Annotated in this window: 51 protein-coding genes and 1 pseudogene (2 of these 52 only partly in view); 27 read left to right on the forward strand and 25 right to left on the reverse strand. The window is 69.9% G+C overall.

Going from position 1 to position 57,210, the window contains the following annotated elements; genetic code table 11:
* Positions 1–230 carry the 3' end of an ATP-dependent DNA ligase gene (locus Q9R19_RS13430; protein WP_311256900.1) on the forward strand. 2,221 nt of this gene lie to the left of the window's left edge, so only the last 230 of its 2,451 coding nucleotides appear in the window; the start codon falls outside the window, past its left edge; its stop codon occupies positions 228–230.
* A 17-nt stretch (positions 231–247) separates the two neighbouring features.
* On the opposite strand, the gene Q9R19_RS13435 is transcribed toward Q9R19_RS13430, so the two are convergent.
* The 6 genes from Q9R19_RS13435 to Q9R19_RS13460 all read right to left on the reverse strand — a co-directional run bounded on the left by Q9R19_RS13435 (position 248) and on the right by Q9R19_RS13460 (position 5,938).
* Positions 248–1,168: a cation diffusion facilitator family transporter gene (locus Q9R19_RS13435; protein ID WP_311256901.1), complete on the reverse strand. Its 921-nt coding sequence runs from the start codon at positions 1,166–1,168 to the stop codon at positions 248–250.
* Between the two features lie 87 nt (positions 1,169–1,255).
* Positions 1,256–1,849: an RdgB/HAM1 family non-canonical purine NTP pyrophosphatase gene (gene rdgB / locus Q9R19_RS13440; protein WP_311257064.1), complete on the reverse strand. Its 594-nt coding sequence runs from the start codon at positions 1,847–1,849 to the stop codon at positions 1,256–1,258.
* On the reverse strand, positions 1,849–2,613 hold the full coding sequence (gene rph, locus Q9R19_RS13445; RefSeq protein WP_311256902.1) for a ribonuclease PH: 765 nt from the start codon (positions 2,611–2,613) through the stop codon (positions 1,849–1,851). The genes rdgB and rph overlap by 1 nt, the downstream gene beginning before the upstream one ends.
* Positions 2,606–3,448: a glutamate racemase gene (murI, locus tag Q9R19_RS13450; RefSeq protein ID WP_311256903.1), complete on the reverse strand. Its 843-nt coding sequence runs from the start codon at positions 3,446–3,448 to the stop codon at positions 2,606–2,608. Before murI ends, rph begins: the two co-directional genes overlap by 8 nt.
* Positions 3,449–3,470: 22 nt before the next feature.
* On the reverse strand, positions 3,471–4,421 hold the full coding sequence (gene murQ / locus Q9R19_RS13455; protein ID WP_311256904.1) for an N-acetylmuramic acid 6-phosphate etherase: 951 nt from the start codon (positions 4,419–4,421) through the stop codon (positions 3,471–3,473).
* Positions 4,418–5,938 carry a glycoside hydrolase family 3 N-terminal domain-containing protein gene (locus tag Q9R19_RS13460; protein ID WP_311256905.1) on the reverse strand — a complete coding sequence of 507 codons (1,521 nt, stop codon included), beginning with the start codon at positions 5,936–5,938 and terminating at the stop codon, positions 4,418–4,420. Before Q9R19_RS13460 ends, murQ begins: the two co-directional genes overlap by 4 nt.
* Positions 5,939–5,966: 28 nt before the next feature.
* On the opposite strand from Q9R19_RS13460, the gene Q9R19_RS13465 reads away from it, so the two are divergent.
* Positions 5,967–7,349: a nicotinate phosphoribosyltransferase gene (locus Q9R19_RS13465; RefSeq protein WP_396653495.1), complete on the forward strand. Its 1,383-nt coding sequence runs from the start codon at positions 5,967–5,969 to the stop codon at positions 7,347–7,349.
* A gap of 3 nt (positions 7,350–7,352) precedes the next feature.
* Here Q9R19_RS13465 and Q9R19_RS13470 read toward each other — a convergent pair whose 3' ends face one another.
* The 3 genes from Q9R19_RS13470 to Q9R19_RS13480 form a co-directional block, all read right to left on the reverse strand.
* Positions 7,353–7,619 carry a DUF3039 domain-containing protein gene (locus Q9R19_RS13470; RefSeq protein WP_307372439.1) on the reverse strand — a complete coding sequence of 89 codons (267 nt, stop codon included), beginning with the start codon at positions 7,617–7,619 and terminating at the stop codon, positions 7,353–7,355.
* Between the two features lie 66 nt (positions 7,620–7,685).
* Positions 7,686–9,254, reverse strand: coding sequence for a hypothetical protein (locus tag Q9R19_RS13475; protein ID WP_311256907.1), 1,569 nt, complete (start codon positions 9,252–9,254; stop codon positions 7,686–7,688).
* Positions 9,230–10,498 (reverse strand): ATP-binding cassette domain-containing protein, encoded by a 1,269-nt coding sequence (locus Q9R19_RS13480; RefSeq protein WP_311256908.1) that lies wholly within the window; start codon positions 10,496–10,498, stop codon positions 9,230–9,232. The genes Q9R19_RS13475 and Q9R19_RS13480 overlap by 25 nt, the downstream gene beginning before the upstream one ends.
* 7 nt (positions 10,499–10,505) lie before the next feature.
* Between Q9R19_RS13480 and Q9R19_RS13485 the strand changes: the two genes are divergently transcribed.
* The 4 genes from Q9R19_RS13485 (at position 10,506) to Q9R19_RS13500 (ending at position 13,321) form a co-directional block, all read left to right on the forward strand.
* A complete protein-coding gene (locus Q9R19_RS13485) occupies positions 10,506–11,039 on the forward strand; it encodes a hypothetical protein (protein WP_311256909.1) in 534 nt (177 codons plus the stop codon).
* Positions 11,040–11,216: 177 nt separating this feature from the next.
* A complete protein-coding gene (locus Q9R19_RS13490; RefSeq protein WP_311256910.1) occupies positions 11,217–11,909 on the forward strand; it encodes an NTP transferase domain-containing protein in 693 nt (230 codons plus the stop codon).
* Between the two features lie 89 nt (positions 11,910–11,998).
* Positions 11,999–12,937, forward strand: a complete 939-nt coding sequence (locus Q9R19_RS13495) for a hypothetical protein (protein ID WP_311256911.1) — start codon at positions 11,999–12,001, stop codon at positions 12,935–12,937.
* Positions 12,938–13,015: 78 nt separating this feature from the next.
* Positions 13,016–13,321, forward strand: coding sequence for a hypothetical protein (locus Q9R19_RS13500; protein WP_311256912.1), 306 nt, complete (start codon positions 13,016–13,018; stop codon positions 13,319–13,321).
* Between the two features lie 12 nt (positions 13,322–13,333).
* On the opposite strand, the gene Q9R19_RS13505 is transcribed toward Q9R19_RS13500, so the two are convergent.
* Positions 13,334–13,645 carry a helix-turn-helix transcriptional regulator gene (locus Q9R19_RS13505; RefSeq protein ID WP_311256913.1) on the reverse strand — a complete coding sequence of 104 codons (312 nt, stop codon included), beginning with the start codon at positions 13,643–13,645 and terminating at the stop codon, positions 13,334–13,336.
* Between the two features lie 154 nt (positions 13,646–13,799).
* Between Q9R19_RS13505 and Q9R19_RS13510 the strand changes: the two genes are divergently transcribed.
* Together Q9R19_RS13510 and Q9R19_RS13515 are read left to right on the forward strand one after the other, a co-directional pair.
* Positions 13,800–15,539: a class I SAM-dependent DNA methyltransferase gene (locus tag Q9R19_RS13510; RefSeq protein ID WP_311256914.1), complete on the forward strand. Its 1,740-nt coding sequence runs from the start codon at positions 13,800–13,802 to the stop codon at positions 15,537–15,539.
* 35 nt (positions 15,540–15,574) lie between these two features.
* Positions 15,575–16,774, forward strand: coding sequence for a restriction endonuclease subunit S (locus Q9R19_RS13515; protein ID WP_311256915.1), 1,200 nt, complete (start codon positions 15,575–15,577; stop codon positions 16,772–16,774).
* Between the two features lie 471 nt (positions 16,775–17,245).
* On the opposite strand, the gene Q9R19_RS13520 is transcribed toward Q9R19_RS13515, so the two are convergent.
* Positions 17,246–18,658 (reverse strand): DUF222 domain-containing protein, encoded by a 1,413-nt coding sequence (locus Q9R19_RS13520; RefSeq protein WP_311256916.1) that lies wholly within the window; start codon positions 18,656–18,658, stop codon positions 17,246–17,248.
* Positions 18,659–18,965: 307 nt separating this feature from the next.
* Between Q9R19_RS13520 and Q9R19_RS13525 the strand changes: the two genes are divergently transcribed.
* The 5 genes from Q9R19_RS13525 to Q9R19_RS13545 all read left to right on the forward strand — a co-directional run bounded on the left by Q9R19_RS13525 (position 18,966) and on the right by Q9R19_RS13545 (position 25,496).
* On the forward strand, positions 18,966–22,103 hold the full coding sequence (locus Q9R19_RS13525) for a type I restriction endonuclease (protein WP_311256917.1): 3,138 nt from the start codon (positions 18,966–18,968) through the stop codon (positions 22,101–22,103).
* 56 nt (positions 22,104–22,159) lie between these two features.
* Positions 22,160–22,702, forward strand: coding sequence for a hypothetical protein (locus tag Q9R19_RS13530; RefSeq protein ID WP_311256918.1), 543 nt, complete (start codon positions 22,160–22,162; stop codon positions 22,700–22,702).
* 260 nt (positions 22,703–22,962) lie between these two features.
* Positions 22,963–23,610: a hypothetical protein gene (locus Q9R19_RS13535; RefSeq protein WP_311256919.1), complete on the forward strand. Its 648-nt coding sequence runs from the start codon at positions 22,963–22,965 to the stop codon at positions 23,608–23,610.
* A gap of 72 nt (positions 23,611–23,682) precedes the next feature.
* Complete coding sequence (locus Q9R19_RS13540) at positions 23,683–25,281, forward strand: acyl-CoA carboxylase subunit beta (protein WP_311256920.1); 1,599 nt, start codon at positions 23,683–23,685, stop codon at positions 25,279–25,281.
* Positions 25,278–25,496, forward strand: coding sequence for an acyl-CoA carboxylase subunit epsilon (locus Q9R19_RS13545; protein WP_311256921.1), 219 nt, complete (start codon positions 25,278–25,280; stop codon positions 25,494–25,496). Before Q9R19_RS13540 ends, Q9R19_RS13545 begins: the two co-directional genes overlap by 4 nt.
* 240 nt (positions 25,497–25,736) lie before the next feature.
* On the opposite strand, the gene Q9R19_RS13550 is transcribed toward Q9R19_RS13545, so the two are convergent.
* From Q9R19_RS13550 to Q9R19_RS13565, 4 genes are all read right to left on the reverse strand, one after another.
* The gene (locus Q9R19_RS13550) at positions 25,737–26,756 is read right to left on the reverse strand and encodes a hypothetical protein (protein ID WP_311256922.1); all 1,020 of its coding nucleotides are present in this window, start codon (positions 26,754–26,756) and stop codon (positions 25,737–25,739) included.
* Positions 26,753–27,988, reverse strand: coding sequence for an ATP-binding protein (locus Q9R19_RS13555; RefSeq protein ID WP_311256923.1), 1,236 nt, complete (start codon positions 27,986–27,988; stop codon positions 26,753–26,755). Before Q9R19_RS13555 ends, Q9R19_RS13550 begins: the two co-directional genes overlap by 4 nt.
* Positions 27,978–28,640, reverse strand: coding sequence for a response regulator transcription factor (locus tag Q9R19_RS13560; RefSeq protein WP_311256924.1), 663 nt, complete (start codon positions 28,638–28,640; stop codon positions 27,978–27,980). Before Q9R19_RS13560 ends, Q9R19_RS13555 begins: the two co-directional genes overlap by 11 nt.
* 83 nt (positions 28,641–28,723) lie before the next feature.
* Positions 28,724–29,977, reverse strand: a complete 1,254-nt coding sequence (locus tag Q9R19_RS13565) for a TRAM domain-containing protein (RefSeq protein WP_311256925.1) — start codon at positions 29,975–29,977, stop codon at positions 28,724–28,726.
* 41 nt (positions 29,978–30,018) lie between these two features.
* Here Q9R19_RS13565 and Q9R19_RS13570 point away from each other — a divergent pair, with 41 nt between their 5' ends.
* Positions 30,019–30,666 carry a nucleoside triphosphate pyrophosphatase gene (locus Q9R19_RS13570; RefSeq protein ID WP_311256926.1) on the forward strand — a complete coding sequence of 216 codons (648 nt, stop codon included), beginning with the start codon at positions 30,019–30,021 and terminating at the stop codon, positions 30,664–30,666.
* Between the two features lie 90 nt (positions 30,667–30,756).
* Positions 30,757–32,526 (forward strand): biotin carboxylase N-terminal domain-containing protein, encoded by a 1,770-nt coding sequence (locus Q9R19_RS13575; RefSeq protein ID WP_311256927.1) that lies wholly within the window; start codon positions 30,757–30,759, stop codon positions 32,524–32,526.
* A gap of 39 nt (positions 32,527–32,565) precedes the next feature.
* Here Q9R19_RS13575 and Q9R19_RS13580 read toward each other — a convergent pair whose 3' ends face one another.
* Entirely contained in the window at positions 32,566–34,014 is a 1,449-nt protein-coding gene (locus tag Q9R19_RS13580; protein ID WP_311256928.1) for an NAD(P)H-quinone dehydrogenase, read from the reverse strand.
* A gap of 45 nt (positions 34,015–34,059) precedes the next feature.
* On the opposite strand from Q9R19_RS13580, the gene Q9R19_RS13585 reads away from it, so the two are divergent.
* Genes Q9R19_RS13585 through Q9R19_RS13595 form a run of 3 tightly spaced genes read left to right on the forward strand, consistent with a single transcriptional unit; the run spans position 34,060 to position 36,826 of the window.
* On the forward strand, positions 34,060–34,893 hold the full coding sequence (locus tag Q9R19_RS13585; protein WP_311256929.1) for a purine-nucleoside phosphorylase: 834 nt from the start codon (positions 34,060–34,062) through the stop codon (positions 34,891–34,893).
* A complete protein-coding gene (locus tag Q9R19_RS13590) occupies positions 34,890–36,566 on the forward strand; it encodes a phospho-sugar mutase (protein WP_311256930.1) in 1,677 nt (558 codons plus the stop codon). The genes Q9R19_RS13585 and Q9R19_RS13590 overlap by 4 nt, the downstream gene beginning before the upstream one ends.
* Positions 36,563–36,826: an HPr family phosphocarrier protein gene (locus Q9R19_RS13595; protein ID WP_311256931.1), complete on the forward strand. Its 264-nt coding sequence runs from the start codon at positions 36,563–36,565 to the stop codon at positions 36,824–36,826. Before Q9R19_RS13590 ends, Q9R19_RS13595 begins: the two co-directional genes overlap by 4 nt.
* Here Q9R19_RS13595 and Q9R19_RS13600 read toward each other — a convergent pair.
* Positions 36,813–38,729 carry a PRD domain-containing protein gene (locus Q9R19_RS13600; RefSeq protein ID WP_311256932.1) on the reverse strand — a complete coding sequence of 639 codons (1,917 nt, stop codon included), beginning with the start codon at positions 38,727–38,729 and terminating at the stop codon, positions 36,813–36,815. The two genes, Q9R19_RS13595 and Q9R19_RS13600, sit on opposite strands and share 14 nt — an antisense overlap.
* Before the next feature lie 157 nt (positions 38,730–38,886).
* Here Q9R19_RS13600 and Q9R19_RS13605 point away from each other — a divergent pair, with 157 nt between their 5' ends.
* The 9 genes from Q9R19_RS13605 (at position 38,887) to Q9R19_RS13645 (ending at position 48,431) form a co-directional block, all read left to right on the forward strand.
* Entirely contained in the window at positions 38,887–39,210 is a 324-nt protein-coding gene (locus Q9R19_RS13605) for a hypothetical protein (RefSeq protein WP_311256933.1), read from the forward strand.
* A complete protein-coding gene (locus Q9R19_RS13610; RefSeq protein ID WP_311256934.1) occupies positions 39,207–39,485 on the forward strand; it encodes an HPr family phosphocarrier protein in 279 nt (92 codons plus the stop codon). Before Q9R19_RS13605 ends, Q9R19_RS13610 begins: the two co-directional genes overlap by 4 nt.
* Complete coding sequence (ptsP, locus tag Q9R19_RS13615) at positions 39,482–41,140, forward strand: phosphoenolpyruvate--protein phosphotransferase (RefSeq protein ID WP_311256935.1); 1,659 nt, start codon at positions 39,482–39,484, stop codon at positions 41,138–41,140. Before Q9R19_RS13610 ends, ptsP begins: the two co-directional genes overlap by 4 nt.
* 33 nt (positions 41,141–41,173) lie before the next feature.
* Positions 41,174–43,189 carry a PTS mannitol transporter subunit IICBA gene (locus Q9R19_RS13620; protein WP_311256936.1) on the forward strand — a complete coding sequence of 672 codons (2,016 nt, stop codon included), beginning with the start codon at positions 41,174–41,176 and terminating at the stop codon, positions 43,187–43,189.
* Positions 43,186–44,352, forward strand: coding sequence for a mannitol-1-phosphate 5-dehydrogenase (locus Q9R19_RS13625; protein ID WP_311256937.1), 1,167 nt, complete (start codon positions 43,186–43,188; stop codon positions 44,350–44,352). Before Q9R19_RS13620 ends, Q9R19_RS13625 begins: the two co-directional genes overlap by 4 nt.
* 88 nt (positions 44,353–44,440) lie before the next feature.
* Entirely contained in the window at positions 44,441–45,160 is a 720-nt protein-coding gene (locus Q9R19_RS13630; protein WP_311256938.1) for a TSUP family transporter, read from the forward strand.
* 90 nt (positions 45,161–45,250) lie between these two features.
* Entirely contained in the window at positions 45,251–46,522 is a 1,272-nt protein-coding gene (locus tag Q9R19_RS13635; protein ID WP_311256939.1) for an NAD(P)/FAD-dependent oxidoreductase, read from the forward strand.
* A complete protein-coding gene (locus tag Q9R19_RS13640) occupies positions 46,522–47,490 on the forward strand; it encodes a bile acid:sodium symporter family protein (RefSeq protein WP_311257065.1) in 969 nt (322 codons plus the stop codon). Before Q9R19_RS13635 ends, Q9R19_RS13640 begins: the two co-directional genes overlap by 1 nt.
* Entirely contained in the window at positions 47,487–48,431 is a 945-nt protein-coding gene (locus tag Q9R19_RS13645; RefSeq protein WP_311256940.1) for an SDR family oxidoreductase, read from the forward strand. Before Q9R19_RS13640 ends, Q9R19_RS13645 begins: the two co-directional genes overlap by 4 nt.
* Before the next feature lie 15 nt (positions 48,432–48,446).
* On the opposite strand, the gene Q9R19_RS13650 is transcribed toward Q9R19_RS13645, so the two are convergent.
* The 8 genes and pseudogenes from Q9R19_RS13650 to Q9R19_RS13685 all read right to left on the reverse strand — a co-directional run.
* Complete coding sequence (locus Q9R19_RS13650; protein ID WP_311256941.1) at positions 48,447–49,301, reverse strand: carbohydrate kinase family protein; 855 nt, start codon at positions 49,299–49,301, stop codon at positions 48,447–48,449.
* A 7-nt stretch (positions 49,302–49,308) separates the two neighbouring features.
* Entirely contained in the window at positions 49,309–50,424 is a 1,116-nt protein-coding gene (locus Q9R19_RS13655) for an adenosine deaminase (RefSeq protein ID WP_311256942.1), read from the reverse strand.
* 19 nt (positions 50,425–50,443) lie between these two features.
* Positions 50,444–51,742, reverse strand: a complete 1,299-nt coding sequence (locus Q9R19_RS13660) for a thymidine phosphorylase (RefSeq protein ID WP_311256943.1) — start codon at positions 51,740–51,742, stop codon at positions 50,444–50,446.
* Positions 51,739–52,362: a cytidine deaminase gene (locus Q9R19_RS14485; RefSeq protein ID WP_396653491.1), complete on the reverse strand. Its 624-nt coding sequence runs from the start codon at positions 52,360–52,362 to the stop codon at positions 51,739–51,741. The genes Q9R19_RS13660 and Q9R19_RS14485 overlap by 4 nt, the downstream gene beginning before the upstream one ends.
* A pseudogene (locus Q9R19_RS13670) lies at positions 52,284–53,432 on the reverse strand (ABC transporter permease); the annotation flags it as partial. The pseudogene Q9R19_RS13670 and the gene Q9R19_RS14485, both read right to left, overlap by 79 nt.
* Positions 53,429–54,691, reverse strand: a complete 1,263-nt coding sequence (locus tag Q9R19_RS13675) for an ABC transporter permease (protein ID WP_311256946.1) — start codon at positions 54,689–54,691, stop codon at positions 53,429–53,431. The pseudogene Q9R19_RS13670 and the gene Q9R19_RS13675, both read right to left, overlap by 4 nt.
* On the reverse strand, positions 54,688–56,220 hold the full coding sequence (locus tag Q9R19_RS13680; protein ID WP_311256947.1) for an ABC transporter ATP-binding protein: 1,533 nt from the start codon (positions 56,218–56,220) through the stop codon (positions 54,688–54,690). The genes Q9R19_RS13675 and Q9R19_RS13680 overlap by 4 nt, the downstream gene beginning before the upstream one ends.
* A 99-nt stretch (positions 56,221–56,319) precedes the next feature.
* A protein-coding gene (locus Q9R19_RS13685; RefSeq protein WP_311256948.1) for a BMP family ABC transporter substrate-binding protein crosses the window boundary here: on the reverse strand, positions 56,320–57,210 show its 3' portion. It continues 195 nt past the right edge of the window; only the last 891 of its 1,086 coding nucleotides appear in the window; the start codon falls outside the window, past its right edge; its stop codon occupies positions 56,320–56,322.

Genomic DNA, 57,210 nt, shown 5'->3' on the forward strand with positions numbered 1-57,210 from the left:
CCGACCGGATCCTGCGAGACCTGCTCGCGCGGCTGGAGCCGCTGCGCGTCGACGAGCCGCCCGTGGAGGGCGTGCCGCGACCGGATGCGCGCGACGCGGAGTGGGTGCGGCCCGAGCTGGTCGGCGAGGTGGAGTTCTCGGAGTGGACCCCCGCCGGCATCCTGCGCCACTCCCGCTGGCGCGGGCTGCGGCCGGACAAGTCTCCTGCGGAGGTGCGGCGGGAGTCGTGACGCGGCGGGCACCCGCGTCAGGCGTGCACGGCTTCGCAGTCGTCGTGGTCCGCGGGCTCCAGCTGGAAGGTGGAGTGGTCGACATCGAAGTGGTCGGCCAGGCACGCCTGCAGCTGGGCCAGCAGCTCGGCGGAGCGCCCGGAGGCGAACAGCGCCGTCTCGACGGTCACGTGGGCCGTGAACACGGGCGCGCCGCGGGTGAGCTGCCACACGTGCACGTCGTGCACATCGACGACGCCCGGGTACCGCTTCAGATGGTCGCGGATCTCGATCACCGACATGCCCATCGGCGCCGACTCGGCGAGCACCGAGAACACCTCGCGCAGCAGCGAGATCGCGCGCGGCAGGATCATCGCAGCGATGACCAGGGAGGCGATCGCATCAGCCGGCATCCAGCCGGTGGTGACGATCACGACGGCGGCGATGATGACCATGACCGAGCCGATCAGGTCGCCCATGACCTCCAGGTAGGCACCGCGCACGTTGATGCTCGTGCGCTGGGCGCGGCTCAGCAGCCACATCGAGATGGCGTTCGCGACCATGCCGACGGCGGCGACGACGAGCATCAGGGTCCCGCCGACCTCGACCACACCGGGATCCATCAGCCGCTGGATGCCCTGGATCGCGACGACCACCATCAGCACGCTGAGGATGACCGCGTTGATCAGCGCGCCGAACACCTCCGCGCGCTGGTACCCGAACGTGCGACGGTCATCGGCGGGGCGGGCGGCGACGGCAGTGGCGATCAGCGCGATGACCAGCGCCGACGCATCGGTGAACATGTGCGCGGCGTCGGCGAGCAGCGCCAGGGAACCGGAGAGGATCGCACCCACGACCTGCACGACCATCACGACGACCGTCAGCGACAGCGACACGGTCAGCAGACGCCGGTGGCCGGCATCGCGGATGCCGCCCGGCGCGGGTGCGTGATCGTGCATGTCTCCAGGCTAGGCCGGAAAGCCGCCGTGCAGCGCCGCTTCGAGCTAGTCGGGAACGGTAACGATTCTCACTGGCGGGTCCGGATGCTACAGCTCGGCCAGCAGCGGGATCAGCGCCTGGAAGGCGCGGGCGCGATGCGACTGGGACTGCTTCTCGGCATCCGTGAACTGGCCGACGGTGCGCTCGGGCGCCGCGTCCTGGCCGTCCGGGATGAAGATCGGGTCGTAGCCGAAGCCGCCCTCCCCCGAAGCCTGATGCGCGAGACGGCCCGGCCAGATGCCGGCCACCGTCTGCTCGGAGCCGTCCGGCGTCACCAGGGCGATCGTGGAGTGGAACTGCGCGGCGCGGTGCGGGTCGGCGACGTCGCGCAGCTGATCCAGGAGCAGCTCGAGGTTCGCCGTGGCATCCTTCTTCTGTCCGGCCCAGTACGCCGAGAACACCCCGGGCGAGCCTCCGAGAACGTCCACGCAGATGCCGGAGTCGTCGGCGAGCGCCGGCAGCCCCGTGTGCGCGGCGGCCGCGCGCGCCTTGATCAGCGCGTTCTGCGCGAACGTCACGCCGTCCTCGACCGGCTCGGGGCCGTCGTAGCCGACGATCTCGAGATCGGGGCGCGCGGCCGCGACGATCTGCTGGAACTCGGCGACCTTGTGCGGGTTGTGCGTGGCGAGGACGACGCGCATCACGCGTCCGCTCCGGAACCGGCCAACCCGCCGACTGCCAGAGCCGCCAGCTGAAGCTCCGTCAGCGACGCGCAGCCGTTCACGCCCAGCTCGAGCAGGGCATCCAGCTCGCGCTTGTCGAAGGGCGCGCCCTCGGCGGTTCCCTGCACCTCGACGAACAGCCCGCGGCCGGTCACGACCACGTTCATGTCGGTCTCGGCGCGCACGTCCTCGACGTATGCCAGATCGAGCATGGGCTCGCCGTCGATGATCCCCACCGAGACCGCGGCGACGGAATCCCGCAGCGGGGTGGAGTTCCTGCCGATGAACTTCTTCTCGCGACCCCACTCGATGGCATCCGCCAGCGCCACGTACGCGCCGGTGATCGCGGCGGTGCGGGTGCCCCCGTCGGCCTGCAGCACGTCGCAGTCGATCACGATGGTGTTCTCGCCGAGCGCCTTGGTATCGACCACGGCGCGCAGCGCGCGGCCGATCAGCCGGGAGATCTCGTGCGTGCGACCACCGATGCGGCCCTTCACGCTCTCCCGGTCGTTGCGCGAGTTGGTGGCCCGGGGCAGCATCGCGTACTCGGCGGTCACCCAGCCCCTGCCCTTGCCCGTCAGCCAGCGCGGCACGCCGTTGGTGAACGATGCCGTGCACAGCACCTTCGTGCCGCCGAAGCTGATCAGCGCCGAGCCCTCGGCGTTGGCGGACCAGCCGCGCTCGATGGTCACCTCGCGGAGCTGGTCGGTGCGGCGTCCGTCTGCGCGCGTGGTCTCAGGCATCGTTCTCCTCCAGGGAAAGGTCGGGCAGCGTGATCACGCCGGTCTGCACGAGCTGCACGTCGCGCACCTCGCGGCCCATCAGCCGGTTGGCGAGCACCGTGAAATCGTCTGTCGAGTCTCCGGTGGCCTCGTAGGTGTAGGTCGCCACGGCGTCGGCGGGGGCGAGCTGGTCGCGGCGCACGAGCTGCCGGTACACGTCGGCGGCGGTCTCGTCGTCGCTGGAGACCAGCGAGACGCCGTCGCCCATCACGTAGCTGATCGCGCCCCGCAGGAACGGGTAGTGCGTGCATCCCAGCACCAGGGTGTCCACGCCCGCGGCGCGCAGCGGCGAGAGGTAGTCCTCGGCGACCGCGAGCACCTCCGGAGTGCCGGTGATGCCCGCCTCGACGAACTCGACGAAGCGCGGACACGCCGCCGTGAACACCTCGAGGCGCTCGTTCACCTCGAGCAGGTCCTGATAGGCGCGGGAGCCGATCGTGCCCACGGTGCCGATCACGCCGATGCGGCTGTTGCGGGTCGTCGAGACCGCACGCCGCACGGCCGGGCCGATCACCTCGACCACGGGGACGCTGTAGCGCTCGCGCGCGTCGCGCAGCATGGCGGCGGATGCCGTGTTGCAGGCGATCACGAGCATCTTCACCCCCTGATCGACGAGCGTGTCGAGCACCTCGAGGCTGTACCGGCGCACGTCGGCGATGGGCTTGGGACCGTAGGGCGAGTGGGCGGTGTCGCCGATGTAGACGAGCGATTCCTGCGGCAGCTGAGCGCGGATGGCCCTGGCGACTGTCAGCCCGCCGACTCCGGAGTCGAAGATGCCGATGGGCGCGTCGTTCATGATGTCCAAGCCTAGTCGGCCGCTAGTCCGCCGGGTCGGCAGCCGAGCGCGAAGCCAGCGCAGCCAGCGCTACGCGCAGGTGCCCGTCGGCTGCCGCGAGCGCCTCTCGCACCGCCGCAGGATCCGCTCCGGACGACACGATCCCGACCGCGAGCTTGACCGACCCGTCCGCTGCGGCGAGCGCCCGCGTGGCCTCGTCCGGGCTGCATCCGGTGGCGGAGATGACGATGCGCTCGGCGCGGGCACGCAGCTTCTCGTTGGTGGAGCGCACGTCGACCATGAGATTGCCGTAGACCTTGCCCAGCTGCACCATCGCGAGTGTCGAGAGCATGTTCAGCACGAGCTTCTGCGCCGTGCCGGAGTTCAGCCGGGTGGAGCCGGCCACGATCTCGGGCGCCGCCTCGGCCTCTATCGCGATGTCTGCATCCGCCGACATCTGCGCCGACCGGTTGCCTGCGAGCGAGATCGCAAGCGCGCCGCGTTCGCGGGCGGTCTGGAGGGCGCCGATCACGTACGGCGTGCGACCGGATGCCGAGATGCCGACCACGCTGTCCAGCGGGCCCGTCTCCAGTTCGACGATCGCGGCAGCACCGGCCGCAGCGTCGTCCTCGGCACCCTCCACGGCGGATCGCAGTGCGGTGTCGCCGCCGGCGATCACGCCGACGACGAGCCCGGGATCGGCGCCGAAGGTCGGCGGGACCTCACTGGCGTCGAGCACACCGAGCCGGCCCGGCGAGCCGGCGCCGATGTAGATCAGGCGGCCACCCCGCCGCATCCGCTCGACGATCCCGTCCACGGCCCGGGCGATGCTCTTCTCCGCCTCGGCGACTGCGTCGACCGCACGGTGCCCGTGCTCGGCCATCAGGCGCACCTGCGCGCGCGTGTCGAGCGTGTCGAGTTCGGCGAAGCGCGGATCCACGCGCTCGGTCGCGAACGTCTCGAGGGTGGATCGCAGCTCTGCACGGTCGGTCATGACGGTTCCTCTTCTGTCGCTTCTGCTGCGGTTCCGGCCCGCTCCCGTGCGGAATCGGCGGGCGGGTTCAGCAGCGCTCTTCGTGCGGCGCGGGCCGCGAGCAGGCTCGCCGCGGAAGCCGTGACGGTGGGGCCGGGGTCGGGAACGGCCAGTCCGACATTGACGGCCACCGTGCCGGGCACGGCGGAGCGGATCCTGTCGAGCACCGCCCGCTGCGCGGCATCCGCGTCGATGCGGTCCACGAGCACCACGCTCTGGCACTCGCCCGCGGCCAGGATCGCGGCCTCGATCTCCGCACCCGCCGCGCGGTCCGCGTCGAGACGGACCACCCGGCCACCCGCCGCGAGCGCCAGCGCGACATGCGAGCCCGCACTGTCGACGGCGAGGCTGGATGCCCGGCGCAGGTCGATCACGGTGGTCGGCGCATCGTCGAACGGCGCGAACGCGCCGTCGATCCGCAGTGCACGGTCGGCGATGGCATCCGCGTCGAAGGGGACGCCGGCGACCTCGCCACGGGCGCGGACGGTCGCAGCCATCGCCGCGACCCGGCGTGCGGCTTCCTCGACCCGGGCGCGCGGCAGCTCTCCGGAGCGGATCGCCGCGACGACGGCATCCCGTGCCTCCCGGTAATCGCGCTCGTCCTGGTCGGGACGCATCGCCGCGCCGGGGTTGGTGGGGTTCCCGACGCAGAGCAGGTCGGCTCCCGCGGCGAGCGCGCGCACCGCTCCCCCGCCGATGCCGACGCTCTCGCGGATCGCGGCCATGTCGAGCGCGTCCGTGATGATGACGCCGTCGAAGCCGGCCCGCAGGCGCCCGAGCACGACCGGGTCGAGGGTGGCGGGAGCGTCACCCCAGTGCTGCGCGGCGATGTGCGCGGTCATGATCGCGTGCACGCCGGCGTCGATGGCGGCGGTGAACGGCGGCAGGTGCACGCGCTCGATCTCGTCCTGGCTGAGCGTGATTCGCGGCAGGTCGTGGTGCGAGTCGGTGTGCGTGTCTCCATGGCCGGGATAGTGCTTGGCGCAGGCGGCGACGCCGGCGGACTGGATGCCGCGGACGGCGGCGGCCACGTGCCTGGACACGAGTGCGGTGTCGGAGCCGAAGGCGCGCACGCCGATGACCGGATTGCGCGGGTCGGTGTTCACGTCGGCGACGGGCGCGAGCACGACGTCCGCGCCGATCGCGTCGACCCGGCGGCCGATCTCGAAGCCCGCGGCCCGGGTGGCCTCGACGTCGTCCAGCGCCCCGAGCTCCGCTGCTCCCGGAATGGTGGAGCCCGTCGCAGTCTCGAGCCGGGTGACGCTGCCGCCCTCCTCATCGATCCCGATGAGCGCCTGCGGCGCCAGCCGGTGGATGTCGGCGCTCAGCGCCGCGGTGCCACCGCCGAGGTTCTGTGCGAAGAGGACGACGCCGGCGAGTCCGTCCCGCAGGGCATCCGCGAGCCAGCCGGGAACCGTGCTGCCGAGGAATCCGGGCCAGAGCACGGCGTTGGCGAGTCGTTCCAGTTCGTCGGGCACGATCATCAGTATTCCTGATTCCGCGCACCTGCACAGCGCGAGGACCCGGCGTCGGCAGGATGGGATGCGACGCGCGGAATACACTGAGCGGATGAGCTCCGCGTTCCTCACCGACCGCTATGAACTGACCATGCTCGCCGCCTCGCTGCGCGACGGCACGGCCGGCCGGCCCTCTGTGTTCGAGCTGTTCTCGCGGCGGCTCGCTGGCGGCCGCCGGTTCGGCGTGGTGGCCGGCACCGGGCGGCTGCTGCAGCTGCTGAGGGAGTTCCGCTTCGACGACGACGAGCTGCGCTTCCTGCGCGACAACGATGTGGTGGATGCCGAGGCGATCCGCTACCTGGAGCGCTACCGGTTCACCGGGACGATCCTCGGCTACCGCGAGGGCGAGCTCTACTTCCCGGGCTCACCCGTGCTGACCGTGGAGGGCTCCTTCGCGGATGCCGTGGTGCTGGAGACCCTGGCGCTCAGCGTGCTCAATCACGACTCCGCCGTCGCCACCGCGGCCTCGCGGATGAGCATCGCCGCCGGGGAGCGTCCCCTGGCCGAGATGGGCTCGCGCCGGGCGGCCGAGCACTCCGCCGTGGCTGCGGCACGCGCGGCCTTCATCGCCGGGTTCGGCGCCACCAGCAACCTCGAGGCGGGCCGGCGATGGGGCATCCCCACGATGGGGACGGCCGCGCACTCCTGGACCCTGCTGCACGACAGCGAGGAGGACGCGTTCCGCGCACAGGTGCAGAGCCTGGGCGTCGGCACGACGCTGCTGGTGGACACCTACGACATCCGCACCGGCGTGGAGACGGCGATCCGCGTGGCCGGCCGCGAGCTCGGCGGCGTGCGGCTGGACTCCGGCGACCTGCCCATCGTCGCCGCCGAGGTGCGCGCGCAGCTGGACGATCTCGGCGCCACGGGCACGAGGATCACCGTCACCAGCGACCTCGACGAGTACGCCATCGCGGCGCTCGCCGCCTCACCGGTCGACGCGTACGGCGTCGGCACCTCGGTGGTCACCGGGTCGGGGTATCCGACCGCGGGGATGGTCTACAAGCTGGTCGCCCGCCAGGACGCGGCAGGCGGCTGGGTGGCGGTGGCCAAGGCATCCGCCGACAAGGCCTCCCGAGGCGGCCGCAAGGCGGCGTTCCGCTCGCTCGAGGACGGCGTCGCCGTGGCCGAGACGATCTCGGTCGCCGACGGGTTCGAGCCGGTCGACGTCGCCGGGTCCCACCCCGGCGCGCGGGCCGTGCAGGTGGTGCTCGTCGACAACGGCGAGATCGACACCGCGCACGAGGGCCCCGACGGCACCGCCGCCGCGCGCGAGCACCATCTGCGCGTGCGAGAGGAACTGCCGCTGCGGGCGCTCGCGCTCAGCAAGTCCGACCCGGCGATCCCGACGGTCTTCACCGAGCAGGAGTGAGGGTCAGCCGACCATCTTCTCGTAGATCTCCTTGCACGTCGGGCAGATCGGGAACTTCTCCGGGTCGCGTCCCGGTGTCCACTTCTTGCCGCAGAGTGCCCGCACCGGCTTGCCGGTGATGGCGGACTCGAGGATCTTGTCCTTCTTCACGTAGTGCGAGAAGCGCTCATGGTCGCCGGGCTCGAGATTCTCCTCGCGGAGGAGCTCTTCGAGTTCACGATCAAGCGTTGCCACGCCACCCTGATCGGGGCTGTCCAGCGGAGTACTCATGTGGCGATTCTAGCGGCCGGCACCACCCGCAGGACCGGTTCCCCGGTCGGCCGACGCGGGCGGGGATCAGGTCGTCTCGACGAACTCCATCAGTCGCGTGCCCCCGCGCTCGAAGATGGCCCCGCCGATGGCCGCTCCCCCGAACAGCACCAGCACCCCCGTGATGATTCCCGTCCAGAACGTGGCGGGTGCGTGGCGGTCGCCATCGACGACGGTGAGCACGAACAGCCACAGCGTCGGCAGGCTGACCACGAGAGCGGCGAGGAACGTGCCTGCCGCGCCGAAGGATCCGTGCGACGAGGAGCGCTGCGGCTGCTGGAACGGGCTGTCACCCGGGCGCGAGACCGCGTACGGTGCCACGACCGAGGCGATGCTGGACATGCCGAGGCCGCCGAGCAGCAGAGCGGATGCCACCCCGACGAGCGGCAGCAGCAGTTGCCACTCGCCGGTGAACGCAAGCGTGACCGAGACGGCGATCGCGAGCACCGGGATCGAGACGAGCATGACGGGGACCAGCCGTCCCAGGCGGTCGGGCAGGCCCCGCACGCCACTGGCGATGTGGATCCACAGTGCCGTGGAGTCGTAGGCGACATCGTTGTGCGGCAGCCAGCCGAAGAAGAGCGCCATCAGCGGCACCGGCACGAGCGCCGCAGCCCAGGGCGGGACGCCGGCGATCATCAGCGGGAACACCGTGAGCACGCCGGCGACCGGCACGATCAGCACGTTCACGATGTACCGCCGGTCGCGCATCCAGTACACCAGGCTGCGCGCGGCCACCGCCCCGAAAGCCGTGGTCGGCAGCGTCGAGAACCATCCGAGCCCGGATCGCTCCCGCGTGGCGTAGGGACGCTCGGTGGTGGACAGCATCCGCCGGACCAGGTGCCCCCACAGCGCGAGCAGGGCGGCCAGCGTCAGCAGCGCGACCAGCCCGCTGGTCCACGCCGCGCCGGTCTCGCCCGCCGCCAGGCGGAACAGGAAGGCCTGCGGCGCGGCCAGCGGCGTGTAGCCGACGAACGCGGTCACCGCGGCGGCAGCAGGCGGCACGTGCCCGTCCCACCGCATCGAGGCGAAGTAGGCGGCGACCGGGAACGCGATGGCGATGATCGGGATCGTGAACAGCACGGTCAGCTCGCGAGAGCGGCGCTCGGGCAGGACGATCGCGCTGATCGCCATCCCGATGCGCGCGACGAGCGCCGTGGAGAGCACGCTCACCAGCGCAGCCGCGACCGCGGCCGGCCAGGGGACCGATGCGACCGTCGTCACGGCGACCGCGAACACGACGTGCACGGCGACGAGGGCCATGCTCGGCACGCTGACCAGCGACGCGAGCGCGAGGATCCACGGCATCCGCTTCAGGTCGACGCCGAACGGCGCGAATCTGCGCGGGTCCAGCTGATCCTGCGCCCCGACGAGGATCGGCCCCAGGAAGAACGCGACGAACACCGACGCCCCTCCCAGCACGATCACAGTGCGCGCGGTGGGCAGCGGCGCGCTTCCCAGCCCCAGCACCGCGACGCAGACGGCGACCGTGACCGCAGCGGTGGCCAGCAGCGCGAGCACCCCGCGCACCGCCCGTTGCGGGCGCAGCGCGCCGGCGAGCAGCCGCAGCCTCAGCCCGAGAACGTGTGCAACCACTCCAGGCCCTCCACTTCGCCACCCGTGCCGGAGAGCTCGACGAACCTCGCCGCCAGGGTCTGGCCGGCGCGCACCTCGTCCACGGTGCCCTCGGCCAGCACGTCGCCGCCCACGATCACGGCGACCCGCGAGCACACCTGCTCGACCAGGTCCATGCCGTGGCTGGAGAGGATGACGGTGCCGCCGTGCGCCACATAGGACCGCAGGATGTCGAGGATCACGCCCGAGGAGACCGGATCGACCGCCTCGAACGGCTCGTCGAGCACGAGCACCCGGGGCGAGTGGATCAGCGCACCCGCGAGCATGATCTTCTTGGTCATCCCCGCGGAGTAGTCCGACACGACGCGGCCGAGCGCCTCGGTGAGATCGAACGCGCGGGCCAGGTCGGCGACGCGCTTCTCGATCACGGCGCGCTTCAGTCCGCGCAGCTGGCCGTAGTAATGCAGCAGCTGACGCCCGGTGAGCCTGTCGAACGTGCGCAGCCGGTCGGGAAGCACCCCCATCACCCGCTTCGCGTCGAGCGGGCGCGCCTTCTGATCGATGCCGCAGATGTGCACGGAGCCCGCGTCGGCGCGCAGCAGCCCGGCGATGATCGACAGCGTGGTGGTCTTGCCCGCGCCGTTCGGCCCGACCAGCCCGTAGAACGAGCCGGCGGGCACGGTCAGGTCGATGCCGTCGACGGCGTTCGAGTCACCGAAGCGCTTGACCAGACCGCGTATGCGGATCGCGTCGGCGGCGGGTTCGGAATCCGCGGGCGGACCGGCGACCACGACGGCATCGGGTTCGGCGGGATCGGGGTCAGCGGGATCGGGGTCGGGCTCGGCGGGATCGCGTGCGGCATCCGCCTCCTCCGCCGATGCGGGCTCGGTCTCCGGCGTCGTTTCGGGGGCGGTCTCCGGCGTCGGCTCGGCCGTGAGCACCGGTTCGGGAGCAGCCTCGGGAGTCGGCTCGGCCTCGGGGGCCGGCTCGGTCGCGGCCACCGGCTCGGGAACGGCCTCGGGCGCCGGCGGGTCGGTGCGGGGGCTTTCCTCGGCGGCGGGCCGCAGCACCGGCTCCACGACGTCGGGAGGCGTCGACGTCTTCGGCAGCGCGGGGATGTAGGCGATGAGTTCGTCGGATGCCGAACGCTGCGCGGCGTTCGCAGCTGCGGATGCGGCGGGCTTCCTCGGTGCCGCGGGCTTCTTCGCGGTTGACGGCGTCTTCGGCGCTGCAGGCTTCCTCGCCGACGCCGTCTTCTCGGTCACTGCCTTCGTGGTAGCTGTCTTCGTCGTCGTCGTCTTCGCGGTTGCGGGCTTCTTCGCCCCAGCCGGCTTCGCCGTCGCCGTCTTCGCGGCGGCCGTCTTCGCGGCGGCCGTCTTCGCGGTCGCCGGCTTTTTGGCTGCCGGGGATCCGGCAGCGCTCGCCGACGTGGGCGCGGTCGTCCTCTTCGCGGCGGGTTCACGCGAGTTCTTGGCCGCGCCGGCATCCGCCGCGGCCTTCTTCACGGCGGCGGTCTTCGACGCGTTCGCCGCCGCGGCCTGCTTCGCTCCGGTGCTCTTGGACGCACTCGCCGCAGCCGCAGCCTTCTTCGCCGCCGTGGTCTTGGCCGCCGCAGACCTGGCGGCCGCCGATTTCGCACCCGTCGACTTCGTGCCGGTCTTCGTGCTCGCGGCGGGCGCAGCCGTCTCCTCCGCCTTCCCCGACCGGGCGGTGTCGTCGCGGTCATCGCCTGAGTCGAGAGCAGCTGTCACGGGTACTACGGTATCAAGCCAACGGTCCCCCGACCGAGGCTCTGACACGGGCTGAAACCCGCTTTGCAGACCCGCAGATGAACCTGAGTGGCAGGTGTGCGATCGATCACGAAACGGCAACGGCATCCGGGCTGCCGGAGCTCTCCCAGGTGCGATCAGTACCATGGCTCTGGCACGAAGAGGTGTCCCGTCGATGAATCGACAGTGAACACAAGCTCTTTTAGGAGAAATCGTGACTCTTCAGACCGTCATCCTCGCAGCGGGCATGGGCTCGCGCCTCGGCCGTGCTCTGCCGAAGCCGCTCACCGAGCTCAGCGACGGACGCACCATCATGCAGCAGCAGCACGACAACATCCGCGCCGTGTTCGGGCGTGACGCCCGGATCACCGCCGTGGTCGGCTACCGCGCGGAGACCATCATCGAGGCGTTCCCGTCGGCGAAGTACGTGCACAACGAGCGCTACGACGTCACCAACACCTCCAAGAGCCTGCTGCGTGCGCTGAACGCCACGGGCAGGGGCGGGGTGCTGTGGATGAACGGCGACGTCGTCTTCGACCCGCGCATCCTGGGCCGGGCGATCGAGTTCATCGAGCGCGACCAGTCCTTCGTCACCGTCAACACCTCCAAGGTGAGCGACGAGGAGGTCAAGTACACCGTGACCGCCGAGGGCTTCATCAAGGAGCTGTCGAAGACGGTCAAGGGCGGACTCGGCGAGGCCGTCGGCATCAACTACATCTCCTCGACCGACAAGGCCGCGTTCATTCGCCAGCTGCAGCGCGTCGACGACCAGGACTACTTCGAGCGCGGTCTCGAGCTCGCGATCGCCGAGAACGGCCTGCTGCTCGAGCCGATGGATGTCTCTGACCTGTACGCGGTCGAGATCGACTTCGCCGAGGACCTGGAGCGCGCGAACCTCTTCGTGTGATCCCGTCGCACGAGACGCACACGAATGCCGTCGCCCCCCGGGGCGGCGGCATTCGGCTTTCTCGCGGATGCTGTGCATAGGATCACCCCATGCCTGAGAAGGTCCACAAGCTCCACATCGTGCCGGACGCGCCGCCGCCTGCACCGGCGCCGGAGTCGCGCTCGTTCTCGACGCGCGGGCTGGATCGCGTCCTGTCCGTGCAGCGCCCACTCGTCGTGGCTCACCTGCGCAGCATCCGACTCCGCCACCCGACTGCCACTCCGCAGGACATCATCAAGATCCTCGAGACGCGCTACCTCGCCGCCGTGACGACGGGCGGAGCCGCCGTCGGAGCCGCCGCCGTCGTCCCCGGCGTCGGAACCGGCATCACCCTGGCGCTCTCGGGCGCGGAGACCGTCGGCTTCATGGAGTCGACGGCGCTGTTCGCCCAGTCGGTCGCCGAGGTGCACGGCATCGCGGTGCAGGACCCGGAGCGCGCGCGAGCACTGGTGATGGCGCTGATGCTCGGCAAGGAGGGCATCGATCTCGTCTCGCAGCTGACGCGGCAGGCCGCCGGCAAGGGTGGCACGCGGGCGTCGTACTGGGGCGAACTCGTCACGAAGTCGCTGCCGCGCGCCGCGGTCGGACCGCTGGTTGACCGGCTGAAGTCGGAGTTCATCCGGCAGTTCGCCTCGCGGGGCAGCGCGTCGTTCCTGGGAAAGGCGCTGCCGTTCGGCGTCGGCGCTGCCGTCGGCGGTGCGGGGAACCACCTTCTGGGCAGACGCGTGCTGAGCAGTTCGCGCCGCGCCTTCGGGTTCCCTCCGCCTTGGCTTCCGCCCGAGCTGGAGCCGGTCGCCGGCAGCGAGAGGCTGGAGAGGCGGATGCTGCACGGCGCCCGCCTGATCGGCGCGAACGTCGCGTCCCGGACCGCGGATGCCACGGCCAGGACCGCTCGCGCGGTCAGGGGTGCGACGCAGAGGGTCGGCCGGCGTCGATCCGGGGACAGCGAGGGCACCGAGCTCGATGCTCCCTCCACATCCGCCGACTGACGACGAGTTCTCCACAGCCCGAGGGCCGCGGCCTCACCTGGCCGCTTCGGCGTCGGAAGCCGTCCTTAGCTTGGCCGGATGCTGCACTCGATCGACACCACCCAGTCGCCTCCGCCGACCGCCTACTGCGTGCCGTGGGTGATCACCCGACGCGATCGCACGCATCCGGTGGTGATGAACGCGGGCCGCGAGCCGGTGGACTTCGTCAAGGTGATGCGCAGCGACGCCCAGGACGGCCGGCTGGTCGACCTGTGGGGTCAGGTGCTGCCCACCGAGACCATCGAGCTGTGCCTGTGCGATTCCGACGTCGATGACCTGGTCGTCACGATCGCCTGGTTCCGCCAGCACGACGGCCTGGAGTACGTGTGGCGCTTCGTCGTGTGACGGGTTCGGCGATCACGCCTCTCCCTCGCGCCGCCTCAGTTCCCGGCGGAAGTCAGCCTCGGAGTAGGGCGTCTTGACGTCCTTCGGCAGGTCGGCAGCGGTCAGCCCGCTGACGAAGACCTCCGGCTTCTGCTCCAACGCCGTCGCCAGCTGGATCAAGGCGAACAGCGTGGGGTTGCCCTCGCCTGCCTCGATCCGCGCCAGGTGCGACGAGTTCAGTCCCGATCGCTCCGAGAGCGTCTGCCGGCTCATCGAGTTCTTCTCGCGGAGCCTGCGCACCAGCATCCCGAGCTTCTCGGATGCCTGTGAGCGCGATGCATTCATCCGTCAAGCATCCAAGCCCTGATGTTTCCGTAGGCGCTCGCGAAGGCGACAGCTTGCATGAGCTGCTCTTTTAGGAGATGGTTAAGCCGTTCTGCCCGCTCGAGCGCCTCCCCTGACGGCTCGCGAGGCGACATCGGCTGGAAGGGCGCTATCGGTGAGCAGTCTCGGAACCTTCGTGTGGCAGATCGCGGATCAGCTCCGGGGCCCGTTCAAACCGCATCAGTACGGCGACGTCATCCTCCCGATGACGATCCTGCGGCGTCTCGACGGTGTGATGTCTGCCCACCGCGACGTCATCGATGAGGTTCTGGAGAGCACCGACAGCGAGGACCTGCGCGACGTCCGCATCCGTCAGAAGACGGGGCTCGGCTTCTACAACTCCTCCCCGTGGACCTTCACCCGGCTGCTCGGCGACCCCGAAGGCCTGCAGGCGAACCTGATCGACTACATCTCCGGCTTCTCGAAGAGCATCGACGTGTTCGACCGGTTCAAGTTCGACGACCAGATCGAGGCCCTCGCCGAGAGCAACCGGCTGCTGATCGTCGTGCAGCGCTTCGCCGAGGTCGACCTCTCCCCCGAGGCGCTGCCGAACGCCGCCATGGGCGACCTCTTCGAGGAGCTGATCCGCAAGTTCGCCGAGGCGTCCAATGAGACGGCCGGTGAGCACTTCACTCCGCGCGATGCCATTCGGCTGATCGTCGATCTGCTGTTCGCCGGCGACGACTCCGGTCTCACGGCGAAGGGCGCTGTGCGCTCCATCTATGACCCGACGGCGGGCACGGGCGGGATGCTGTCGGTCGCGGAGGAGCGGCTGCTGGAGATGAATCCGGATGCCAAGCTGCGTCTGTACGGGCAGGAGATCAATCCGCAGTCGTACGCGATCTGCAAGAGCGACATGATCGCGAAGGGCCAGGACGCCACCAACATCCGCCTCGGCAACACGCTGTCGGACGACCTGTTCGCGGGGCAGACCTTCGACTACTGCCTGTCGAACCCGCCTTACGGAGTGGACTGGAAGGCCTCTCAGGCTGCGGTGAAGGCGCACATCCAGGAGACCGGCGAGCGCAGTCGCTTCCCGGGCGGACTGCCGCCGATCAGTGACGGGCAGATGCTGTTCCTGCAGCACATCGCCACGAAGATGCGTCCTGTCCACGAGGGTGGTGGGCGTGCGGGAATCGTGCTGAACGGCTCGCCACTGTTCACGGGTGGTGCGGAGTCCGGGCCGAGCGAGATCCGCCGGTGGCTGCTGGAGCACGACCTGGTCGATGCGATCGTCGCCCTGCCGACGAACATGTTCTACAACACCGGCATCGCCACCTACGTGTGGCTGCTCGACAACCAGAAGCCGGCCGATCGCATCGGCACCGTGCAGCTGATCGACGGAACCGGGTTCTGGAGCAAGCTGCGAAAGAACCTCGGTCAGAAGAACCGCGAGGTGGCGACGACGGACCGCGCCGAGATCGCCCGGCTGTACGCCGAGCACACCGAGCAGAAGCACTCCAAGATCTTCCCGACGGATGCCTTCGGCTACTGGACCATCACTGTCGAGCGCCCGCTGCGCGATGAGGCGGGCGCGATCGTCACGGATCGCAAGGGCAACCCGAAACCGGACTCCAAGCTCCGGGACACCGAGAACGTCCCGTTCACGTGGGGTGGGAACGAGGAGGGAGCGGATGCCCGGGATGCCGTGATCCAGGCGTACTTCGAGGCCGAGGTGCTCCCCCATGTTCCGGATGCCTGGGTCGATGCCGCCAAGACGAAGGTCGGCTACGAGATCCCCTTCACCCGCCACTTCTACGAGTACGTCCCTCCGCGCCCGCTCGAGGAGATCGACGCCGAGCTCAACCAGCTCGTCGGCGAGATCATGGAGTTGCTGCGCGAGGTGGAGCGTTGAGTTGGCCGTTCGAGCACCTCCCACACACCTGGCGGATGCTCCCAATCTCGAGTTGCTTCGAGGAGCGTAATGAGACAGTCAGTGACGCCGACTTCGAGCCGCTCTCCGTCACGAAGAACGGTGTCGTGCCGCGTCTCGAAAATGTCGCGCTCACAAACTCGACCGACAATCGAAAGCTCGTCAGACGCGGCGACTTCGTCATCAATTCACGCTCGGATCGCAAGGGTTCGAGCGGCATTTCACCACTTGACGGGAGTGTCTCCGTTGTCTACACGGTGTTGACGCCCCGCTACGTCATCTCGGCACGTTACGCACATCATCTGCTTCGAAGTACAGCGTTCCAGGAAGAGTTCTACCGCTGGGGCAGCGGTATCGTCGCTGACCTATGGTCCACTCGATATTCGACGATGAAGTCGATCTCGATCCCAGTCCCACCTCAATCTGAGCAAAAGGTGATCGCCGACTACCTCGACCGCGAAACCGCTCAGATCGACAAGCTCATCGCGAAGCAGGAACAGCTCATCGCCACCCTCCGCGAGCGCCGCGTTGCCGCGATCTCCGCCGCTGTCACACCGAACTTCGGAGAATCAGGTGCCGATGATTGGTTCGGGTCTGCGCCAGACGGCTGGCGCATCGCGAGTCTGAAACAGCACTTCGAGATTGCACTGGGGAAGATGATCAACGGAAACACATTGTCCGGAGATGAGGAGCAAGCTCCATACCTCGCTGCTGGATCCATCCAGCCAGACCACCTGGTCGCCGACGCAACGAAGACAATGCCTTTCACACCTTCCGAGTTGGCCAAGTACTCGCTGCTATGCGATGACATCGTCGTTGTCGAGGGCGGTGCGGGATATGGTCGTAGCCACCGACTGACAAGAGATCTCCCCGGGTGGGGGTTCCAGAATCACGTCGCACGCCTGCGCAGTAGCTCAGCACTGGTCAGCTCCCGCTTCGCCACTTATGTACTCAAAGCGTGTGTAGCGAGCGGGTACGTCGAAGCCAACAACCGAACAGCCACCTTGCCTTCGCTCTCACGCGACGTCCTCGGAGCCATCCGCTTCATTTACCCAGCGACAGATGAGCAGCAGAGGATCTGCGACGCCCTGGACCAGCGACTCGCTGCCAGCGACGCCCTCATCGCCAAGGCCGAGCGCTTCATCGAACTCTCGAAGGAGCGCCGCGCGGCGCTGATCACAGCGGCGGTCACCGGTCAGCTGGAGATCCCTGCCTGACGCATTTCGTCACTTCGACTCGCTCCGCTCGCTCAGTGACCGGGGGTGGTGTTCCCCCGAAGACGCGTGAGGGCGGAGGGATCGTCGCGTGAGCGAGCATCGGGGAGGAGCGAAGCGGAAGGGCCCCCGCTCTGCGAGCGAAGCGACGATCCCGCAGCCCGCCACCAGAGCACGTTTCGTCACTTCGACTCGCTGCGCTCGCTCAGCGCATTTCGTCACTTCGACTCGCTGCGCTCGCTCAGTACACCGCTCGCTGCGCTCGCTCAATGACCGGGGTGGTGTTCCCCCGAAGATACGTGAGGGCGGAGGGATCGTCGCGTGAGCGAGCATCGGGGTGGCGCGCCAGCGCCGGGGCCCCCGCTCTGCGAGCGAAGGGACGATCCCGCAGCCCGCCAACGCAGGGTGCATTTCGTCTCGCTTCGCTCGCTCAATGACCGGGTGGTGGGGGCGCGCTCGATGACCGGATGGCAACTACGTGAATGCGAAGTCCGGCAGCGACAGACGCGGGACGCGCCAGCGCTGGAGTGGGTCCCACCAGGAGGGGCCGCGGATCTCGGGCAGCCCGTCATTCATTCGGATCTCCCACCCGGCGTGATCCAGTGACCGGTGGTGCCACCAGCACAGCGGCACGCCGTTGTCTGTGCTGGTCGGCCCGCCGCGCGCATACTCGACGACGTGGTGGATCTCGCACCAGGACGCGGGGACGTGGCAGCCCGGGATGAGGCATTCCTTGTCGCGGAGGGTGATCGCGCGACGCTGGTACACGTCGAAGATGCGGTCGGTGATGGTCATCCCGACGATCCGCCCCTTCTCGGTGAACACGCGTTGCAGAGCACCGGTGCAGCCGGTGTGACGGGCGACGGCACCGCTGACGGGCCCGTCGACGCCCGGGATGCGGGCCCACGAGTCGTCATCGAAGTCGATGTGCACGACCAGCGTCGGTGCGGCACCGCCCAGCGAGGGCATATCAGCGTGGCGCGCGGCGATCCCGAGGGCCGCGGCCAGCGCGTCGTGCTGCTTCTGCCCGTGCGTGCGCGTGTCGAGCACGCTGCGCAGGTCGCTGTTGAACTCGTCTTCGACGGCATCCACGTCATCGTCGGACGGCCGGAACGCAACGCCCTCCGGAATCGGCGGCCCGTCGGTCTTGGGATTGAGCTGCGCGTCGAGCAGCAGCTGCAACTGGGCGTAGGTCTCGGGCAGCAGGTTGCCGCGCATCGGGTACACGCCATCGCGCATCCGCCCGATCGTCAGGTACCGCTTGCGCATCGCACGCGCCTCGACAGGCTCGGCACCATCCGGGTCGAGCCGCACGGCGATCTCGTGCGCGAGCGCCTTCAACTCCTCCGGAGTCGGGGCCGGAGTCACATCGGACTCCGCCTCGACGTCGCCACCCACCGTGTATCCGTGCGCCACGTCGGCGAGGAGTGCATCAGCCTTCCAGCGGTCTACGGAGCCGATCCGATCTCCGGCCGACTCGATCGGGCCCGTTGCAGCCAGCAGGCCCGTGACCCCGATCGCGCCGTCGAGCAGTGCCTGCCGCAGGGCAGGCCACTTCGCCGGCACGAATTCTCCTGACGTGAGATCCGTGTCGCGACGCGTGAGCCTGCCCGCCTTCGCCACCTGCGCGGCTGTGCGCGAATCGACCCGAAGAGTGCGCTGCAGCAGCTCGTTCATACTGCGGCATCCGGCGCTGTTGGGAACATCCACCGGGTCGGACGTCGCCACCGCCTCGACGACGACAGCCTCCACCCTCCTCAGCACTTCACCGGCAGCGTTCAGCACCGAGAGCCGCTCGGAATCCGACAGCGTCGAAAGCGCATCCGCACCCAGCACCAGATCGAGGTCGGAGGCGACCCGATCGAGGACGGCGACGGTGCTGTTCATGCTTCTATTCAACAGGGGACCACCGACACTTCGACTCGCTGGCGCTCGCTCAGTGCATCGCATTGGGAGCTCGTGATCGAGGCTGGTCAGAGATTCTTTTCAGAGAAGCCAATCCTCCATCTGGCATGTCTGCGAGCGCGGAGGGATCGTCGCGTGAGCGAGCATCGGGGTGGCGCGCCAGCGCCGGGGTTGAGGCCGTGGTTCCTGAGCGAGCGAAGCGAGTCGAAGGGCTGCGAGCGAAGCGACGATCCCGCAGCCGGCCACCGCACGAAACGAGATCTCTCATCTATGCGCCATGCTTACATGCATGGGCATTCAGCACGAGGAAGCATTCGAACGTGAGATCTGCGAGCATCTCGCGGCGAACGGCTGGATCTACGAGCCCGAGAACACGCACGGCTACGACAAGGCGCGCGCGCTCTTCCCCGAGGACGTCTTCGCCTGGCTGCAGCAGACGCAGCCCGAGGAATGGGCGAAGGTCGTGGGGCCCACGGCATCCGCTCCGGAACAGGAGAAGGCGAAGCAGCAGCTGCTCGACCGGCTCGTGAAGACCCTGGACCTCCCCCTCGACTCCGGCGGCGGCACGCTCAACGTGCTGCGCCGCGGGTTCAAGAAGACGCCGGCGACCTTCCGCATGTGCGCCTTCAGGCCGGCCACCACACTGAACGCGCAGGCTCAGCAGGACTACCACGCCGTCCGGCTGCGTGTCGTCCGGCAGGTCTACTACTCCACCAAGCACACCGGCTCCATCGACCTCGTGCTGTTCGCCAACGGCATCCCGGTCGCGACGCTCGAGCTCAAGACCGACAACATGCAGAAGCTCGACGATGCGATCGCTCAGTACCGCCACGCGCGCGACCCGAGGGGCGAGCCGCTGCTCGGCTTCGCCAACCGCGCTCTCGTGCACTTCGCCGTCTCCACCGACGAGGTCGCGATGACCACCCGCCTCGCCGGCGCCGCAACGCGATTCCTGCCGTTCAACCTCGGAAACGATCAGGGCGCCGGCAACCCCGTGAACCCGGGCGGGGCAGCATCGTCCTATCTGTGGGAGCGCGTGCTGCAGCGGGATGCCTGGCTGAACATCCTGGGCCGGCTGCTGCACATCGAGAAATCGCAGTCCACCGACCCGATCACGGGCGAGGTGACGAAGCGCACCGCCCTGCTGTTCCCGCGCTTCCACCAGTGGGAGCTCGTCACCGAGCTGCTCGAGACCGCGCGTCAGGAGGGTCCCGGCCACCGCTACCTGGTGCAGCACTCCGCAGGCTCCGGAAAGACGAACTCGATCGCCTGGCTCGCGCACGGCCTCTCCAACCTGCACGACGACGTGAACCACAAGGTGTTCGACTCCGTCATCGTCATCACCGACCGCACGGTGCTGGACGACCAGCTGCAGAAGGCCATCAAGCAGATCGAAGGCGTCGACGGCACGGTCGCGACCATCAACGCCGACGAGGTGCGCAAGGCCGGGGAAGGCTCCAAGTCGGGCCTGCTCGCCAAGACCCTTCTCTCCGGCAAGCACATCATCATCGTCACCCTGCAGACCTTCCCCTATGCGCTGAAGGCGATCCAGGAGAACGCCGGCCTCGCCGGCCGCAGCTTCGCGATCATCGCCGACGAGGCGCACTCGTCGCAGACCGGAGAAGCGTCCAAGAAGCTCCGTGAGGTGCTCACGACCGACGAGCAGGCGGCTCTCGACGACGGCGGAGAGGTGGATGCCGAGTCGCTCCTCGCCGCGCAGATGACCGCCCGCGCCGACTCGCCGAACCTCTCCTTCTTCGCCTTCACGGCGACGCCGAAGCCGAAGACGCTGGAGCTGTTCGGCAGGCCGGATGCCGACGGCATCCCCCGCGCATTCCACGTCTACTCCATGCGCCAGGCGATCGAGGAGGGCTACATCCTCGACGTGCTGCGCAACTACACCACGTACTCCACGGCGTTCCAGCTCGCGGAGAGGACCCGCCGTCATCTGCAGCTCGTCGACGAGGTGGACGAGGGCGAGGCGGTCAAGGGACTCATGCGGTGGGTGTCCCTGCATCCGACCAACATCGCGCAGAAGGTGCAGATCATCGTCGAGCACTACCGCGCCAACGTGCGGCACCTGCTCGACGGGCATGCCAAGGCGATGGTGGTCACCGCCTCCCGCGAGCACGCGATCCGCTACAAGGAGGCGATCGACGCATACATCGCCTCGAAGAAGTACCCGCTCGCGACGCTGATCGCGTTCTCCGGCACGATGACCGCCGAGCAGGTGCCGGGCGTGGCCTTCAAGGGCGTCGAGCCGCCCTACTCCGAGGCGAACCTCAACGCGGGGCTGCGCGGGCGCAGCATCCCCACCGCATTCGCCTCGGACGACTTCCAGATCCTCATCGTCGCCAACAAGTACCAGACCGGCTTCGATCAGCCGCTGCTTTGCGCCATGTACGTGGACAAGCGGCTCGACGGGGTCACGGCCGTGCAGACGCTGTCGAGACTGAATCGCACCTACGCCGCGGGCGGGAAGGACACGACGTACATCCTCGACTTCGTGAACGACCCGGATGAGATCCTCGAGACGTTCCGCCAGTATCACCGCACCGCCGAGCTCAGTGAGACCAGCGACCCGGATCAGGTGCACGATCTGCAGTCGAAGCTGGATGCCGAGGGCATCTACACGGATGCTGAGATCGAGGCGTTCGCTCACGCGTTCCTCGCCACCTCGACACCGCCCGAGCACGGCGCGCACACGGCCCCGCTGAAGGCCGCGGCCGACCGCTTCAACGCGCGGTACGCCGCAGCCGTGGCATCCGGATCGAAGGCGGAGCAGGACGAGCTGGACATGTTCCGCAAGGACGTCGGCACGTTCATCCGGTTCTACGACTTCCTCTCGCAGATCTTCGACTACGCCGACACCGGGTTGGAGAAGCGCTCGCTGTACCTGCGGCTGCTGCTCCCCCGCCTGACCGGAAGGGTCGCGATCGAGCCGATCGACTTCTCGTCCGTGGAGCTGACGCACATCAAGCAGACCCGGCGCGGTGATCATGACCTGGATCTGGATGTCGGCGAGTCGAGCCCCATGGATCCTGCAGGAGCCGGCGGCACCGGAACCGCGCGCGACCCACGCCTCGCACGCCTGGCGGACATCCTCGCGCGCATCAACGAGCTGTTCGCCGACGAGGACTTCAGCCAGTCGGGCGTGCAGAGCTGGGCTGAGGGCGTCGTGACAGTGCTGGTCGAGAACCCGCAGCTGCGCACCCAGGCGGCTGCGAACACGCGCAAGCAGTTCGTGGAGTCGCCCGACCTCAACGACGCGGTGACGGATGCCGTGCTCAGCAACCAGGACACCAACAACCGCCTGGTGCAGTACTACCTCGCCCACCCCGAGATGCGCGGGAAGCTCGTGCAACTGCTCGGCGCACTGGTGCACGAGAACGTGCAGGGCGGGGAGGACGAGCAGAAGCGGGCCTGACGGGGTCCTGTGGATAACTTCTGCGGGCGTCAGGTTGTTCGGGTTACCGTGTCCGGGTGACTGTCACGACCACCACTCTCCGTGCGCTCGGTGCGCTGTCTGCCGGGATGCTCGCGCTGGGGATGCTCGCGTCGTGCACGCCGGCGCCGGAACCCACACCCACCAAGACCGCACTGTTCGCCAGCGACGAGGAGGCCTTCGCCGCCGCGGAGGAAACCTACCAGGCCTACTCGGATGCGGCCAACGCAGCCGACTACGCCGACCCTGCAACATTTGAGCCAGTGTACGACTGGCTTACAGGTACCGCGTTGGGAGCGGAGAAGAAGGCTTTGAGTCTGTACCACGCAGAGCGGCTCACGAAAACCGGCGATGCCACTTTCGATACGTTCTCACCGCTTTCAGCATCCAGTGATGAGGTCGTCGTCCAATTGTGTATCGACGTGTCGCAGGTGGATCTCCTACGCGAAGGCGGTGACTCCGCGGTTCCGAAGGGACGATTGCCACGGGTGGGTCGGATGGTGACGTTCTCGCCAGGATCGACGCGGACAGGCTTGCGCATCGAATCGAACCATGAGACGAAGGACGACTTCTCGTGCTGAGAAATCTCCTCCTGGGAGCGGTGGTAGCAGTCACCGTCCTTGCAATTCCGCAGGTCGCTTGCGCCGATGAGTCAGGAGAGGAACTTGGCGCACAGACCATCGCCGCGGCATTGGATCCGAACACCAAGACAACGAACGTCAAGGGAACCAGGACGGTACCTGGTGAGTCTGGAAACCATCCCCGTTCCGACCAAAGCACGCACAAGGCCAGCACGGACGCCGACCACGATGAGTCGCTGGCTGTGCCAGATGCTCCGCTGATGGATTCAGCGTGGTCGCCCGGTGAGGGGGCGCCGCGGGTGCCGTTGGAGCGGCTGTGCCTGGAGTGGACGAGTCTGCCCGATCACTGCATCCGCCCCGACACCGACGACCCCGACCGCGACCCCGAGCAGGAGGATCCGGCCGATCCGGGATTCCCGACGGTCACGATCACCGACCTGGCCTCCTTCGCCCCGGCGCCCGCCACACTGACCGGGGAACCCCACAACCTCGGCGTGGCGGGCCTGCCCACCAACTTCATCGTCGACGCCGACGTGCACACCCGAGACGGGGAACTGTTCGGCTACCCGATCACCGCCCGCTTCACCCCGGCATCCTTCACCTTCGACTACGGCGACACCACGACAGCGACGACCACCACCCCCGGCACCACCTGGAAGAACCTGCACGTGCCGCAGTTCACCCCCACCGACACCAGCCACGTCTACGCCGAACGCGGCACCTACACCACCACCGCCCACACCACCTACACCGCCGAGATCGACCTCGGCACCGGCTGGAACCCCGTCCCCGGCACCCTCACCATCCCCGGACCCGAACAGAACATCCGCATCTACGAAGCCCACACCGCCCTCGTCGCCCACACCTGCAACGAAGACCCCACCGCACCCGGCTGCCCCACCCGATGACACATCTCCGCCAAAGGAACGCCCGACCCGTTGTAGCCGACATCCAACGTCGCGGCGAGGCCCACCGATAGGGTGGAATCCGTGACGGACACGCCTGACCTCTCGACCACGGCCGCGAAGATCGCGGACCTCCGCGCTCGCTTCGACGAAGCAGTCGTCGAGCCGGAGAAGATCGCCAAGCAGAAGCAGCACGCCAAGGGCAAGATGACGGCCCGAGAGCGCATCGAGCTGCTCGTCGACAACGGGAGCTTCGTCGAGTTCGACGAGTACGTGCGACACCGCACCACCGCCTTCGGCATGGACCGCAACCGCCCGTACGGCGACTCCGTCGTGACCGGCATCGGCACCATCAACGGGCGCACGGTCGCGGTCTACTCGCAGGACTTCACCACCTTCGGCGGCTCCCTCGGCGAGGTCTCGGGCGACAAGATCATCAAGATCATGGAGTTCGCGCTCACCAGCGGCATGCCGGTGGTCGGCATCCTCGACTCCGGCGGCGCCCGCATCCAGGAGGGCGTGCTGGCACTGAGCAAGTACGGCGAGATCTTCAAGATGAACACCCGCTCCTCGGGCGTCATCCCGCAGATCTCCATCATCATGGGCCCCGCCGCCGGCGGCGCCGTGTACGGCCCCGCCCTGACCGATTTCGTCATCATGGTCGACAAGACCAGCCAGATGTTCGTCACCGGCCCCGACGTGATCAAGACCGTCACCGGCGAGGACGTCGGCATGGAAGAGCTCGGCGGCGCCCACACGCACAACACGCGCTCGGGCGTGGCTCACTATCTCGCATCCGATGAGGACGACGCCATCGACTACGCCCGCACCCTGCTCAGCTTCCTCCCCGACAACAACATGGCCGAGCTGCCCGGCTACGCCACGGAATTCGAGTGGGAGACGACGGATGCCGATCAGCGACTGAACGCGATCATCCCCGACTCCCCCAACCAGCCCTACGACATGCACACCGTGATCGAGCACGTCGTCGACGCCGGCGACTTCCTCGAGGTGCAGCCGCTGTTCGCGCCGAACATCCTGATCGGCTTCGGCCGGGTCGAGGGCCGGTCGGTGGGCATCATCGCCAACCAGCCCTCGCAGATGGCGGGCACGCTGAACATCGAGGCCGGCGAGAAGGCCAGCCGCTTCGTGCGTTTCTGCGACGCGTTCTCCATCCCGATCGTCACCCTCGTCGACGTTCCCGGATACCTCCCCGGTACCGATCAGGAGTGGACCGGCGTCATCCGCCGCGGCGCGAAGCTCATCTACGCGTACGCCGAGGCCACCGTCCCGCTGGTGACCGTCATCCTTCGCAAGGCCTACGGCGGCGCCTACATCGTCATGGGCTCCAAGCAGCTGGGCGCCGACGTCAACCTCGCCTGGCCGACGGCCGAGATCGCCGTGATGGGCGGTCAGGGCGCCGTGAACATCCTCTATCGCAACGAGATCAAGAAGGCCGAGGAGAGCGGCGAGGACGTCGCCGCCGTGCGTGCCCGCCTGGCCAACGAGTACACCTACAGCGTGACGTCGCCGTTCCTCGCCGCCGAGCGCGGCGAGATCGACGGCATCATCGAGCCGGCGAGCACCCGGGTGTCGATCGCGAAGTCGCTGCGCGCGCTCAGGGGCAAGCGGGCCGAGCTGCCGCCCAAGAAGCACGGGAACATCCCGCTGTGATCGACCCCGAAGAGACCCCGCGCGTGCGGGTCATCCGCGGCACGCCGAGCGAGGAGGAGCTCGCCGCCCTCATCGCGGTCGTGAGCGACGCATACGTACGGGAGACCGCTGAGGCCGTCGCCGATGTGCCCGAGGTCTCGGTGTGGGAGCGCACGCAGCGCGGGCTGCGCAGACCGCTGCGTCGGGACATCCCCTGGGGTCGCTTCTCTGGCTGAACGGCCAGTCCGGCTGTCGACCTTCGTCTCAGAACCGTCGATTTTGTCCCCCGAAATACCTACAGACAGACGGGTTGACACCGGACAGACTGGTATCGACGCTTCGCGTTAGGCGGCTGCTCTGCCACAGGGTAGGCAGACGCAGTACCGCCCCCTGCGGACAGTTTTCGGGTAGCTGTTCCGCACTGGCGAGGGGCGGGCGGCTTCGCCGCCCCTCGCCCACTCTCCTCCTCGGAGACGTCAGCCCGGCTCGGATCCGGGATCCGCGTCGCGGCGGATCTCGTGCCACAGCTCCACGGCGTCATCGTCGTGCGCGCCCCCGGCCGCGCGCCCCACGACCGTCACCGCGATCCGATCGTCTCTCCCGGCCCGGATGATGACCCGGTTCGCTCGGGCACTGGCGAGCACGCCCGCCAGCTCGTCGCGGATCTCCCCCAGCCGTCGCGGGTCCAGGTCGTCCAGACCGCCCTCGTCGAACACTGTCACCAGCGTGCCGCGGCGGCGGGCGTCCGCGATGGCCTGACGCACCGCGTCGTTGAGCAGCACCGCGCCGCGGAGCTCGTCGCGCAGCGTCCCCTCGGCCAGCCGCGCGTCCAGCTTCTCCTGCTCGCTCAGCACTCCCCGCGCCGCGACGGTGCGCGAGAGCACCGGACCCGCGATGGCGAGGGCGCGCTGCGCGCGCACACGACGCTCGCGCTGGCGCACCAGCTGCGTCGCCTGCCACGCCGAGACGGATCGCTGCACGTCGGTCAGGCGCTCGGTGTCGCGCACCGCCCGCTCCCAGAACAGCACCAGCAGCTGCGCCACCACCACCCAGGTGATCGAGCCGACCAGACCGAGACGGAAGGCGCCGCCGACGCCGAGATACGCCGAAGCCGAGACGATCAGCACCGCGAGAGAGGTCCATCCCACGATCGGGCGCTGCCGCACGATGCACACCACCGCCAGCAGGCCGGTCGCCCCGATGTACCAGGTCGCGAAGGGCGCGGTGCGCATGTCCGGCTCCAGCCCCAGGCTGGCCAGTGCGGGCACGGCGGCACTGGCCATCAGCGCCAGGGCCGCCGCGCCCCACGGCATCCGCACCGTCCCCGCCGCCGCGGCGAGCACCGCGGTGAGCGTCGCCGCCAGGTACAGCACGATCCCGCCGACCATCAGCAGCGGCGCCGTGGGCTGCTCGATCCACCAGATCGCTCGCGCGCAGAAGTACAGCGCGAAACCCAGCACGAGCGCCGTCATCATGCTGCGGACCGTGCGCCTCATGACGGCTCCCAGCTCAGCTCGACGACGGTGCCGCCGGCGTTCGAGGTGACGCGGGAGGACCCCGCCACCGCGGCCATGCGCGCGACAATGGATGCCCGGATGCCCAGCCGGTCCTCGCCGATCTCGTTCGGATCGAAGCCGGGACCGGCGTCCACGACCGTCAGCGTCAACCGGTCCGGCTGGGGCGATTCCACGACCACGTGCAGTCCGCGCCCTCCGGCATGGATGAGCGCGTTCCCGATCGCCTGCCTGGCGGCCAGCACCAGCGCACGCGCCGCCTTCCCCGGGATCTCCGCGGGCACGCCGCGCTGCTCGACCACGGCATCCGCCCCCTGCTCCGACAGCGTGCGCCGCAGCTCGGCGACCACCTGCGCGCGCCGCACCGGCTCGTCGCTGCCCTCACGGGCGATCGACGCCTCGGTGTTGGCCAGGCGGGTCAGCGCCTCGCGCGCCATCCCGACGGCGAGCGTGCGCTCGCGCTCGCTCGACGCCCGCTCCGCCGCGATCAGGGCCGCCAGCACGCTGTCGTGCATGAGCGCCGCCATCGCGACGCGCTCCTCCTCCGAAGCGGATGCCGCGGCCGCGGCCGCGTAGGTGTCGACGGCCTGCGCCCGCGCATCGTCCACCCCGGTTGCGACCTGCCGGAAGATCCACGCCAGCGTCACGATGACCGTGCCGAGGATGATCGTGAACGACACGTCGAACGCCGTCGTGATCCAGAACCCCCGTGTGAAGTCTCCCTGCGCGAGCCGCACGTAGCCGTAGACGAGCGGTACGCCCAGCGCCCAGGTGAACTGCAGCCGCGGAGGGAACGCGAGCATCGCCGCGACCACGCCGATGTTCACCAGGAAGAAGATCCACGGCTGCTCCGCCGGCTCCTGCACCGAGCGGTCGACCACCGCGGGCCAGAGCATCAGCGCCAGCACGTACACCACCGCGAACGTCCCGCCGGCCTGCGTGACCCATCTTCCGCTCACGCAGGCGACGATCATCCAGAGCAGCGGCAGGAACACCAGGATCATGATCGCCAGGTGCGGCGCATCCGGGGTGATCAGGCGGGTGATTGCACTGAGCAGCGCCTGGATCCCCAGCGCCGTCGATCCGATGGCCGCGACGATCGCCAGGATGCGGTCCATGCGCCGGCCCGTGAAGCGCTCCATGCCGAGCCCGACCTCGCCGGGTGTGGGCAGACTGCTCCATGCCTCGCGGATGCTGCGCGCATCACCGGGCACTCGTCAGCCCGTCCGGCGCGACGATGCCGTCCTCCACCGCCCGGCGCAGCAGGTCGACCTTGGTGGGCGCGGGCCGACCCACTTCCACGTACTTCACCCGGATGCGGGTGATGTTCTCCTTCGCGGTCGAATAGGCCACCCCGAGCCGGTCGGCCACCGCCTTCAGCGGCAGCCCGGTCGCGTACAGCCTGAGCACATCGCGTTCCCGGGTGGACAGCTGCGCGTCGGCGAACTCACGATCGCCGTCGACGGCGCTCGCCCACTCCACGTTGTTGAGCGCCTCGCCGCGAGCGACGGTGCGGATCGCATCCAGCACGTCATCGAGCGCGGAGGACTTGCTGACGACGCCCGCCGCCCCGGCGACCAGCGCCTCCCGCACGGATGCCGGACGATCGGCGACGCTGTGGATGACCACGCTCGCTCCGTCGGCCACGAGCGTCGCGACGTTCTCGGTGACGGTGGTGCCATCGCCGAGCGTCAGATCGAGCACGACGACGTCCACCGGCGGCGAGGCCGAGACCGCACGCCACTCGAGGTACTCCTTGACGGTGCCGCCGGAGAAGACGACATCCTGCTCCCCGTCGCGCAGGCAGGCTGCCTCCAGGCCCAGACGAACCGACTCGTGGTCGTCGATGAGTGCGACGGTGCTCATGTCGTCAGCCTACCGAGTGCGCACCGCCGCGACCGTCCATCACCGCAGCGACCGTCCGCACCCGCGACCGTCAGCACCCGTGCTCAGCGCCGCGCGGCCGGGCGCAGCAGGGCGACGGACTCGAAGTGGTGCGAGTGCGGGAACAGGTCGAAGGCCCGCAGGCCCGCCACCTCCCAGCCGTGGTCGCGGAACGTGCCGAGGTCGCGCGCCAGGGCGATCGGATCGCAGGCGACGTACACGACGGACTCCGGGCGCAGCGCGGTCACCGCCTCGACGACCTGGCGCCCGGCACCGGACCGCGGCGGGTCGAGCACGACCGCGCCCGCACGCGAGCCCGCGGGCGCGGAGGCCAGGAAGCGGTCCACCCGCGCGGTGACGGCGGTGACATCCGCGTCGGCGAGATTCGCCCGCGCATGCGCCGTGGCACGGGCATCCGATTCCACGGTGACGATGTCGGTGGCGCCGAGACCTGCGAGCGTGGCGGAGAACAGACCGACCCCGCCGTAGAGGTCGTAGTGCGTGGCATCCGGGTCGACCTGCCCGTCCAGGAGCGCGCGCACCGTCGAATCGAGCACCGTGGCGGCGAGCGGATGCACCTGCCAGAATCCGTCGGCGTCGAGCTGGAACTCGCGCCCGCCGGCGCGCTCCACGATCGTCTCCGGTCGCGTCCGCCGCGGCGGGCGCCCGCCCCGGCGAGAGCGGTCCGTCCGCTCGGGCCGTCGAAGCATCCGCGCCGTGCCGTCGGACGGCTCGACGAACGCGACGCGGCCGGGCCCGGCCCCGCGCAGCTCCGCGGCAGCCGCGGCCAGTGCGGGACGGGCGAGCGGCAGGGCGGCCACCTCGATCACGCGACGGCTGCGCGCGGCGTAGGGGCCGATGCGGCCGGCGTCGTCGACATGCAGTGTCATCCGCGTGCGCCAGCCGGTGCCGTCGGAGTCGTCGACGCCCTCGACCTCGGGGGCGACGATACCCGGCCCGGCGAACTTGTCCAGCCCCTCCTGCAGCACCCGTCGCTTGAGCGCTCGCTGCTGATCGAGCGCGATGTGCCCGAGATCGGCGCCGCCGACCCGGTTCTCGGGCGCGCGGGACAGGTCGGCCTCGGCCCAGACGTGCGGCCTGCGATGCGGCGAGGCCTCGAGCACCTCGAGCGTCTCGGCGCGCCAGAACCTGCGCGCGTCAGCGGTCTCGCCCGGCTGGTCGGTGATCCGCACCCGCACCCGCTCCCCGGGGACCGCGTCGGGAACGAAGACGACGCGGCCCTCGTGACGCGCGATGAAGGTTCCGCCGTGCGCGATCCCCGTGATGTCGAGATCGAGGAGGGGCTGCGAGGAGGTCATCGTCCCAGGATCCCACACCGGCCGCACCGTATCGTGGGAGCATGCGCGTCTGCCTGGCATCCACCTCCCCCGCCCGACTCATGCTGCTGCGGCAGGCGGGCATCGAGCCGCTCACCCTGGCGCCCGACGTCGACGAGGACGCCGTCGCCGCCGAGGCCGAGGCGCAGCGCGGTGGGGCTCTCGCCCCCGCCGAGCTCGTCCTGCTGCTGGCCAGGGCGAAGGCCGCCGACGTCGCCCGCCGGATCGCCGCGCAGCATCCGGACTTCGACGGCATCGTGATCGGCGGGGACTCCATGTTCGCGCTCGGCGGGGAGGTCTACGGCAAACCGCACCGGCCCGAGGTCGCGCGCGAGCGCTGGCGGCTGATGCGGGGCGAGACCGGCGTGCTGCACTCGGGTCACTCCGTGTTCCGCATCGCCCCCGGAGTCGAGCCGGTCGAGGCCGCGGCGGTCGCCGAGGCGAGCGTCACGTTCGCCGCCGACGTGACGGATGCCGAGATCGACGCCTACATCGGCACCGGCGAACCCCTGCTGGTCGCCGGCGCGTTCACCGTCGACAGCCTCGGCGGTCCCTTCATCACGCGCGTGGTCGGGGACCCCTCCACGGTGGTGGGGATGTCGCTGTCGACGCTGCGTCGCCTGGCGATCGAACTCGGTGTGGAATGGACGGATCTCTGGGCGCCGCGCTGACGCCGATTGCGCGGAATCGACTGCGCAATCGCGAATATCTTGTGGAGGGTCGTCAAAGGAACCGGTCCCGCAGTCGCTAGGCTGAAACCCATGCCTGACATCGCCAAGGTCCTCATCGCAAACCGCGGCGAGATCGCCGTACGCATCATCCGTGCCGCCCGGGACTCCGGGATCTCCTCCGTCGCCGTGTACGCCGACCAGGACCGCGACGCGATGCACGCGCGACTCGCCGACGAAGCGTACGCGCTCGACGGCGCCACCAGCGCGGAGACCTACCTGCAGATCGGCAAGATCCTCTCCGTCGCCCGCCGTTCCGGCGCGGATGCCGTGCACCCCGGCTACGGCTTCCTGGCCGAGAACGCCGAGTTCGCGCGCGCCGTGATCGACGCCGGTCTGATCTGGATCGGCCCCTCCCCCGAGGCGATCGAGGCGCTGGGCGACAAGGTGACCGCGCGGCACGTCGCCGAGAAGGTCGGCGCCCCGCTCGCGCCCGGCACGCCCGGTCCGGTTGAGACCGCCGACGAGGTCGTGGCGTTTGCCGAGCAGGTCGGCCTGCCGATCGCGATCAAGGCCGCCTACGGCGGCGGCGGACGCGGGCTGAAGGTCGCCCGTGAGCTCGACGAGGTCGCCGAGCTGTTCGAGTCGGCCACCCGCGAGGCGGTCGCGGCATTCGGGCGCGGCGAGTGCTTCGTCGAGAAGTACCTCGACAAGCCGCGGCACGTCGAGACGCAGTGCCTGGCCGATGCGGCCGGCAACGTGGTGGTCATCTCCACGCGCGACTGCTCGCTGCAGCGCCGGCACCAGAAGCTGGTCGAGGAGGCGCCGGCACCGTTCCTGACCGACGAGCAGAATGCGCAGCTGTACACGGCGTCGAAGGCGATCCTCAAGGAGGTCGGCTACGTGGGCGCGGGAACCTGCGAGTTCCTGATCGGCGCCGACGGCACGGTCTCCTTCCTCGAGGTGAACACCCGGCTCCAGGTCGAGCACCCGGTGTCCGAGGAGGTCACGGGGATCGATCTGGTGCGCGAGCAGTTCCGCATCGCCGCCGGCGGCACGCTCGACTACGACGACCCGAAGCCGGTCGGGCACTCGTTCGAGTTCCGCATCAACGGCGAGGACCCGGGGCGGGGATTCCTGCCCCAGCCGGGCCCGATCAAGGTGTTCAAGACCTTCGGCGGCCCCGGCGTGCGACTCGACTCCGGAGTGACCGCCGGTGATACCGTCTCGGGCGCGTTCGACTCGCTGCTGGCCAAGCTCATCGTCACCGGACGCGATCGCGCTGAGGCGCTCGAGCGCGCCCGCCGCACCCTGGACGAGTTCGAGGTGGCAGGCATGCCCACCGCACTGCCGTTCCATCGCAAGGTCGTGCGCGATCCCGCCTTCACCGCCGACGACGGCGTCTTCGGCGTGTACACGCGCTGGATCGAGACCGAGTTCGTCAACGACATCCCCGCCTGGGACGGCGAGCTGGAGGATCCGGCATCCGCGCCGGGACGCCACACCGTCGTCGTCGAGGTGGGCGGCCGCCGCCTGGAGGTGAGCCTGCCCGACCACGTGACCGCACCGGTCGCGGGCACCGCCGGCCGCCCCGCCGCAGTGCCGCCGTCACGCCGCACGCATGCCAGCACCGCCAACGCGGGCGCCTCCGGCGACGCCGTGAAGTCGCCGATGCAGGCCACCGTCGTCAAGGTCGCCGTCGAGGAGGGGCAGCAGGTCGTCAAGGGCGACCTCGTGGTCGTGCTCGAGGCCATGAAGATGGAGCAGCCGCTGCAGGCGCACAAGGACGGCGTCATCGGCAACATCAGCGCCTCCGCCGGCACCACGGTCTCCGCCGGGCATCAGCTGCTGACCATCAGCTGAGCCCGCCGGGGTCTCACAGCAGGCCGGTCAGTCGCGCAGCTAGCCGATGTTGACCAGGTGCATCGCGCGCGTGGCGTCGGTGATGCTCGAGGACAGCGACGGATACGCGGCGAACACGCGCGAGACCTGATCGACGGTGAGTCTGCGCTCGGCGGCCACCGCCAGCGGGAAGATGAGCTCGGATGCCTTGGGCGCGACGACCACGGCCCCGATGACGGTTCCCGACCCCTTGCGGGCGATCACCTTCACGAAGCCGTCCTTGATGCCCATCATCTTGGCACGGGGGTTCGCCGCCAGCGGCAGCTTGTAGGCGATGCCGTCGGCGGCCCCGCTCTCGATGTCATGCTCCGAGAAGCCCACGGTCGCGATCTCGGGCGCGGTGAAGATGTTGGCGGTGATCTTGCGCTGCTCCAGCGGGATGACGATGTCGCCCAGTGCGTGGAACACCGCCGTGCGCCCCTGCATGGACGCCACGGATGCCAGCGGGAAGAAGTTCGTGCAGTCGCCCGCCGCGTAGATGTTGGAGACGGCGGTGCGCGCCACCCGGTTCACGCGGATGTGCCCGGAGTCGGTGAGCTCGACGCCGGCCTCCTCCAGGCCGATGCCGCGGGTGTTCGGGATGGAGCCGACGGCCATCAGGCAGTGGCTGCCCTCGACCGTCCGTCCGTCCGACAGGGTGACCAGCACCCCGTCGTCGGTGCGCTCGACCTTCTCGGCACGCGACTTGGACAGCACGCGCATTCCGCCGCGCTTGAACACCTTCTCCAGCACCTGGGCCGCGTCCACGTCCTCTCCGGGGAGCACCTGGTCGCGACTGGAGATCAGCGTGACCTTCGCACCGAGGTTCATGTACGCCGAGGCGAACTCGGCACCCGTGACGCCCGAGCCGACCACGATGAGGTGCTCCGGCAGCGCCTGCATGTCGTACAGCTGCGTCCAGGTGAGGATGCGCTGGCCGTCGGGCTTGGCGGAGTCGAGCTCACGCGGGGATGCGCCCACCGACACGACCACGGTGTCGGCCTCCACGCGGTCGAAGTCGGTGCCGCCGGGGCCGGTGGCCACCACGATCGCGTTGGGGCCCTCGAGGCGGCCGTGACCGGAGAGGATCCGCACCCCGGCCTGCAGCAGGGTGGCGCGCATGTCCTCGGACTGCTGTCCGGCCAGCGCCAGCAGCCGCTTGTTGACGGCCGCGAGGTTGATGGCGATCTCCGGTTTGAGCGGCTTGCCGTCGGCGCCCTTGGCGTAGAACTGCACACCCAGGTCGCTGGCCTCCGAGATGGCGACGGCGGCATCGGCCGTGGCGATCAGGCTCTTGGACGGCACCACATCGGTGAGCACGGCCGACCCTCCCACGCCGACGCGTTCGACCAGGGTCACCTCCGCTCCCAGCTGGGCGGCGGCGAGCGCTGCTTCGTAGCCGCCGGGGCCGCCGCCGAGGACGGCCACGCTCTGCCGGTTCGCGAAGGAAGTCTGAGACATGTACTCCATTCTCTCGCACTGGCACAGTCCCCCGCACATTCCTAGAGTGGACTCATGCAAGACACTCTCACGCACCCCCTCGAAGCGGCTGCGGCGGACCCGTTCGAGGTCGCCCGAGCCGCAGCCGCCGACATCGCTCGGCTGACCGGGGTCGACCACCACGACATCGCGCTCACCCTCGGCTCCGGCTGGGGCAAGGCCGCCGAGCTGATCGGCGAGACCGTCGCCACGATCCCGGCCACCGAGGTGACCGGCTTCTCCAAGCCGGCACTGGAGGGCCATGTCGGCACACTGCGCAGCATCCGCACGCCCGCCGGGCGGAACGTGCTCGTGATCGGCGCGCGCACGCACTACTACGAGGGGCACGGTGTGCGCCGGGTCGTGCACTCGGTCCGGACGGCCGCCGCCACCGGGGCGAAGATCATGGTGCTCACCAACGGAGCAGGAGGCATCCGCGAGACGTGGAGGCCAGGGCAGCCGGTGCTCATCAGCGACCACATCAACCTCACCGCGGACTCGCCGCTGGAGGGCGCCACCTTCATCGACCTGACCGATCTGTACTCGGCACGTCTTCGCGACCTGGCCCGCAGCATCGACCCGACGCTGGACGAGGGCGTGTACACGCAGTTCCGCGGCCCGCACTACGAGACCCCGGCCGAGGTGCAGATGGCCAAGACCATCGGCGGTCACATCGTCGGCATGTCCACCGCGCTCGAGGCCATCGCCGCCCGCGAGGCCGGGATGGAGGTGCTGGGCCTCTCGCTCATCACGAACCTCGCCGCCGGCATCCAGCAGACGCCGCTCAGCCATGCCGAGGTCATCGAGGCCGGCATGCAGGCCGAGCCCGTCATCTCCGCGCTGCTGGCGCGCGTGATCGAGGCGCTGTGAGCGCCGCGCAGGACGAGCGGCTCGCGCAGGCGCGCGCCTGGCTGCGTCAGGATCCGGATGCCGAGACACGCGACGAGCTCGGCGGCATCATCACCCGTGCGGCGGCCGGCGATGCCGCCGCCCTCGCCGATCTCGACGACCGGTTCTCGACCCGACTCGCGTTCGGCACCGCGGGGCTCCGCGGGGCGCTCGGCGCCGGCAGCAACCGGATGAACCGGGTTCTGGTCGCCCAGGCAGCGGCCGGTTTCGCCGGCTACCTGCTGCAGCGCACGAGCGGTGTGCCCACGGTGGTGATCGGCTACGACGGGCGCCGCAACTCGCGCCGCTTCGCACTGGACTCCGCTGAGCTGTTCGCCGGTGCCGGGCTGCGTGCCATTCTGCTCCCCCGGCTGCTGCCGACGCCCGTGCTCGCCTTCGCGGTGCGCCACCTCGGTGCGGATGCCGGCGTCATGGTCACCGCCAGCCACAACCCGCCCGATGACAACGGCTACAAGGTGTACCTGGGCGGCGCAGATGCCGGATCGCAGATCGTGTCCCCCGCCGACGTCGAGATCGCCGCGCACATCCAGCGCGTCGCCGATGCCGGGGATGTGAGCCTGCTGCCCCGCTCGGAGGCGTACGAGACCGCGGGCGAGGACCTCGTCGACGCGTACGTCGCCGCGACCGCGGAGGTGGCCCGCGCCCCGTTCGGCGTGCAGGAGATGCGCTGGGTGTACACCGCCATGCACGGGGTGGGCTGGGAGACCTTCTCCCGGGTGATCAGGGCCGCGGGCTACCCCGCCCCGCGGGTGGTGGACGAGCAGCGCGACCCCGATCCGTCCTTCCGCACGGTCTCCTTCCCCAACCCCGAGGAGCCCGGCGCGATGGACTTGGCGTTCGCGCGAGCGCGTGCGGTGGATGCCGAGCTCGTCATCGCGAACGACCCGGATGCCGACCGCCTCGCGGTGGCGATCCCCGACCCCGGCGCGGAGGGCGGCTGGCGCCGTCTGACGGGCAACGAGGTCGGGCTGCTGCTGGGCTGGCTGGCCGCACGCGAGGCGCGGCGTGAGCCGGGCGCGTCGCTGGCGTGCTCGCTGGTCTCCTCCCCCGGCCTGGGCGCGATCGCCGCGAAGCACGGACTGGACTTCCACGAGACGCTCACCGGCTTCAAGTGGATCTCCCGAGTCCCGGGCCTGGTATTCGGGTTCGAGGAGGCACTGGGGTACCTCGTCAATCCCGGCACGGTGCGCGACAAGGACGGCATCTCGGCCGCCGTCGCGCTGCTGGGGATGGCGGCGGATGCCCGGGTGCGCGGCACCACGCTCGCCGGGCTGCTCGAGGAGCTGGGCGGCGAGATCGGCCATTTCGCCAGCGGTCAGGTGTCGGTGCGGGTGGATGATCTGTCGATCATCGCCGAGACGATGATCTCACTGCGCGCCGAGCCGCCGGCATCCTTCGGCTCCCGGGCCGTCGCCACGGCCGACGACCTCTCCCGCGGCGAGTCCGGCATGCCCGCGGGCGACGTGCTGCGCTACCGCCTCGCGGACGGATCGCGCGTGATCGTGCGTCCCAGCGGCACCGAGCCCAAGCTCAAGGTGTACATCGATGCGCGCGCCGACTCCCCGTCCGCGGCGGCGAGCGCCGTGGCGGAGCTGGAGAGCGCGGTGCGGGAGCTGCTCGCGGAGCGGGGATGACGCTGCGCAGGCGGGTCACGGTCGGCGTCGACGCGGGCGCGCACGCGCGTCCGGTGGCCGAGCTGGCCCGCCTGGCGCTGGCGCACGGATCGCCGGTCGTGCTGACCACGCGCGCGGGCGAGGCCGCCGACCTGACCAGCGTTCTCGCGGTGATGGACCTGGCGATCGGCTCGGGCGACGAGGTCGTCTTCGAGGTGGCTGACTCGCCGGGAGCGGCGGCGCTGCTGGACGCGCTGGAGGCCGTGCTCAGCCGTCGATGACGGCGACGAGCTCGTCGAGGAACGCATCGAAGCCGGTCGCGCGCCGCACGATGCGCTGAACGCTCTCGCGCTCGCTGAACACCTCGACCAGCTGCTCGAACACGGTCTGGAACGCGTCCCGGTCGCCCTCGCTGAAGGCGGCGAGCGCGACCACCTGCACGCGGCCGCCGCCCCACGCCACCGAGCCGTCGGCGATCCCGATGGCGATCGCGGTGCGCCGGGCGGTCATCTGCAGCGCGTGCGGCACGGCCAGGGCGTCGGTGAAGGCGGTCGACGACATCCGCTCACGCAGGATCGTGTTCTCGATGTAGTCGTCGTCGATGAGGCCGGCGGATCGGAGCATGCCCCCCAGCATCCGGATGATCGCCTCCTCGCCGGCATCCGGAACCGGCACGAGGAAGGTGTCGGCCGAGAAGTACCGCTGCAGCTCTTCGCGGAGGCGGCTGAGCCGGCGTGCACGCCGGATCCGCGCAGCGGCCTGCTGCACGCGCTCGATGTCCGCCTCGGCCAGGAACGGGGTGATCCGCACCACCCGCTCGTCCGGCCCCGCCGCGGGGATGGTGCTCAGCACCAGATCGGTGTCCAAGCCCTCCCAGTCCGGATCCACGCTGGTCTCGACGCGCACGACCTCGATCAGCCGGCCCAGCGAGCGGTCCACGCTGGATCGGAGCAGCTCCTGCAGCTCGCGGTAGCCGGGGCACACGATCGTGGCGGTGAGAATGGCATCGGCGGCCCTGCTGCGTTCCAGCCGGCCGCCGACGTGCATGGCGATGTAGGCGATCTCGTCCTCCTGCAGCGGCACGCCCAGCCTCTCGTGCAGGCCGCTGGCGATCGAGACGGCCACGTCGAAGATCATCGGGTAGGACGACTTCAGCGACTGCGTCAGCGGATTGCGCGTCCAGGCCTGCTCCTGCGACCTGCGCAGAAGGTTCTGCACGTGCAGCGCGAGACGGACGATGAAGGCGTCGTCGGCCAGGTCCACCTGGTACTCGCGAGCGGCCTGCTCGATCTCGGCGCGCACGGCGTGCTCCACCTCGGCCTCGACGGTGTGCGGTGTGCGCACCTGCCGCCGCTCCCCCGGCGTCACCACGCGGGTGAGCACCAGGTTGGCGAGGTGCTCGCGGTCGCCGTCGCCCAGCGCGACCCCGAAATGCTGCTCGGCCAGACCCGCGATGGTCGCGCCGACGGCCGCGACGGCCTCGGTGGCGCGATCGGCCCCTACCGCGAGCGCACGCCCGGCCGCCACCCGCTCCGCCGCGATCGTGATGTGCAGCAGCACGTCGCTGATCGCGAGCTCGTTCACGTAGTAGCCCAGCTCGCCCAGTTCCCGCACCAGCGCGGCCTTGAACGGGCCCACGGCCTCCGCGGGGACGGCTTCGGGCGCGAGAGCGCGCTGCAGGGCCTCGGGACGCAGCGGTCCGGCATCCATCTCGTCCTGCGCGAGCCGGCTGAGCAGCCGGCGCAGCGCCTGCTCGTCGCCGCGCAGCCGCACGCGATCCCGGTCGCGCTCCAGCGCGACCCTCCCGCCTTCGAGCAGCGTGCGCACCCGCACCAGATCGTTCTCCAGCGTGGTGTCGCTCACGTGCATCGCCAGCGCGGTGTCGTAGACGTCGATGCCCTCCGCGTGGTCGACCAGTGCGCGGATCAGCCGATGCAGCCGTGCCCGTGGCGAGCCCTCCACCTCCGGCGTGCCCGCGGCCGCGGCGGCGACCGCGCCCGCGCCCGCGCGATACCCGGCCGGACCGGACTCGACGGCGCCCGCTGTGCGTCCGTTCAGTGCGGAGACGTAGGAGCGGATGCTGCGCGGGGTCACGCCCAGCTGATCGGCGAGACTCGACGCCGTCACCCAGGAGTCCTCCCGCCGCAGCACGGCGAGCAGCTGGTTCTGACGCTGCCGCGACATCCGCCCGCCTCCCTCGCCGAGATGTTCCCGCCCCGGTCTCCATGATGCCAGCACGCGGACGGTCGGGGGCGGAAGGCCGCGTTCCGCGGGGGCGGAAACAACCCTGCTGGAAGAACGCTGTGAGTCCACGGAACACTGAAGGCGGAAAGGGAGATCGATGCGGATTCTCGTGGTGTGCGGCGCCGGCGCATCCAGCACGTTCGTCGCCCGCCGTCTGGCGCGCTCCGCATCCGAGGCGGGCCTCGACTGGAGCACTGAGGCGGGCACGGAGCGCACGGCGATGACCACGCCCGGCGTCGATCTGGTGCTCATCGGAGCGCATCTCGCCGATCGCGTCGACGACATCCGCTCCGCGCTCTCCGGCCGGGCCGGCGTCGCCGTCCTCCCCGAGACCGCATTCACCGACATCGACGGCAGCGCGACGCTGCAGTTCGTCCGCGACGCGATGGTCGCGCCGCATGACCGGAAGGAAACACCATGACCTCCTCCTCCCGCACGGTCCGGGTCGGATCATCGCACGGGCTGCACGCCCGCCCGGCGAAGCTGTTCGCGCAGAAGGCGAAGGACGCCGGCATCCCGGTGACCATCGCCAAGGACTCCGGCAAGCCGGTCAACGCCGCCAGCATCCTTGCCGTCGTGGCTCTCGGCATCGACTTCGGCGACCACGTCGTGCTCACCGCCGACGGCGAGAACGCCGAGGCCGTGCTCGACACCCTCGCCGAGGTGCTCACCACGGATCACGACGAGTCGGCATGAGCACCCTGCGCGGAGTGGGGATCGGCCAGGGCGCGGCCACCGGCCCCGTGGTGCGGATGACCGAGGCGCTGCCCGCACCCGAGAAGCAGCCCAGTGACGCGGGAGCGGATGCCGAGCGCGCCCGCGTGCGCGACGCCGTCGCCGCCGTCGCCGCCGACCTGCAGCAGCGCGCGGATGCCGCGGGCGGCTCGGCCCAGGAGGTGCTCGAGGCGCAGGCGATGATCGCCGAGGACCCGACGCTGATGGACGAGGTCGACACCCGCATCGACGAGGGCAGCACCGCGGAATGGGCCGTGCACGATGCCTTCGCCGGCTTCCGCGCCACCCTCGAGGCGGTCGGCGGGTATCTCGGCGAGCGCGCCGCCGACCTGGAGGACATCGCTCAGCGCGTGCTCGCGCAGCTGAACGGCGTCGCCGCTCCCGGCGTGCCCGACCCCGGGCATCCGTTCGTGCTCGTCGCCCGCGATCTCGCACCAGCCGACACCGCGCTGCTGAACCTGGACCAGGTGCAGGCGCTGATCACCTCGGACGGCGGCCCCACCTCGCACACCGCGATTCTCGCCAGGGAGAAGGGGATCGTCGCGGTCGTGGGCGTCGCGGATGCCGCCTCGCTCGCCGACGGCACCACGGTGATCGTGGATGCCGCCGCCGGCACCGTGAACGACGCGCCCACGGACGCCGAGCTCGCCTCGGTGGCCGAGCGGATCGCCGCGCGTGCCGCTGAGGACTCCGCCCCCGCCGCACCGGGGGCTCTCGCCGACGGCACCGCGATCGCCCTGCTCGCGAATCTCGGCAAGCCCGGCGACGCCGCCGACGCCGTGGCGCGCGGAGCGGAGGGGGTTGGCCTGTTCCGCACCGAGTTCCTGTTCCTCTCGGCCGCGCAGGCACCGACCATCGAGCAGCAGCGGGCGACGTACATCGAGCTGCTGCAGGAGTTCCCGGGCAGGAAGGTCGTGGTGCGGATGCTGGATGCCGGCGCCGACAAGCCGCTCGCCTTCCTCAACGACGCCCACGAGGACAACCCGGCTCTGGGTCTTCGGGGGCTTCGGGCGCTGCGCGCGAGCGAGGACATCCTCCGCGAGCAGCTCACCGCGCTCGCCGAGGCGGATGCCGCCACCTCGGCGGACCTGTGGGTCATGGCGCCGATGGTGACCACCGTCGAGGAGACCGCGTACTTCACCACCTTGGCAAAGGAGTACGGGCTGAAGACCGCCGGGGTCATGGTAGAGGTTCCCGCCAGCGCGCTGCTGGCCGACCGGGTGCTCGCGCACGCCGACTTCGCATCCATCGGCACCAACGACCTCACCCAGTACACGATGGCCGCCGACCGGCTGCTCGGCTCGGTGGCGTCGTTCCAGGATCCCTGGCACCCGGCCGTGCTGCGACTGGTGCGCGAGGTCGGCGACGCCGGCGCCCGCACCGGCAAGCCCGTCGGCATATGCGGCGAGGCCGCCGCCGATCCGCTGCTGGCGGTGGTGCTGGTCGGCCTGGGCGCGACGAGCCTGTCGATGGCGCCCGCCGCCCTGTCCGACGTGCGCCGCTCGATCGCCGCGCACTCCCTCGACGCCGCCCGGCGCATCGCCGAAGCCGCGCTGTCCGCCGACGACGCCGCCGGCGCGCGTGAGGCCGCCCAGGCGGCAGCATCTGCTCACTGACCCTCTCACCCGATACCAGAAAGAGAACACACCATGACGACGACGTCACCCGCAGCGACCACGGGCGGAGCCCGCGTTCGCGTGCAGAGATTCGGCACATTCCTGTCCGGCATGATCATGCCGAACATCGCCGCCTTCATCGCCTGGGGCATCATCACCGCCCTGTTCATCGACAAGGGCTGGGTCGGCAACGACGGCCCCATCGAGGCATGGCGCTGGGCGAACTCCGCGATCCTCGGTGGAGGAACCATCGGCGATGTCGATTACAAGGGTCTGGTCGGCCCGATCATCAACTATCTGCTCCCGCTGCTGATCGCCTTCACCGGCGGCCGCATGGTGCATGGGCACCGCGGTGGCGTGGTCGGCGCGGTCGCGGCATTCGGCGTGATCATCGGTGCGGACGGCACCGTGATGTTCCTGGGTGCCATGATCGCAGGACCCCTCACCGCGCTCATCCTGAAGTGGGTCGAGAAGCCCTGGCAGGGCAAGATCAAGCCGGGCTTCGAGATGCTCGTGGACAACTTCTCGGCGGGCTTCGTGGCCTTCTTCGCCTCGCTGGCCGCGTTCTTCTGGCTGGCCCCCCTCATGAAATGGGTCACCGACGTGCTCGGTGGCGCCGTGGGCTGGCTCGTCGAGACGCACCTGCTTCCGTTGGCGAGCATCATCGTCGAGCCGGCGAAGGTGCTGTTCCTGAACAATGCCATCAACCACGGTGTGTTCACGCCACTGGGCTCCGAGCAGTCCTCGCAGACCGGCAAGAGCCTGCTGTTCCTGATCGAGGCCAACCCCGGCCCCGGTCTGGGCCTGCTGATGGCGATCACCGTGTTCGGTGTGGGCGCCGCTCGCGCCACGGCGCCGGGAGCGGCCATCATCCAGTTCCTCGGCGGAATCCACGAGGTCTACTTCCCGTACGTGCTGGCCAAGCCCGCCCTCATCATCGGCCTGATCGCCGGTGGCGCAACCGGTGTGCTGACGAACGTGATCTTCCAGTCCGGCCTGGTCGCCCCCGCCGCCCCCGGCTCGATCTTCGCCGTGCTGTTCCAGATCGCTCCGGGAAGCCACCTCGGCGTGCTGCTGTCGGTGATCCTCGCAGCCGCGGTGACTTTCGTCGTATGCATGCCGATCCTGCTTGCCAGCCGTCGACGCGACCTCGCCGCCGAGGGCGGGGATGCCGCCTTCACCGCCGCCATCGCGCAGACCGAGGCCAACAAGGGCAAGAAGTCCAGTGTGCTGGGCACCCTGGGCGGCGCCGGAACCGCGACGCTCACCCGGCACGTGGAGAGCATCGTGTTCGCGTGCGACGCGGGCATGGGCTCCTCCGCCATGGGAGCGAGCGTGCTGCGCAACAAGATCAAGCAGGCCGGAATCACCGGGGTGACCGTTGTCAACCAGGCGATCGCCAACCTCGACGGCACCGCCGATCTGGTGATCACCCAGCAGCAGCTCACCGATCGGGCCAGGGCCAAGTCGCCGGACTCGATGCACGTCTCCGTCGACAACTTCATGAACTCGCCGAAGTATGACGAGGTCGTCGAGCTGGTGCGGTCGCAGCAGACAGAGGAGGCCGGTGATCAGCCGGCCACGGCTCCCGAGGCGCAGGCCGCGCCGGCGGCATCCGGCATCCTCACCCCCGACCGGGTGCGCATCCACTCCGGATCCGCCACGCGTGACGAGGCGCTGAAGGAGGCCGCGGACGCTCTCGTGGCGGCAGGCGCCGTCACGCCCGACTACCTGCAGGCCATGCAGGACCGCGAACAAACGGTGTCCACGTTCATGGGCAACGGCCTGGCCATCCCGCACGGCACCAACGATGCGAAGGATGCCGTGCTCGGCTCGGCGCTGAGCGTGGTCCGCTACGACGGCGGCGTGGACTGGGACGGCGATCGCGCCACGTTCGTGATCGGCATCGCGGGCAAGGACGGCGATCACCTGCAGATCCTGTCGCAGATCGCCGAACTGTTCTCCGACGAGAACGACGTGGCACGGCTGAACGCCGCCGCCACGCCCGAGGAGCTGTTCCAGCTGCTGTCGGCGGTGAACGAGGCATGAAAGCGGTCCACTTCGGCGCCGGCAACATCGGCCGCGGCTTCGTCGGATTGCTGCTGCACCAGGGCGGCTACGAACTGGTGTTCTCCGACGTCGCGGCCGGGCTGGTCGACGCGATCAACGCGGCCGACAGCTACACGGTGCACGAGGTGGGCGACGGCGGCTCCGACACGGTGGTCACCGGCTTCCGCGCGATCAACAGCGCCGAGGACCCGGAGGGCCTCATCGCCGAGATCGCGGATGCCGAGGTGGTGAGCACCGCGGTCGGGCCCACGGTGCTGCGCTTCGTCGCCGCGCCGATCGTCGCCGCGCTGCGCCGGCGGGACCCGGCGGCCGCGCCGCTGCAGGTCATGGCGTGCGAGAACGCGATCGGCGCCACCGACCTGCTTCGCGACGAGATCGTCGCCCGTGCCGGCGAGGAGTGGGGAGCCCTCGCCGGCCGGGCGGTGTTCGCCAACACCGCCGTGGACCGCATCGTGCCCGGTCAGCCCGAAGGAGGCGGCATCGACGTCACGGTCGAGCCGTTCTTCGAGTGGGCGATCGAGCGCAGGCCGTTCGGCGAGAACGTGCCGAGCATCCCGGGTGCGCACTTCGTGGACGACCTGGCGCCCTACATCGAGCGCAAGCTGTTCACGGTGAACACGGGGCATGCCGCGACGGCCTACCTGGGGGCACAGGCGGGGATCGAGCGGATCTCGGATGCGCTGGCGGACCCCGGAATCGCCGAGGCCGTGGCAGCCGCCCTGCAGGAGACCTCGGCACTGCTGGCGCTGAAGCACGGCCTGCCCCCGGAGGAGCTGGCCGAGTACCGCGCCACGATCCTGCGCCGCTTCGCGAATCCCGCTCTGCCTGACACGGTGTGGCGAGTCGGACGCCAGCCGTTGCGCAAGCTATCCAGGCACGAGCGGTTCATCGGACCGGCGGCCGAGGCGGTCGAGAGCGGCCTGAGCGCAGACGCACTGCTGGTCGCGGTCGGCGCCGCGCTCGCCTTCGACGATCCGGCGGACGAGCAATCCGTCCAGCTGCAGCGGCGCCTGCGGGAGGAGGAGGCCGCGCAGCTGGCCACCGAAGTCACCGGGCTGGATGCCGGGCATCCGCTCCTCCCGACCGTCCGCGCGCTCTTCGCCGCTCGCGCCGCCGAGGTGTCCGCAGACCATCGGAGTTGACAGTACCCGGGCCCGTTGGAGCATTCAGGCTCGCTGGGGGCGTCTAGGCTCGCTGGGGGCGCCAGACCGACGGCGCCCCGGGGGCCGCATGCTCGTTCTCATTGCCATCGCGACGGTGATCGCCGCTGTCGTACAGCGCGTCACAGGCCTCGCCTTCGTGCTGGTGCTGATCGGACCCATCGTCATCGCCTACGGCCCCGTGCAGGGCGTCACCGTGGCGGTGCTTCTCGCGATCATCGCCTCGCTGTTCGCCGTCCCCAGCGCGTGGCGCGACGTCGACTGGCCGCGCACGCTGTGGCTGCTGGCCGCCGGCCTCGCAGCTGCTCCGCTCGGCGCTCTCACTGCGGCCGCGCTGCCCCAGACCGCCCTGCTGTTCCTCATCGGCGCGATGGGAGTCCTCGCTCTCAGCGCGCAGCGACTCGGCCGCATCGCGCGGCACGTGCGCGGCCGCCCCGGCGCGATCGGCGCCGGTGCACTGGCCGGATTCATGCACGCATCGAGCGGGCTGTCCGGCCCGGCACTGGCATCCTTCGCGCTCGGCGACGACTGGCCGCAGCGGCGTTTCGCGGCGAGCGCGCAGATCGTGTTCCTCGGCTACGGGACGGTGTCGGTGGCGCTGCGGGGTCTGCCGCACACTCCGTTGCCCGAACTGGCCGTGCTCGCGCTCTGCACGGCGGGCGGCATGGTGCTGGGGGCTTTCGCTGCACGCCGCGTGCCGCAGACGCTGGCCCGCAGGGTGATGCTGCTGTGCGCCTGGGCCGGCACGCTGGTGATCCTCACCCGTGCGACTGCGTCCCTCCTGGGGTGAGCCCCGGTTCCGCGAAGTGCGCTCGCACCGGCTACGATCGAGACGACCCGGGGGGACCATCGATCGAGCACAGTGCCGTGCGGGAGTGAAATGACGCGATACGCCGTGATCGGCGCCGGACCCTCCGGCCTGTCCGCCGCACGCGCGCTGCAGCAGCACGGGATCCCCGTCGATGGCTATGAGGCATCCTCCGGCGTCGGCGGGCTGTGGGATATCGACAACCCGCGCAGCACCATGTACGAGTCGGCGCACTTGATCTCGTCGCGCACCACCACCCAGTTCTCCGAGTTCCCGATGGAGTCGCAAGTCGACTACCCCGGCCACCGGGCGCTCAAGGCCTACTTCGACTCCTTCGCCGACGCATTCGGGCTGCGCGAGCTGTTCCGTTTCGACAGCGCGGTCACCCGTGTCGAGCCCGCCGACGCGGGCGGCTGGATGCTGTCCGCCGAGGGCACGGAGCCGCGACGGTACGACGGCGTCATCCTCGCCAACGGGACGCTCGCCGAGCCGAACCGGCCCTCCTTCGCGGGTGCGTTCGCGGGCGAGATCATGCACACCAGCGACTACAAGCACCCGCGACAACTGGCCGGCAGGCGGGTGCTCATCATCGGCGCGGGGAACTCCGGCTGCGACATCGCCGTCGATGCCGTCCACCATGCGGCATCCGTCGAGATGAGCGTGCGCCGCGGCTACTACTTCGTGCCGCGGTACATCTTCGGCAGGCCCAGCGATACCCTCAACCAGGGGCGCCCCCTGCCGGCGCGCCTGAAGCAGTTCATCGACACGCGCGTGCTGCGGGCCTTCACCGGCGACCCGGTGCGCTTCGGATTCCCGAAGCCCGACTACCGCATCTACGAGTCGCACCCGATCGTGAACACGCTGGTGCTGAACCACCTGGGTCAGGGCGACCTGCGCATCCGCGCCGACGTCGACCGATTCGACGGAAGCGCCGTGCGCTTCCGGGACGGATCCTCCGACCAGTACGACCTGATCCTGCTCGCCACTGGCTACACGCTGGACTACCCGTTCGTGGACCGGGAGCACCTGCACTGGGATCGAGCGTCGCCGAGCCTGTTCCTGAACGTGTTCCCTCCCTCGTTCAACGGACTCTTCGTGATGGGCATGGTCGAGGCATCCGGACTCGGCTGGCAGGGCCGGTTCGAGCAGGCGAAGATGCTGGCCGCCTATCTCGCGGCCGACGATGCGAGGGCCGCGGCGTTCCGTGCCCGCGTCGCGAAGAGCCCCTGGCCGGACACCACCGGCGGCTACCACTACCTGGGCCTGGACAGGATGTCGTACTACGTCAACAAGGACGCCTACCGCTCCGCGGTGCGCGCCGCCACCCGCAGCCTGGAGGCGTGATGGACTTCGACCAGCTCACCCTCAATTTCACCCCCGGCACGCTGATGATCCTGAACGTCGTGCTCGGGCTGATCATGTTCGGCATCGCCCTGGACACGAAGCCCGGCGATTTCAAGGTCGTCCTGCGGCATCCGCGGCCGTTCGTGATCGCGATCCTCGCGCAGCTGCTGGTGCTGCCTGCGGTCACCTTCGGGCTGACGCTGATCCTGCCGGTGAGCGCGTCGATGGCGCTCGGCATGATCCTGGTGGCCTGCTGCCCGCCCGGCAACATCTCGCAGGTGCTCACGCACCGCTCCGGCGGGAACGTGGCGCTGTCGGTCTCGATGACGGCGGTCGGCAACCTGCTCTACATCTTCGCCATGCCCCTGAGTATCGCGTTCTGGGGATCGCTGCACCCCACCGGCCGTGTGCTGTTGCATGCGGTGGCGCTGGATCCTTGGAAGATGCTGCTGGAGATCGTGCTGATCATCGGCCTGCCGTTCGCGGCCGGCCTGCTGCTGCGCGTCCGCCTCCCCCGCTTCGCGCGGCGCGTGCAACCGTTCGTGCGATGGTTCAGCCTGCTCGCCCTGGTCGGGTTCATCGTCGGCGCCCTGGCGGGCAACTGGGCGGTGTTCCTCAGCGTGATCGGAGCGGTGCTGGTGGTGGTCGCGATCCATGATGCGGTGGCGCTGGCGATCGGCTACTCCACCGCCGCGGTCGGGGGCCTCGGCACGCCGGAGCGCAAGGCCATGACCTTCGAGGTCGGCATCCGCAACTCCGGGCTCGGTCTGGGCCTGATCTTCGCGTTCTTCAACGGGCTCGGCGGCATGGCCGTGGTGGCCGGCTGGTGGGGCGTTTGGGACATCATCGCCGGGCTCGCGCTGGCCGGGCTCTGGGCGATGCGCACCAAGCGCCGCACCGGTTCGGCGCGCGGAGACGCCTCCCGCCGCGCCACGGAGCCGGACGCCGCTGAGGCGGCCGCCGCGTGAGCCGGGTGCTGGTCACCGGCGGCTCCGGATTCCTCGGCTCGCATGTCACGGCGCTGCTCGCAGAGCATCCGTCGGTGGAGGTCGTCGTCAGCGGCGACCTGCGCGACTCCGCCGTTCCCGGGGTGGTCTCCGAGCGCGTCGACGTGACGGATGCCGCGGGCATCGCGCCCGTGCTGCGACGGCACCGCATCGACACGGTCGTGCACCTGGCCGCCATCGTGAACCCGGGGCGCGACGTCGCCCTGGAGTACCGCGTCGACGTCGACGGCAGCCGGAACGTGCTGGATGCCTGCCTCGACGCCGGCGTGCGCCGCCTCGTGGTCTCCAGCTCGGGCGCGGCCTACGGGTATCACGCAGACAATCCCGAGTGGCTCGACGAGGGCGACCCCGTTCGCGGCAACGACGAGTTCCCCTACTCGCGGCACAAGCGGATCGTGGAGGAGATGCTCGCGGGAGCGCGGGCCGAGCATCCGGAGCTCGAGCAGGTGATCTTCCGGATCGGGACGATCCTCGGTCCCACCGTGCGCAACCAGATCACCGCGCTGTGGGACGGCAGGCGGCTGCTGCGCGTGGCCGGCTCCGACTCGCCCTTCGTGTTCGTGTGGGTCGACGACGTCGCGGGCGCCATGGTGCGAGCCGCGACCGACGGCCCGGCCGGTGTCTTCAACGTCGCCGGCGACGGCCGCATGACGGTGCCGGAGATCGCCGCGCGACTCGGAAAGCGGATGCTGAGCGTCCCCGCCTGGGTGCTGGGTGCCGCGCTCGCGGTCGGGCACGCCCTCCGGCTGACCGAGCACGGTCCGGAGAAGGTGCGCTTCCTGCGCCACCGGCCGGTGCTGGCGAATCGGCGCCTGAAGCAGGAGTTCGGCTACACGCCTGCCCGCACCTCGCGGGAGGCGTTCGAGGAGTATCTGCGCACACATCCCGGCGTCGCGCGCTGACGCGGGAGCCCGGGTTCAGGCCAGGATCGGGTCCAGCAGCGGATGCAGGTGGCGGGAGCGCAGCACGGCGGATGCCGAGCGGGCTCCGGCCGCGAGGGCGTCGGGCACCGCCGCGCCGTGCAGCACGGCATCCAGCACACCGGCGAGGAACGCGTCACCGGCGCCGTTGGTGTCGACGACCTCGACGGGCACCGCCGCGACCCGATGGACCTCGCCTGCGGCATCGACCGCGACGGCGCCCTCCGCGCCGAGCGTGCAGACCGCGAGCGTCGCTCCTGCGCCGATGCGCGACCGCAGGAAGGCGACGGGATCTTCCAGGCGGTCGGCGTTGCAGAACACCGCATCGGCCGCCGCGAGGAACGGGCGGTGGAACTCCGCCTCGCCGTCGTAGTCGTGCACGTCCACCCAGATCGGGCGGCCGGTGCGCTGCGCGAGAGGAAGGAGGCGCAGCGGCTCCGCGGCGAGGTCCAGGATGATCGCCTCGGCGGCGGCCATCTCGATCTCGATCGCGGCGTCCCCGGCGCCGTCGGTCGCAGCGGCGCCGGACAGATAGAGCGAGACCCGCTCCCCCGTCCTGGTCATCAGGTTCAGATGCCGCTCGGTGGTCGGCGACTCCGCCCAGCGCGTCGCGACACCGGCCCGCTCCAGTGCCTCCCGCACGCGACGCCCCGGCTCATCCTCCGCCGTGACGGCGTACAGCAGCGTCTCGCGCCCGAGCGCCGTGAGGCTGAGCGCCTTGCCCGCACTCGTGCCGCCGAGGGTCTCCCAGGAGTCCTCGGCGAACTGCATGTGCGGCACGGGCTCGGGCAGCCGGTCCAGCACGACCAGCCGGTTCCAGGAGGCGGGGCCGGCGATGAAGACGGAGCTCATGCCGCGCTCACCGCTCGAAGCCCTCGCCGATCATCTCCACCAGCTCCTCGCGCTCCTCGACCGGAAGGAACGCGGCGGACGCGGCGTTGAACTGGAACTCCTCCAGGTCGTCCAGGTCGTAGTCGAACGCGTCGACGAGGAGCGCCAGCTCGCGGGTGAGCGACGTGCCGCTCATCGTGCGGTTGTCGGTGTTGACGGTCACGGAGAAGCCCAGCTGGTACAGCAGGTCGAAGGGGTGGTCGGCGAACTCGTCGCCCCACGGCGCGATCGCGCCGGTCTGCAGGTTGGACGACGGCGAGAGCTCCAGCGGGATCTCGCGGTCGCGCACCCAGCGCGCCAGATCGCCGAACTGCACCTGCACGTCGTCGCCCTCGCGCTCGACGATCTGCAGGTCCTCTGCGATGCGCACTCCGTGGCCCAGCCGCAGCGCACGCCCGTCGATGAGCGCCGAGCGGATGGAGCCGGGGCCCGCCGCCTCACCGGCGTGCACCGTGACCGGCATGAACTCGGATGCCAGGTAGTCGAAGGCCTCGCGGTGACGCGACGCGGGGAACCCGTCCTCGGGACCGGCGATGTCGAAGGCGACGACGCCGCGCTCGCGGAAGCGCACCGCCAGCTCGGCGATCTCGCGGGTCCGCCCCTCCTGCCGCATGGCGGAGAGGATCTGACCGACGCGGATGCTGCGGCCTGCGGCATCCGCGTCGTCCTCGCCCTGCTCGATGCCGGCCTGCACCGCCTGCACGGCGGCGTCCAGGCTCAGACCGCCTGCCAGGTGCTGCTCCGGGGCCCAGCGCACCTCGCCGTACACGACGCCGTCCGCGGCGAGGTCGGCGACGAACTCCCGGGCGACGCGGGTCAGCGCGCGCTCGGTCTGCAGCACCGAGGTGACCAGGTCGAAGGTCTTCAGGTACTGGGGCAGCGAGCCCGTGCCGCACTGCTGGTCGAACCAGCGCCGCAGGCCCTTGGCGTCGGTCGCGGGAGCCGCGACCCCCGCCTCGTCCGCGAGCCCGAGGATGGTGCCGATGCGCACGCCCCCGTCGAGGTGGTCGTGCAGCGACACCTTCGGCAGCGCCCGCAGGGACCGGCCCTGCACCGTCAGATCGCCGTTCTGGTCGATGGTCATCGAAGTCTCTCCGTGGGGGTCAGGCGGTGATGCGCTCGCGCACGATGGGCTGCGAGGCGGGGGCCGTCTGGCCGACCTCGTAGGCGCCGTCGAGCGCCTGCAGCGCGCGGGCGAAGCGGGCGTCGTCGTCGGCCGAGAGCGTGAACAGCGTCTGCCCCGCCGTCACGCGGTCGCCGGGCTTGACGGCCAGATCGATGCCGGCGGCATGGATCACCGGGTCCTCCGCGCGGGCGCGCCCCGCGCCCAGACGCCAGGCGGCGATCCCGAAGGGCAGCGCGTCCATCCGGGTCACGACGCCGTCGACGGCGGCACGCACCACATGGGTCTCCCGCGCGGTGGGCAGCGCCGCGTCGGGGTCCCCGTCCTGCGCGCGGATCATCGCCTTCCAGGAATCCATGGCGCGGCCGCCGTCGAGGGCCCGCTCCACGTCGGCATCCGGCTGCCCCGCCAGGGCGAGCATCTCACGGGCCAGCGCGAGAGTCAGCTCGCGCACATCGGCGGGCCCGCCGCCGGCGAGCACCTCCACCGACTCGCGCACCTCGTTGGCGTTGCCGATGGCGAGCCCCAGCGGCGTGTTCATGTCCGTCAGCAGCGCGGTGGTCGCCACCCCGGAGTCCGTGCCGAGCGCCACCATGGTGCGCGCCAGCTCACGGGCGCGGTCGATGTCCTGCATGAAGGCGCCGCTCCCGAACTTCACGTCCAGCACCAGGGCGTCCGTGCCCTCGGCGATCTTCTTCGACATGATGCTCGAAGCGATCAGCGGGATCGCCTCGACCGTGCCGGTGACGTCGCGCAGCGCGTACAGCTTCTTGTCCGCGGGGGCGAGGCCGGAGCCCGCCGCGCAGATCACCGCTCCCACGTCGCCCTTCATCTGGGCGAACATCGCCTCGTTGCTCAGCGCCGCGCGCCAGCCGGGGATCGACTCGAGCTTGTCGAGGGTGCCGCCGGTGTGGCCGAGGCCCCGTCCGCTCAGCTGCGGCACGGCCACCCCGAAGGATGCCACCAGGGGCGCCAGCGGAAGCGTGATCTTGTCGCCCACCCCACCGGTGGAGTGCTTGTCGACGGTGCGCTTGCCGAGGGCGGCGAAGCTCATCCGCTCCCCCGTCGCGATCATCGCATCGGTCATCACGCGGATCTCGCCGCGCTCCATGCCGCGCTGCAGCACAGCCATCGCGAACGACGCCATCTGGGCATCCGACACATAGCCGCGGGTGTAGGCGTCGATCATCCAGCGCAGCGGCGCCTCGGCAACCGCGCCGCCGTCGCGCTTGGTGCGGATGACGTCGACGGCGTCGAACGGCTCGATGGAGGCGGTCATCTGGCGTCCTCCAGGTCCCGCGGCCCGAACGCGTCGGGCAGCACCTCGTCGATCGTGCGGATGCCCGAGACGGTCTCCAGCAGCATCTCCGGGCTCGAGTGCTCGAACAGCAGCTGGCGGCAGCGGCCGCACGGCATGATCGTCTCGCCGTCGTTGTTCACGCACACGAACGCCACCAGGCGCCCGCCGCCGGACATGTGCAGGTCGCCGACCAGCGCGCACTCCGCGCACAGCCCGACGCCGTAGGAGGCGTTCTCCACGTTGCATCCCGCGACGATCCTGCCGTCGTCGACGAGCGCCGCGGCGCCCACCCGATACCGCGAGTACGGCGCGTACGCCCTCTTCATCGCGTCGGTGGCGACCTGACGCAGGTCGTCCCAGTCGATGTCGGTCATCTCTCTCCTCTGACTGCGGCCTAGGCCTTGATGTACGGCTCGCCGTCGGCCGCCGGCGGGCGGGAGCGTCCGACCAGGCCGGCCACGGCGAAGATCGTCACGATGTACGGCAGCATCAGCATGAACTGGCTGGGCACCGGCGAGCCGATCACGCTCAGCACGCTCTGCAGGTTGGTGGCGAAGCCGAACAGCAGTGCGGCCAGGGTCGCCTTGATCGGATCCCACTTCCCGAAGATCACTGCGGCCAGGGCGATGAAGCCGGCGCCGGCGGTCATCTCCGAGTTGAACCGGGGCACCGAGACCAGCGTGTAGAACGCGCCGCCCATGCCGGCGATGGCGCCGGCGATGAGCACGTTCATGTAGCGGGTGCGCGCGACGTTGATGCCGACGGTGTCCGCGGCCTGCGGGTGCTCGCCGACCGCGCGCATGCGCAGACCCCAGCGGGTGCGGTACATGCCGTACCAGACCACGAAGACGATCACGTACATCAGGTAGACGACGATCGTCTGACGGAAGAGGATCGGGCCGATCACCGGGATCTCGCTGAGACCCGGGATGGCGAGCCGCTTGAACGGCTCGACCGTGTTCAGCGTGGCCTGGTTCGGCGCCAGCACCTGACGGAACAGGAAGCTCGTGATGCCGATGACCAGCACGTTCAGCACGACGCCGACGATGACCTGGTCCACGTAGTAGGTGATGGCGAACACGCCCAGCACCAGCGCCACCAGCACACCCGCGACCATGGCCGCGACCAGGCCCGCCCACGGCGTTCCCGTGATGGAGGCGACGATCGCGGCGCAGAACGCGCCGGCCAGCAGCTGAGCCTCGATCGCGATGTTCACGACGCCCGCGCGCTCGCCGATCACGCCGCCCAGGGCTCCGAAGATCAGCGGCGTCGCCAGCGCCAGCGCCCCGCTGAGCAGGCTGATCATCGGCAGCGTCCCGGTGCTGCCGGCGGCCGCCCAGGCGAGGAAGCCGAAGATCAGCGCGATCGCGTAGATCGCGATCAGCCACAGCGGGGTGGCGCGGCGCCGCGCGGCCCACACGAACGAGATCACGGTCACGATCAGGGCGATCAGCACGCACAGCAGCGCGGCCGCCGTCCCGGGCACGACGATGTCGGGAACGCGGATGGCATCCGATCCCGCGGCGAACCGGAACGTGGCCTCCCCGGAGCGCGGCACGAGCAGCGGCAGCAGCGCCACCAGGACGGTGATCACGGCGAGGATGATCGGCGTCTTCCAGGAGACGACGGCGATGGTGCGGGGCTGGGCCTCGAGGGTCTGGGCGCTCATGCCGCCACCTCCTTCCTCGCGGCGCGCCGCTGTCGGCGGGATGCCCGACCGGGCTGCGGCACGCCGAACATCGCACGCACCAGCGGCGGAGCCGCGATGAACAGCACGATCAGGGACTGCACGACCAGCACGATCTCGATGGGGACGCCCTGCGAGGCCTGCATGGTGAAGCCGCCGGTCTTGAACGCGCCGAACAGGAGCCCGGCGAACAGGATGCCGATCGGCCGCGAGCGGCCCAGCAGCGCGACGGTGATGGCGTCGAACCCGATTCCGGCGTCGATGCCGCCGCTGAAGCCACCGGGCTCGGTGCCGAGCGCCTGGCTCACGCCGGCCAGGCCCACCAGAGCACCGGCGATGACCATGACCAGGAAGTACATCCGCCCGACGGAGATGCCCGCGGTGCGCGCTGCCGCGGGGTTCTCGCCCACCGCACGGAAGCGGAAGCCGAGGTTGGAGCGCTCCAGCAGCCACCAGGTGACCGCGACGGCGATCAGGGCGAACACGAACCCGAGATGCAGCTTGTACATCGGCCCGAGGATCTGCGGCAGCACTGCGCTGTCTGGCATCGGCGCGGTCTTCGGGTTGTTGGAGCCCGGCGCCTGCAGCAGGCCCTGCGTCGCCAGCATCCACGCCAGCAGGTAGAAGGCGATGTGATTGAGCATGATCGTCACGATCACCTCGTGCGCACCCGTGCGCGCCTTCAGCAGACCCGCGATTCCGCCCCAGATCGCACCGGCGATCAGGCCGGCCACGAGCGCGGCGAGCATGTGCAGCGGGAACGGCAGGTCCCACGTCGTCGCGACGTAGCCGGCAGCCGCTGCGGCCATCAGCATCTGCCCCTGGCCGCCGATGTTGAACAGCCCGGCGCGGAAGGCCAGGCCCACGCCGAGTCCGGCGGCGATCAGAGGGGTGGCGAACTTGAGGGTCTCCGTGAACGGACGGATGCCGATGGCGAACGAGTCGGCGTTGAAGTTGTAGATCGAGCCGCGGAACAGCGCCGCATAGGCGCCGCCCACCGCGCTGCCGATCGCGCCGAACGTGTCGCCGGGTCGCTGGAAGAAGTAGCCGGCGGCGGTCTGCACGTCGGTGTCGGTCAGCGCGATCATGATCGATCCGACGATGATCGCGGCCACCACCGCCAGAAGTGACACCAGTGCGTTACCGGATGCCACGCGCGTCCATGCCTCGCGCCAGCGCGATGGCCCCGGCGTCTTCTCGGGCACCGGGGGAACCGGCGCCTGCGTCTGGGCGGCGGTCATGCCTGCGCTCCTTCATTCACGGTGCCGGCCTCGCTCACGACGCCGGCCATCATCAGCCCGAGCTGCTCGCGCGGGGTGTCGCCGGGCACGATGCCGACGATCCTGCCGCGGTACATCACCAGGATCCGGTCGGCGAGGGCGGTGACCTCGTCGAGCTCCGTCGAGATCACGATCACCGGCACGCCTGCGTCGCGGGTCTCGATGATCCTCTTGTGGATGAACTCGATCGAGCCGACGTCGACGCCGCGGGTGGGCTGTGCGGCGACGAACAGCGACAGGTCGCGGCTGAGCTCCCGGGCCAGCACCACCTTCTGCTGGTTGCCGCCGGACAGCCGTCCTGCGGGCTGCGACGGCCCCTGAGTGCGGATGTCGAACTCGGTGATCTTCTCGCGCGCGAACCGGTCCAGCACGCCCAGCTGCAGCGCACCCGCCTTCACGAACGGGGCGCCGTTGGAGCGGTCCAGCATGAGGTTCTCGGCGATCGAGAACTCCTTCACCAGGCCGTCCACGCCGCGATCCTCCGGGACGAAGCCGACGCCCGCGTCGAGGATGTGCCGCACGCTGCGGCCGACGAGCTCCTGCCCGTTGAGGCGGATGCTGCCGCGCACGCGGTCCTGCAGCCCCATCAGGGCCTCCGTGAGCTCGGTCTGGCCGTTGCCCTGCACACCGGCGATGGCGAGTACCTCGCCGCCTCGCACCTCGAACGACGCGTCGTCGACGAGCACGGTGCCGGTGGCGTCGGTCACGGTGAGCCCATCGACGACCACGGCGTTGCCGGTGTACTGCGGCGTGCCCTTGCTCACGGTCAGCTCGACGGCGCGACCGACCATCAGCGAGGCGAGTTCGGTGTTCGACGCGGTCGGCTCTGCTTCGCCGACGACCTTGCCCAGTCGGATCACGGTGATCCGGTCCGCCACCTCGCGCACTTCGCGCAGCTTGTGGGTGATGAAGACGATCGCGGTGCCCTGCTCCTTGAGCCGGCGCATCGTCGCCATCAGCTCGTCGGTCTCCTGCGGGGTCAGCACGGCGGTCGGCTCGTCGAAGACGAGGATGTTCGCGTCGCGCGAGAGCGCCTTGATGATCTCGACGCGCTGCTGCACGCCGACCGGGAGATCCTCGACCACGGCATCCGGATCGACGTCGAATCCGAAGCGCTCGGAGATCTCGGTGACCTGACGTCGAGCGGCGGCCAGATCGAGCCTGCCGCCGAAGGAGGTCTTCTCGTGGCCCAGCATCACGTTCTCCGCGACGGTGAAGACCGGCACCAGCATGAAGTGCTGATGGACCATGCCGATCCCCGCGTTCATCGCGTCGCCGGGGCCGTCGAAGTGCTGCACCACGTCATCGATGAGGATCTGCCCCTCATCGGCCTGGTACAGCCCGTACAGCACGTTCATCAGCGTGGACTTGCCGGCGCCGTTCTCACCCAGCAGGGAGTGGATCTCCCCCGGGTTCACGACCAGATCGATGTGATCGTTGGCCGTCAGTGCGCCGAACCTCTTCGTTATGCCGCGCAGCTCGAGCTTCATGTGTTCGATCCTATTCGTGACGCGTCGTCTGGGCCGAGGGTCGCCCGGGCAGACGACAGCGGGGAGGCCGAGCGCCGGCCTCCCCGCTGCGGTTCATCCTCAGTCGAGGTAGGACGTGACGGTGATCTTGCCGTCGATGATGTCCTGCTTGATCTGGTCGACCTTCTTGACGAGCTCGCCGTCGACCTTGCCCTCGAAGTTGTGCAGCGGCGCGATTCCGACGCCGCCGTTCTCGAGCGTGCCGATGTACGGCTCGCCGGTGAACTCGCCGTCCGCAGCGGACTTGACGGCCTCGTAGGTCGACTTGTCCATCTCCTTGAGCACCGAGGTCAGCACGTAGTCGGCCGTGGTCGGGTCGGTGTTGAACAGGTCGGCGTCAGCGCCGATCAGAGCGATGTCCTTGCCGGAGTCCTTGATGGCCTGCAGACCGGACTGGTAGATCGGACCGCCGACGGGCAGGAGCACGTCCACGCCCTGGTCGATGATGTTGGTCGCTACCGTCTTGGCATCCTGGTTGGCCTCGAATCCGCCCGTGAACGAACCGGTCTTGCCGTCCCAGCCGACCACGGCGACGCTCTTGCCGTTCTCCTTGTTGAAGTAGTCGACGCCCTGCTTGAAGCCGTCCATGAAGATCGTCACGGTCGGGAACTCCATGCCGCCGAAGGTGCCGACCTTGCCGGTCTTGGAGTAGCCGGCCGACAGGTAGCCCGCCATGAACGCGGCCTCGGCCGTGTTGTAGAGCAGCGGCTTGACGTTGTCGGGCTTGGCGTCGCCACCGGCGTCATCGATCAGGATGAAGTCGGTGTCGGGGTTCGCGTTGGCGGCATCCACCGTCGCGGCCGAGAGCGCGAAGCCGACGGTCACGATGGCGTTGCAGCCCTCGGAGACCATGTTCTCGACGTTCGGCGCGTACTCGGTCTCGGCGTTGGACTGCGCCTCCTTGAGCTTCACGCCGATCTCGTCGGCGGCCTTCTCCGCACCCTCGAAGGA

This window comes from Microbacterium sp. ARD32 (assembly GCF_031844385.1).
Classification (GTDB): domain Bacteria; phylum Actinomycetota; class Actinomycetes; order Actinomycetales; family Microbacteriaceae; genus Microbacterium.

Bases quoted from the DNA above. Each gene is read 5' to 3' on its own strand.
- Q9R19_RS13535 (WP_311256919.1), top strand. From the start codon at position 22,963: ATGGATTCAGCGTGGTCGCCCGGTGAGGGGGCGCCGCGGGTGCCGTTG.
- Q9R19_RS13525 (WP_311256917.1), top strand. From the start codon at position 18,966: ATGGGCATTCAGCACGAGGAAGCATTCGAACGTGAGATCTGCGAGCAT.
- Q9R19_RS13550 (WP_311256922.1), bottom strand. From the start codon at position 26,756: ATGAGGCGCACGGTCCGCAGCATGATGACGGCGCTCGTGCTGGGTTTC.
- Q9R19_RS13435 (WP_311256901.1), bottom strand. From the start codon at position 1,168: ATGCACGATCACGCACCCGCGCCGGGCGGCATCCGCGATGCCGGCCAC.
- Q9R19_RS13470 (WP_307372439.1), bottom strand. From the start codon at position 7,619: ATGAGTACTCCGCTGGACAGCCCCGATCAGGGTGGCGTGGCAACGCTT.
- Q9R19_RS13655 (WP_311256942.1), bottom strand. From the start codon at position 50,424: ATGACCATCGACCAGAACGGCGATCTGACGGTGCAGGGCCGGTCCCTG.
- murI (WP_311256903.1), bottom strand. From the start codon at position 3,448: ATGAACGACGCGCCCATCGGCATCTTCGACTCCGGAGTCGGCGGGCTG.
- Q9R19_RS13620 (WP_311256936.1), top strand. From the start codon at position 41,174: ATGACGACGACGTCACCCGCAGCGACCACGGGCGGAGCCCGCGTTCGC.
- Q9R19_RS13565 (WP_311256925.1), bottom strand. From the start codon at position 29,977: ATGACCTCCTCGCAGCCCCTCCTCGATCTCGACATCACGGGGATCGCG.
- Q9R19_RS13495 (WP_311256911.1), top strand. From the start codon at position 11,999: ATGCCTGAGAAGGTCCACAAGCTCCACATCGTGCCGGACGCGCCGCCG.
- Q9R19_RS13585 (WP_311256929.1), top strand. From the start codon at position 34,060: ATGCAAGACACTCTCACGCACCCCCTCGAAGCGGCTGCGGCGGACCCG.
- Q9R19_RS13605 (WP_311256933.1), top strand. From the start codon at position 38,887: ATGCGGATTCTCGTGGTGTGCGGCGCCGGCGCATCCAGCACGTTCGTC.
- murQ (WP_311256904.1), bottom strand. From the start codon at position 4,421: ATGACCGACCGTGCAGAGCTGCGATCCACCCTCGAGACGTTCGCGACC.
- Q9R19_RS13600 (WP_311256932.1), bottom strand. From the start codon at position 38,729: ATGTCGCGGCAGCGTCAGAACCAGCTGCTCGCCGTGCTGCGGCGGGAG.
- Q9R19_RS13660 (WP_311256943.1), bottom strand. From the start codon at position 51,742: ATGACCGCCTCCATCGAGCCGTTCGACGCCGTCGACGTCATCCGCACC.
- Q9R19_RS13570 (WP_311256926.1), top strand. From the start codon at position 30,019: ATGCGCGTCTGCCTGGCATCCACCTCCCCCGCCCGACTCATGCTGCTG.
- Q9R19_RS13560 (WP_311256924.1), bottom strand. From the start codon at position 28,640: ATGAGCACCGTCGCACTCATCGACGACCACGAGTCGGTTCGTCTGGGC.
- Q9R19_RS13505 (WP_311256913.1), bottom strand. From the start codon at position 13,645: ATGAATGCATCGCGCTCACAGGCATCCGAGAAGCTCGGGATGCTGGTG.
- Q9R19_RS13580 (WP_311256928.1), bottom strand. From the start codon at position 34,014: ATGGAGTACATGTCTCAGACTTCCTTCGCGAACCGGCAGAGCGTGGCC.
- Q9R19_RS13635 (WP_311256939.1), top strand. From the start codon at position 45,251: ATGACGCGATACGCCGTGATCGGCGCCGGACCCTCCGGCCTGTCCGCC.
- Q9R19_RS13640 (WP_311257065.1), top strand. From the start codon at position 46,522: ATGGACTTCGACCAGCTCACCCTCAATTTCACCCCCGGCACGCTGATG.
- Q9R19_RS13650 (WP_311256941.1), bottom strand. From the start codon at position 49,301: ATGAGCTCCGTCTTCATCGCCGGCCCCGCCTCCTGGAACCGGCTGGTC.
- Q9R19_RS13625 (WP_311256937.1), top strand. From the start codon at position 43,186: ATGAAAGCGGTCCACTTCGGCGCCGGCAACATCGGCCGCGGCTTCGTC.
- rdgB (WP_311257064.1), bottom strand. From the start codon at position 1,849: ATGCGCGTCGTCCTCGCCACGCACAACCCGCACAAGGTCGCCGAGTTC.
- ptsP (WP_311256935.1), top strand. From the start codon at position 39,482: ATGAGCACCCTGCGCGGAGTGGGGATCGGCCAGGGCGCGGCCACCGGC.
- Q9R19_RS13500 (WP_311256912.1), top strand. From the start codon at position 13,016: ATGCTGCACTCGATCGACACCACCCAGTCGCCTCCGCCGACCGCCTAC.
- rph (WP_311256902.1), bottom strand. From the start codon at position 2,613: ATGCCTGAGACCACGCGCGCAGACGGACGCCGCACCGACCAGCTCCGC.
- Q9R19_RS13575 (WP_311256927.1), top strand. From the start codon at position 30,757: ATGCCTGACATCGCCAAGGTCCTCATCGCAAACCGCGGCGAGATCGCC.
- Q9R19_RS13680 (WP_311256947.1), bottom strand. From the start codon at position 56,220: ATGAAGCTCGAGCTGCGCGGCATAACGAAGAGGTTCGGCGCACTGACG.
- Q9R19_RS13595 (WP_311256931.1), top strand. From the start codon at position 36,563: ATGACGCTGCGCAGGCGGGTCACGGTCGGCGTCGACGCGGGCGCGCAC.
- Q9R19_RS13630 (WP_311256938.1), top strand. From the start codon at position 44,441: ATGCTCGTTCTCATTGCCATCGCGACGGTGATCGCCGCTGTCGTACAG.
- Q9R19_RS13610 (WP_311256934.1), top strand. From the start codon at position 39,207: ATGACCTCCTCCTCCCGCACGGTCCGGGTCGGATCATCGCACGGGCTG.
- Q9R19_RS13675 (WP_311256946.1), bottom strand. From the start codon at position 54,691: ATGACCGCCGCCCAGACGCAGGCGCCGGTTCCCCCGGTGCCCGAGAAG.
- Q9R19_RS13515 (WP_311256915.1), top strand. From the start codon at position 15,575: ATGCTCCCAATCTCGAGTTGCTTCGAGGAGCGTAATGAGACAGTCAGT.
- Q9R19_RS13520 (WP_311256916.1), bottom strand. From the start codon at position 18,658: ATGAACAGCACCGTCGCCGTCCTCGATCGGGTCGCCTCCGACCTCGAT.